This is a genomic window from Streptomyces sp. NPDC004126, from assembly GCF_050275515.1.
Lineage (GTDB): Bacteria > Actinomycetota > Actinomycetes > Streptomycetales > Streptomycetaceae > Streptomyces.
The window spans coordinates 9,853-65,761 of the sequence record NZ_JBNNPF010000014.1 but is presented as its reverse complement, the minus strand read 5'-3'; the positions used below and the strand labels follow the sequence as shown (position 1 = coordinate 65,761).

The 55,909-nt window shown below is 73.1% G+C and carries 54 protein-coding genes and 1 pseudogene; 29 read left to right on the top strand and 26 right to left on the bottom strand.

What is annotated here, in order from left to right; genetic code table 11:
• The first annotated feature begins 55 nt into the window (after window positions 1-55).
• Window positions 56-475, top strand: coding sequence for a MerR family transcriptional regulator (locus tag ACQKM2_RS15750; RefSeq protein ID WP_427710059.1), 420 nt, complete (start codon window positions 56-58; stop codon window positions 473-475).
• On the opposite strand, the gene ACQKM2_RS15745 is transcribed toward ACQKM2_RS15750, so the two are convergent.
• The gene (locus ACQKM2_RS15745; protein ID WP_427710057.1) at window positions 472-1,518 is read right to left on the bottom strand and encodes a DUF4259 domain-containing protein; all 1,047 of its coding nucleotides are present in this window, start codon (window positions 1,516-1,518) and stop codon (window positions 472-474) included. The genes ACQKM2_RS15750 and ACQKM2_RS15745 overlap by 4 nt on opposite strands.
• A 293-nt stretch (window positions 1,519-1,811) precedes the next feature.
• The gene (locus tag ACQKM2_RS15740) at window positions 1,812-2,420 is read right to left on the bottom strand and encodes a hypothetical protein (RefSeq protein ID WP_427710055.1); all 609 of its coding nucleotides are present in this window, start codon (window positions 2,418-2,420) and stop codon (window positions 1,812-1,814) included.
• Between the two features lie 280 nt (window positions 2,421-2,700).
• Here ACQKM2_RS15740 and ACQKM2_RS15735 point away from each other — a divergent pair, with 280 nt between their 5' ends.
• The 8 genes from ACQKM2_RS15735 (at window position 2,701) to ACQKM2_RS15700 (ending at window position 12,826) form a co-directional block, all read left to right on the top strand.
• Window positions 2,701-4,200: an FAD-dependent monooxygenase gene (locus ACQKM2_RS15735; RefSeq protein WP_427710053.1), complete on the top strand. Its 1,500-nt coding sequence runs from the start codon at window positions 2,701-2,703 to the stop codon at window positions 4,198-4,200.
• 158 nt (window positions 4,201-4,358) lie between these two features.
• Entirely contained in the window at window positions 4,359-5,057 is a 699-nt protein-coding gene (locus ACQKM2_RS15730) for a helix-turn-helix transcriptional regulator (RefSeq protein WP_427710051.1), read from the top strand.
• Window positions 5,058-5,232: 175 nt separating this feature from the next.
• On the top strand, window positions 5,233-5,577 hold the full coding sequence (locus tag ACQKM2_RS15725; protein WP_427710049.1) for a hypothetical protein: 345 nt from the start codon (window positions 5,233-5,235) through the stop codon (window positions 5,575-5,577).
• A 3-nt stretch (window positions 5,578-5,580) separates the two neighbouring features.
• Window positions 5,581-6,147, top strand: coding sequence for a hypothetical protein (locus tag ACQKM2_RS15720; RefSeq protein WP_427710047.1), 567 nt, complete (start codon window positions 5,581-5,583; stop codon window positions 6,145-6,147).
• On the top strand, window positions 6,144-7,373 hold the full coding sequence (locus tag ACQKM2_RS15715; RefSeq protein WP_427710045.1) for an MAB_1171c family putative transporter: 1,230 nt from the start codon (window positions 6,144-6,146) through the stop codon (window positions 7,371-7,373). The genes ACQKM2_RS15720 and ACQKM2_RS15715 overlap by 4 nt, the downstream gene beginning before the upstream one ends.
• Window positions 7,374-7,496: 123 nt before the next feature.
• Window positions 7,497-8,969 carry an NAD(P)/FAD-dependent oxidoreductase gene (locus ACQKM2_RS15710; protein WP_427710043.1) on the top strand — a complete coding sequence of 491 codons (1,473 nt, stop codon included), beginning with the start codon at window positions 7,497-7,499 and terminating at the stop codon, window positions 8,967-8,969.
• A 1,127-nt stretch (window positions 8,970-10,096) separates the two neighbouring features.
• Window positions 10,097-12,112 (top strand): ATP-binding cassette domain-containing protein, encoded by a 2,016-nt coding sequence (locus ACQKM2_RS15705; RefSeq protein ID WP_427710041.1) that lies wholly within the window; start codon window positions 10,097-10,099, stop codon window positions 12,110-12,112.
• A 138-nt stretch (window positions 12,113-12,250) separates the two neighbouring features.
• A complete protein-coding gene (locus ACQKM2_RS15700; RefSeq protein WP_362467494.1) occupies window positions 12,251-12,826 on the top strand; it encodes a Uma2 family endonuclease in 576 nt (191 codons plus the stop codon).
• 14 nt (window positions 12,827-12,840) lie between these two features.
• Here the strand turns inward: ACQKM2_RS15700 and ACQKM2_RS15695 are convergent, their stop codons facing one another.
• The 3 genes from ACQKM2_RS15695 to ACQKM2_RS15685 all read right to left on the bottom strand — a co-directional run bounded on the left by ACQKM2_RS15695 (window position 12,841) and on the right by ACQKM2_RS15685 (window position 14,784).
• The gene (locus ACQKM2_RS15695; RefSeq protein WP_427710039.1) at window positions 12,841-13,344 is read right to left on the bottom strand and encodes a hypothetical protein; all 504 of its coding nucleotides are present in this window, start codon (window positions 13,342-13,344) and stop codon (window positions 12,841-12,843) included.
• A gap of 83 nt (window positions 13,345-13,427) precedes the next feature.
• Window positions 13,428-13,898, bottom strand: a complete 471-nt coding sequence (locus ACQKM2_RS15690; RefSeq protein ID WP_427710037.1) for a hypothetical protein — start codon at window positions 13,896-13,898, stop codon at window positions 13,428-13,430.
• Window positions 13,891-14,784, bottom strand: a complete 894-nt coding sequence (locus ACQKM2_RS15685) for a hypothetical protein (protein WP_427710035.1) — start codon at window positions 14,782-14,784, stop codon at window positions 13,891-13,893. Before ACQKM2_RS15685 ends, ACQKM2_RS15690 begins: the two co-directional genes overlap by 8 nt.
• Before the next feature lie 95 nt (window positions 14,785-14,879).
• Here ACQKM2_RS15685 and ACQKM2_RS15680 point away from each other — a divergent pair, with 95 nt between their 5' ends.
• Entirely contained in the window at window positions 14,880-17,375 is a 2,496-nt protein-coding gene (locus ACQKM2_RS15680) for an RHS repeat domain-containing protein (protein ID WP_427710033.1), read from the top strand.
• A gap of 20 nt (window positions 17,376-17,395) precedes the next feature.
• On the top strand, window positions 17,396-17,899 hold the full coding sequence (locus ACQKM2_RS15675; RefSeq protein WP_427710031.1) for a hypothetical protein: 504 nt from the start codon (window positions 17,396-17,398) through the stop codon (window positions 17,897-17,899).
• Between the two features lie 34 nt (window positions 17,900-17,933).
• On the opposite strand, the gene ACQKM2_RS15670 is transcribed toward ACQKM2_RS15675, so the two are convergent.
• The 3 genes and pseudogenes from ACQKM2_RS15670 to ACQKM2_RS15660 all read right to left on the bottom strand — a co-directional run bounded on the left by ACQKM2_RS15670 (window position 17,934) and on the right by ACQKM2_RS15660 (window position 19,748).
• The gene (locus ACQKM2_RS15670) at window positions 17,934-18,380 is read right to left on the bottom strand and encodes a hypothetical protein (protein ID WP_427710029.1); all 447 of its coding nucleotides are present in this window, start codon (window positions 18,378-18,380) and stop codon (window positions 17,934-17,936) included.
• A gap of 50 nt (window positions 18,381-18,430) precedes the next feature.
• Window positions 18,431-19,321: pseudogene (locus ACQKM2_RS15665) on the bottom strand (IS5 family transposase).
• Between the two features lie 37 nt (window positions 19,322-19,358).
• Window positions 19,359-19,748: a RidA family protein gene (locus ACQKM2_RS15660; RefSeq protein WP_401240209.1), complete on the bottom strand. Its 390-nt coding sequence runs from the start codon at window positions 19,746-19,748 to the stop codon at window positions 19,359-19,361.
• Window positions 19,749-19,820: 72 nt separating this feature from the next.
• Between ACQKM2_RS15660 and ACQKM2_RS15655 the strand changes: the two genes are divergently transcribed.
• Together ACQKM2_RS15655 and ACQKM2_RS15650 are read left to right on the top strand one after the other, a co-directional pair.
• Window positions 19,821-20,729, top strand: coding sequence for a LysR family transcriptional regulator (locus tag ACQKM2_RS15655; protein WP_427710027.1), 909 nt, complete (start codon window positions 19,821-19,823; stop codon window positions 20,727-20,729).
• Between the two features lie 50 nt (window positions 20,730-20,779).
• Window positions 20,780-21,205 carry a DUF6924 domain-containing protein gene (locus ACQKM2_RS15650; RefSeq protein ID WP_427710025.1) on the top strand — a complete coding sequence of 142 codons (426 nt, stop codon included), beginning with the start codon at window positions 20,780-20,782 and terminating at the stop codon, window positions 21,203-21,205.
• Between the two features lie 105 nt (window positions 21,206-21,310).
• Here the strand turns inward: ACQKM2_RS15650 and ACQKM2_RS15645 are convergent, their stop codons facing one another.
• The 4 genes from ACQKM2_RS15645 to ACQKM2_RS15630 form a co-directional block, all read right to left on the bottom strand.
• The gene (locus ACQKM2_RS15645) at window positions 21,311-21,994 is read right to left on the bottom strand and encodes a GNAT family N-acetyltransferase (RefSeq protein ID WP_427710023.1); all 684 of its coding nucleotides are present in this window, start codon (window positions 21,992-21,994) and stop codon (window positions 21,311-21,313) included.
• Between the two features lie 84 nt (window positions 21,995-22,078).
• Window positions 22,079-23,428 carry a family 43 glycosylhydrolase gene (locus ACQKM2_RS15640; RefSeq protein ID WP_427710021.1) on the bottom strand — a complete coding sequence of 450 codons (1,350 nt, stop codon included), beginning with the start codon at window positions 23,426-23,428 and terminating at the stop codon, window positions 22,079-22,081.
• Window positions 23,429-23,525: 97 nt separating this feature from the next.
• Window positions 23,526-24,164, bottom strand: a complete 639-nt coding sequence (locus ACQKM2_RS15635) for a hypothetical protein (protein ID WP_427710019.1) — start codon at window positions 24,162-24,164, stop codon at window positions 23,526-23,528.
• A 154-nt stretch (window positions 24,165-24,318) separates the two neighbouring features.
• Window positions 24,319-26,859 carry a discoidin domain-containing protein gene (locus ACQKM2_RS15630; RefSeq protein ID WP_427710017.1) on the bottom strand — a complete coding sequence of 847 codons (2,541 nt, stop codon included), beginning with the start codon at window positions 26,857-26,859 and terminating at the stop codon, window positions 24,319-24,321.
• 374 nt (window positions 26,860-27,233) lie between these two features.
• Between ACQKM2_RS15630 and ACQKM2_RS15625 the strand changes: the two genes are divergently transcribed.
• The gene (locus ACQKM2_RS15625; RefSeq protein WP_427710015.1) at window positions 27,234-27,584 is read left to right on the top strand and encodes a hypothetical protein; all 351 of its coding nucleotides are present in this window, start codon (window positions 27,234-27,236) and stop codon (window positions 27,582-27,584) included.
• A gap of 141 nt (window positions 27,585-27,725) precedes the next feature.
• Here the strand turns inward: ACQKM2_RS15625 and ACQKM2_RS15620 are convergent, their stop codons facing one another.
• Entirely contained in the window at window positions 27,726-29,138 is a 1,413-nt protein-coding gene (locus ACQKM2_RS15620) for an aminopeptidase P family protein (protein WP_427710013.1), read from the bottom strand.
• A gap of 174 nt (window positions 29,139-29,312) precedes the next feature.
• Between ACQKM2_RS15620 and ACQKM2_RS15615 the strand changes: the two genes are divergently transcribed.
• Window positions 29,313-30,296 (top strand): LuxR family transcriptional regulator, encoded by a 984-nt coding sequence (locus tag ACQKM2_RS15615; protein ID WP_427710011.1) that lies wholly within the window; start codon window positions 29,313-29,315, stop codon window positions 30,294-30,296.
• A 125-nt stretch (window positions 30,297-30,421) separates the two neighbouring features.
• Here ACQKM2_RS15615 and ACQKM2_RS15610 read toward each other — a convergent pair whose 3' ends face one another.
• Complete coding sequence (locus tag ACQKM2_RS15610) at window positions 30,422-32,074, bottom strand: ATP-binding cassette domain-containing protein (protein WP_427710010.1); 1,653 nt, start codon at window positions 32,072-32,074, stop codon at window positions 30,422-30,424.
• 239 nt (window positions 32,075-32,313) lie between these two features.
• Between ACQKM2_RS15610 and ACQKM2_RS15605 the strand changes: the two genes are divergently transcribed.
• Window positions 32,314-32,871: a hypothetical protein gene (locus ACQKM2_RS15605; RefSeq protein ID WP_427710008.1), complete on the top strand. Its 558-nt coding sequence runs from the start codon at window positions 32,314-32,316 to the stop codon at window positions 32,869-32,871.
• A 51-nt stretch (window positions 32,872-32,922) separates the two neighbouring features.
• On the opposite strand, the gene ACQKM2_RS15600 is transcribed toward ACQKM2_RS15605, so the two are convergent.
• Window positions 32,923-33,348, bottom strand: a complete 426-nt coding sequence (locus ACQKM2_RS15600) for a hypothetical protein (RefSeq protein WP_427710006.1) — start codon at window positions 33,346-33,348, stop codon at window positions 32,923-32,925.
• Between the two features lie 160 nt (window positions 33,349-33,508).
• Between ACQKM2_RS15600 and ACQKM2_RS15595 the strand changes: the two genes are divergently transcribed.
• Window positions 33,509-33,880, top strand: coding sequence for a hypothetical protein (locus ACQKM2_RS15595; protein ID WP_427710004.1), 372 nt, complete (start codon window positions 33,509-33,511; stop codon window positions 33,878-33,880).
• Between the two features lie 105 nt (window positions 33,881-33,985).
• Window positions 33,986-35,602: an NCS1 family nucleobase:cation symporter-1 gene (locus ACQKM2_RS15590; RefSeq protein WP_427710002.1), complete on the top strand. Its 1,617-nt coding sequence runs from the start codon at window positions 33,986-33,988 to the stop codon at window positions 35,600-35,602.
• A gap of 55 nt (window positions 35,603-35,657) precedes the next feature.
• Here the strand turns inward: ACQKM2_RS15590 and ACQKM2_RS15585 are convergent, their stop codons facing one another.
• Window positions 35,658-37,115, bottom strand: a complete 1,458-nt coding sequence (locus ACQKM2_RS15585; protein WP_427710000.1) for an amidase — start codon at window positions 37,113-37,115, stop codon at window positions 35,658-35,660.
• A 173-nt stretch (window positions 37,116-37,288) separates the two neighbouring features.
• Here ACQKM2_RS15585 and ACQKM2_RS15580 point away from each other — a divergent pair, with 173 nt between their 5' ends.
• The 4 genes from ACQKM2_RS15580 to ACQKM2_RS15565 all read left to right on the top strand — a co-directional run bounded on the left by ACQKM2_RS15580 (window position 37,289) and on the right by ACQKM2_RS15565 (window position 40,345).
• Window positions 37,289-37,891 (top strand): TetR/AcrR family transcriptional regulator, encoded by a 603-nt coding sequence (locus ACQKM2_RS15580; RefSeq protein ID WP_427709998.1) that lies wholly within the window; start codon window positions 37,289-37,291, stop codon window positions 37,889-37,891.
• 108 nt (window positions 37,892-37,999) lie between these two features.
• Window positions 38,000-38,668: a DUF998 domain-containing protein gene (locus tag ACQKM2_RS15575; RefSeq protein ID WP_427709996.1), complete on the top strand. Its 669-nt coding sequence runs from the start codon at window positions 38,000-38,002 to the stop codon at window positions 38,666-38,668.
• Between the two features lie 25 nt (window positions 38,669-38,693).
• The gene (locus tag ACQKM2_RS15570) at window positions 38,694-39,179 is read left to right on the top strand and encodes a DUF5990 family protein (RefSeq protein WP_427709994.1); all 486 of its coding nucleotides are present in this window, start codon (window positions 38,694-38,696) and stop codon (window positions 39,177-39,179) included.
• Between the two features lie 32 nt (window positions 39,180-39,211).
• Window positions 39,212-40,345, top strand: coding sequence for a hypothetical protein (locus ACQKM2_RS15565; RefSeq protein WP_427709992.1), 1,134 nt, complete (start codon window positions 39,212-39,214; stop codon window positions 40,343-40,345).
• Between the two features lie 443 nt (window positions 40,346-40,788).
• Here the strand turns inward: ACQKM2_RS15565 and ACQKM2_RS15560 are convergent, their stop codons facing one another.
• The 4 genes from ACQKM2_RS15560 to ACQKM2_RS15545 form a co-directional block, all read right to left on the bottom strand.
• The gene (locus tag ACQKM2_RS15560; RefSeq protein ID WP_427709991.1) at window positions 40,789-41,130 is read right to left on the bottom strand and encodes a HopJ type III effector protein; all 342 of its coding nucleotides are present in this window, start codon (window positions 41,128-41,130) and stop codon (window positions 40,789-40,791) included.
• Between the two features lie 138 nt (window positions 41,131-41,268).
• Window positions 41,269-41,394, bottom strand: coding sequence for an Lsr2 family DNA-binding protein (locus ACQKM2_RS15555; RefSeq protein WP_427709989.1), 126 nt, complete (start codon window positions 41,392-41,394; stop codon window positions 41,269-41,271).
• 351 nt (window positions 41,395-41,745) lie between these two features.
• A complete protein-coding gene (locus tag ACQKM2_RS15550; RefSeq protein WP_427709987.1) occupies window positions 41,746-42,609 on the bottom strand; it encodes an ABC transporter permease in 864 nt (287 codons plus the stop codon).
• Complete coding sequence (locus tag ACQKM2_RS15545) at window positions 42,606-43,538, bottom strand: ATP-binding cassette domain-containing protein (protein ID WP_427709985.1); 933 nt, start codon at window positions 43,536-43,538, stop codon at window positions 42,606-42,608. Before ACQKM2_RS15545 ends, ACQKM2_RS15550 begins: the two co-directional genes overlap by 4 nt.
• A gap of 131 nt (window positions 43,539-43,669) precedes the next feature.
• Between ACQKM2_RS15545 and ACQKM2_RS15540 the strand changes: the two genes are divergently transcribed.
• On the top strand, window positions 43,670-44,929 hold the full coding sequence (locus tag ACQKM2_RS15540) for a sensor histidine kinase (RefSeq protein ID WP_427709983.1): 1,260 nt from the start codon (window positions 43,670-43,672) through the stop codon (window positions 44,927-44,929).
• Window positions 44,926-45,624, top strand: coding sequence for a response regulator (locus tag ACQKM2_RS15535; RefSeq protein WP_427709981.1), 699 nt, complete (start codon window positions 44,926-44,928; stop codon window positions 45,622-45,624). The genes ACQKM2_RS15540 and ACQKM2_RS15535 overlap by 4 nt, the downstream gene beginning before the upstream one ends.
• Here ACQKM2_RS15535 and ACQKM2_RS15530 read toward each other — a convergent pair.
• From ACQKM2_RS15530 to ACQKM2_RS15515, 4 genes are all read right to left on the bottom strand, one after another.
• Window positions 45,588-45,971 (bottom strand): hypothetical protein, encoded by a 384-nt coding sequence (locus tag ACQKM2_RS15530; RefSeq protein ID WP_427709980.1) that lies wholly within the window; start codon window positions 45,969-45,971, stop codon window positions 45,588-45,590. The genes ACQKM2_RS15535 and ACQKM2_RS15530 overlap by 37 nt on opposite strands.
• A 179-nt stretch (window positions 45,972-46,150) precedes the next feature.
• Complete coding sequence (locus ACQKM2_RS15525) at window positions 46,151-46,555, bottom strand: hypothetical protein (protein ID WP_427709978.1); 405 nt, start codon at window positions 46,553-46,555, stop codon at window positions 46,151-46,153.
• Window positions 46,556-46,661: 106 nt separating this feature from the next.
• Complete coding sequence (locus tag ACQKM2_RS15520; RefSeq protein WP_427709976.1) at window positions 46,662-47,741, bottom strand: hypothetical protein; 1,080 nt, start codon at window positions 47,739-47,741, stop codon at window positions 46,662-46,664.
• A 79-nt stretch (window positions 47,742-47,820) separates the two neighbouring features.
• Window positions 47,821-48,723, bottom strand: a complete 903-nt coding sequence (locus ACQKM2_RS15515; protein ID WP_427709974.1) for a LysR substrate-binding domain-containing protein — start codon at window positions 48,721-48,723, stop codon at window positions 47,821-47,823.
• 232 nt (window positions 48,724-48,955) lie between these two features.
• Here ACQKM2_RS15515 and ACQKM2_RS15510 point away from each other — a divergent pair, with 232 nt between their 5' ends.
• From ACQKM2_RS15510 to ACQKM2_RS15495, 4 genes are all read left to right on the top strand, one after another.
• The gene (locus ACQKM2_RS15510) at window positions 48,956-49,828 is read left to right on the top strand and encodes an alpha/beta fold hydrolase (RefSeq protein ID WP_427709972.1); all 873 of its coding nucleotides are present in this window, start codon (window positions 48,956-48,958) and stop codon (window positions 49,826-49,828) included.
• A 108-nt stretch (window positions 49,829-49,936) separates the two neighbouring features.
• Window positions 49,937-50,827 carry a hypothetical protein gene (locus tag ACQKM2_RS15505; protein WP_427709971.1) on the top strand — a complete coding sequence of 297 codons (891 nt, stop codon included), beginning with the start codon at window positions 49,937-49,939 and terminating at the stop codon, window positions 50,825-50,827.
• 36 nt (window positions 50,828-50,863) lie between these two features.
• Complete coding sequence (locus ACQKM2_RS15500; protein WP_427709969.1) at window positions 50,864-51,559, top strand: CPCC family cysteine-rich protein; 696 nt, start codon at window positions 50,864-50,866, stop codon at window positions 51,557-51,559.
• 13 nt (window positions 51,560-51,572) lie between these two features.
• Window positions 51,573-52,118, top strand: a complete 546-nt coding sequence (locus tag ACQKM2_RS15495) for a hypothetical protein (RefSeq protein ID WP_427709967.1) — start codon at window positions 51,573-51,575, stop codon at window positions 52,116-52,118.
• Here the strand turns inward: ACQKM2_RS15495 and ACQKM2_RS15490 are convergent.
• Complete coding sequence (locus tag ACQKM2_RS15490; protein ID WP_427709965.1) at window positions 52,076-53,098, bottom strand: GlxA family transcriptional regulator; 1,023 nt, start codon at window positions 53,096-53,098, stop codon at window positions 52,076-52,078. The genes ACQKM2_RS15495 and ACQKM2_RS15490 overlap by 43 nt on opposite strands.
• Before the next feature lie 109 nt (window positions 53,099-53,207).
• On the opposite strand from ACQKM2_RS15490, the gene ACQKM2_RS15485 reads away from it, so the two are divergent.
• Window positions 53,208-54,017, top strand: a complete 810-nt coding sequence (locus ACQKM2_RS15485; RefSeq protein ID WP_427709963.1) for a dienelactone hydrolase family protein — start codon at window positions 53,208-53,210, stop codon at window positions 54,015-54,017.
• Window positions 54,018-54,031: 14 nt separating this feature from the next.
• Here the strand turns inward: ACQKM2_RS15485 and ACQKM2_RS15480 are convergent, their stop codons facing one another.
• Window positions 54,032-55,657 carry a peptide ABC transporter substrate-binding protein gene (locus tag ACQKM2_RS15480; protein ID WP_427709961.1) on the bottom strand — a complete coding sequence of 542 codons (1,626 nt, stop codon included), beginning with the start codon at window positions 55,655-55,657 and terminating at the stop codon, window positions 54,032-54,034.
• Window positions 55,658-55,909 lie beyond the last annotated feature (252 nt).

The following is a 55,909-nucleotide window of genomic DNA, read 5'->3' as shown; positions in this document are numbered from 1 at the left end:
GAGGCTAGGAGCTAGAGTCGGGTCTAGATCAACAGCTTTGTGACGGGGGTCACTCGTGGACTTGAGCATCGGCGAGGTGGCGCGGCGCAGCGGGCTGAGCGTGCACGCGCTCCGCTTCTACGAGCGGGAGGGCCTGTTCGCCAACCCGGTGCGCCGCCTGTCCAACGGCCGTCGCGTCTACCACGAGGAGGACGTGGAGTGGCTGGCGGTCTGCACCAAGCTCCGCTCCTCCGGGATGCCGCTGCCGGTGATCCGGCAGTACGTCGAACTGGCCCGCCGGGGGCCGGGCAACGAACACGAGCGGCTGGAGCTGCTGCGCCGGCACGAGCGCCAGGTCGAGGCGCAGATCCAGGAGTTGCGGGAGACCCTGGACGTGATGCGGTACAAGGTGCGGATCTACGAGGAGCACATCGCCCGCGGCGAGGCCGACCGCCTCTGGAACCCGTCTCCCCGCCCCGGGTCGGACACCCCCTAGCACCGGCCGGGAGCGCCGCCCGCGGGCGGGGCCGGGGTCAGCGGCTCGCCGTTCAGCTCGGTCTCGCCCGGGAAGTCCCACCACAGCTCCCCCTGCGGGGCGAGGTACGGAGCCATGCCGTCCGCTTCTCCGCCGTGGTCGAGCGCGTCGGCCACCGCGGTCAGGTACACGGCCAGGGAGGGCCAGCCGTCGTCGAAGTGGCCGGTGTCGTCGTGTGTCGCCGTGCCCAGGCGGCCCCGGCCGGGCCCCTCGCGCATGTCGATGACCCGGGAGTCGCCGTCGCTCTGCGCCCAGGGGATCCACTGCGGGTGCCACCAGGGTTCGTCGTCCTCGCCGTCGCCGTCGGACTGCATCAGGTCGGGGTCGTCACCGGCGATCTCGACGCACATCCGCCAGTGGTCGAGGATCCCCGCGACGGACATGGGCGGTTTGCCGGGGAGCAGGTTCGCCCACTGGGTGATCCCGTTGTGGCAGGCCAGCGATTCCAGCAGGTCGGCGGGGAAGCGGACCCCCATCGCCGTTTGCGCGGCCTCGACTTCGACGGGGTCGGCCGGCGGCGCGAGCAGGGCGTGCGAGGCCGGGGCGTGCCGGCGCGTCCAGGCGTCGATCCGGGCCCAGGAACGGGCCACCGGCTGCGGGGCGGGGAAGGTCAGGACCCTGCGCAGGAGGTCCAGGCTGCGGCGCCAGTACGGGTACTCGCCGGTGTCGGCCCAGAGTTCGCGCAGCTCGGAAGGCTTGGCCTTGACGCGGTCCAGGGCGCGTACGGCGAGGTCCCGCAGGTCGGCCGGAAGCTCGGGGACGGGCAGGTCCGGCCCGTACGCGCTGGTGACGGGCCGCCCTCCGGGGCACTGCGCGGCGACGAGCGCCGCTGCCGCCACCGCTTCGACCGCGAGGTGCTGGTCGAGGGGGTCCTCGGCGCCGAGGACGCGGACGAGCGCGTCCCGTACGAGGCCGGGCCGCTCGGCCTCGGCGGCCTCGTCGAGGGTGCCGCCGAAGTCCGCGGCGGTGTCGTTGTCGAAGGGGCCGACGTCCCAGGTACCCATGGAGCTCCTTGAGGTGGGGTGCTCAGGGATGCTGCCAGCCGCCACTGACAACGGCGGACGCGGGACGGGGCGGCCGGACGGGTCAGTGGGACGGGGCCGGCCTCCGCAGTGCGACGCCGCCCCTCCGGCCGGTCGTCGCCGGCGAGGGTCGCGGTGAGACGACCGCCCTCCACGACCGCCCTCCACGACCGCCCTCCACGGCCGCCCTCCACGGCCGCCCTCCACGGCCGCGCCGACGTACCAGCCCTGCCGGGCGGTCGGCGCTCCGTGCGGGTGGGGCCCGGGGCGGCGGGTCAGGGCGTTCCCGCCCCGTGCCGCCACACGGCGTGCTCCAGTCCGGCCTCGTCGTGGCCGAGGAGGGCGGCGGCTTCCTCGTACGCCGTGCGCAGCCGCTCGTAGGGGAGGCCGGCGACACCGGCGTCCGCCGCGAAGGCGCGCAGGTGGACGTCGACGGCGACCTGCGAGCGGCCGACGAGGTTGCCGATGTAGTCGACGCTCTTGGGCCCCACCCCCTTCACCGTGCGCAGGGCGGCGCGGTTGGCCGGGTGGTCGAGCCAGGTGCGGAGGTCGTCGCGGGTGTCGACCCCGTGGTCGGCCAGGAGGTCGGCGATGGCGCGGGCCGTCGCGGCCTTCCGGGCGTGGTTGAACCGCATGGCGACGGCGAGGTCCTCCGTGGCCAGACGGCTCCGGAACCCGCTGACCGTGCTCGCGTCCGGCCAGCTCGCCTGGAGCCGGAGGAGCCGCGGCCGCAGGGTCGCCTCGTAGTTGCAGCGGGGCTGGAAGCTGACGTCGCAGATGACGGCACCCATGTGCGTCCATCCGCCGGGCCGCGGGAACGGTCCTTCGCCGAGGAGGTGCCGGACGTGGTCGGCGAGCCGCTGGGCAGGGCTGGGGTCGGTCATGGGGCCATGGTGGCGCCCTGACCCGGGGACCGTCAGCCGAACGCCCTTGGACACCGAAGCCCGCCCAAAACGTGGCTACAGCACGTATGGTGACTACATGTAACTCGGTGATCGCGGGATCTGTTCCCGGGCGCGTCCGCGTCCGCGTCCGCCCCCGCCCCCGCCCCCGCGCCGAAGCCGTGGCGGACGGGCTCTCCACGCCCACGGACTCGCGCGCGCTCCACCGCACCTGGACCGCCGCGAGGATCCGCCGGCAGGCGGCCACGATAGAAAGCGTCACATGTCGCACACAGCCAACTCAGGTCGGCCCACAGCCCTCGTGATCGGCGGCAGTGCCGCCGGCCTCTTCGCCGCCTCCGTCCTCGCCGAGTTCGCCGACGTCACGCTCATGGAGCGCGACACGCTGCCCACCGGCCCCGAGGACCGCAAGGGGGTACCGCAGGCCCGCCACGCGCACCTGGTCTGGAGCGGCGGCGTGCAGGCCTTCGAGGAACTCCTCCCCGGATTCGTCGACGGCGTCGTCGCCGAGGGCGGCCGGCTGGTCCCCATCATGAGTGACATGGTCTCCCGGGCCCCGAACGAGGTCTGGTTCCGCCGCTTCGGAAGCGGCACGGGCGGCGGCACGGGAAGCGGCACGGGCAAGGGCACCCCCACGGGCAAGGGCACCCCCCACCGCATCCTCGTCTGCTCGCGCAACCTCCTCGACCACGTCCTGCGCGAGCACGTCCTGCGCGAACGCGCCCCGGGCCAGGGCCGCATCACCGTCCACGAGGACTCCGCCGTCGAGCGCCTCGAAGGCGGAGCGGGCCGCGTCACGGGTGTCACCGCCCGCATCGGCACCCGGACGCGGACCCTCACCGCCGACCTGGTCGTCGACGCCTCCGGGCGCGGATCCCGCGCCCCCGCCTGGCTCCAGGCCCTCGGCCTGCCCGCCGTCACCGAGCGGCAGGTCGACGCGGGAGTCGCCTACGCCACCCGCGCCTTCCGGGCCCCCGGGACGACCGGCGAGGGCTTCCCGCTGGTCAACGTACAGGCCAACCCGGCCAAGGCCCCCGGCCAGGGCGGCATCATCCTCCCCGTCGAGGACGGCCGGTGGATCGTCACCCTCTCCGGCTCGCGCGGCGGCGAACCCACCAGGGACCCCGACGCCTTCACCGCCTTCGCCCTGGGCCTGGGCGACCCCGTCATCGGCGAACTCATCAAGGACGCCGAACCCCTGGGCGACGTCGTGACCACGCGCAGCACCGCCAACCAGCGCCGCTACTACGAGAAGATGAAGGCCTGGCCGGACGGGTTCGTCGTCCTGGGCGACGCCGTCGCCGGCTACAACCCCGTCTACGGGCACGGCCTCACCGTGGCCGCCCAGTCCGCCCTCGCCCTCCGGGGCGTACTGGCCTCCACCGGCCTCGCCACCCCCGGCACGGCCCGCCGCGTGCAGCGCGCGGCGGCACGGCCCGTCTCCGCCGCATGGGACCTGGCCGTGGGCCAGGACGCCTGCTACCCCGGTGCGAGCGCCACACCGCCCAAGGCCGTCGAACGGTTCCTCACCCGGTTCGTCGACCGCGCCGTCGAGACGGCCGCCCGCAGCCCCCGGGCGCTCGGCGCCCTGCTGGACGTCATGAGCCTGGAGAAGCCCGCGACGCGGCTGTTCTCCCCCGACGTGCTGGTCCCCATGCTCTTCGGCCCGAAGGAGCCGCACCTCCAGGCACCTCCGCTGACCGACGCCGAACGCAAGGCCGCCGCCGTGCCCAGCCAGGACCCCTCCTCCCGGATCGGCTGAGAGACCGGCTTCCTGCCACTGCTGTGGCAGATTGGCCGGAGTTCTATGGAGCACCTGCCACGGCTGTGGCAGCATCGGCGTTGCGGCCGCCCCTCCAGCGGCCCGCCACCCCGGCACACCAGGGTGGTCCGTCCCGCGCGACCTCGGGAGACCAGCCGGTGACAGCAGCCTTCCCCGTGTCGGCGGTGAGCGTCTCGCAGTTGGCCGAGTCCGTGGGACGGATCGCCGACCTGGGGGCCAAGCTCGGCCGGAGCCGGGACGAGGTCCTGGTGCCGGAGGAACTGCACCGCGCCTCCGGGGTTCCCCTCGACGTCGTACGGGCGCTCCTCCAGGGGCGCCCGGCGGGTGAGCCGGACATCCACAAGAGGTTCCGGCAGCGGCTCGACCTCCTCCACGAGACGTACCTCAAGGAGAACGGCCGGAAGTTCTCGCACGGCGACATCGCCCGGCAGAGCGGCATCTCCCGGCAGCAGGTGCAGGCCATGCTCGGCGGGGACCGCCGGCCGACGATGGACCACTGCGCACGCCTGGAACGCTTCTTCGGGCGCCCGGCCGGCTTCCTCCAGTCGGAGGACACCGAGGCCCTGGGCTGCGCGCTGGCCGTCGTGGAGAAGTCGCTGCTCCAGCAGTACCAGGAGCACAGCGAGCGCGGCGCGCTCGCGGCGGCCCCGGCCGGCGCCGGCCGCCGCCCGAGCCTGTACGAGCGGCACGGCGTCGACGGCATCGCCCTGCGCGCTGCCCTGCTGCCCGACCAGGGGCGCACCAAGCTGCTCGAATGGCTCGACAATTACATGGACGAACGTGCGGCCGAGGGGGACACCACGGGACGGCAGGACCCGGCCGGCGATGCGTGCTGAAGCGTGCTGTTCCGTACGCGCCAGGGGACTCGGGGGGCCGTGCCCCTCGCAGTCCGCGGCGCGGTGGGTCGGTGGAGCGACCGGTTGCCGTGCGGGGGCGGCGCCGGCCGGTCGCATGGAATCCGCTGGGGCGCGCACTCCCGCCCTTCGCGGAACAGGGGCAGGGGAGAGGCACGTGTTCAAGCAGCGGGAGATACGGCAGGCCGTCGGCGCCCTCGTGGACGGGACCGGCCGTCTGGAATCCCGGGTCCCGACAGAGGCGGGCCACGACGCCGCCTTACAACAAGCGGTCGATTCGGCTCTGGCCGTCGCCGGACGCCCCGGCCCCGCCCTCCCGGAACAGGACCGGGCGGCCACCGGGAACCACGCGGAAGGGGAACGGGCCGCGGAGCGATACGGCCCGGAACCGGCCCACGCCGTCCGGCACTTACTCACGCCCCCCGACGCGTCCGCACACGACCGCGGCACCACGTCCGGCCGCATCGCGGCCGCACTGGGCCAGCACGGCATACGGGGCTGACCTGTGTCCGATCCCGCTTTCCTCATCCCGGCCGCGCCGGGGACCGTGGCCGTCCTCGTCCGGCTCCCCAGCCTGCGCAGGAACGCCCGCGATCCCCTGCTCCGGTCCGTGGCGGCGTACCTGCTGACAGCCACGGCCGTCCTGTACTTCGGGGCGACCTCCGTGATCGTCAGGGTGAACAGGGCGACGGGCGTGCCGAACTTCGCCACCCTGTCCTTCTGCTGCATCCTCCTCGGGTCGGGCGTACCCCTCCTCCTACGGCGGTTCAAGGAGCCGTGGCGGGACCGGACCCGCTACCGGCGGCCGGCCACCCTGTCACGCGTGCTCCACGGACTGACGCCGGGCACGGCCGTGGTCGGACTGCCCCTGCACGCCACGGTGGGCGTACGCCGGCTGCACCGCGAAGCGGGCATCCACGACGGACTCCTCACCCTCAACCCCTACTTCGACCTCACCCCGCGGGCCCGCACCCTCGCCGACGCGCCCGCCGACGGCGCCACCGCCGCGGACGCCGCCCGGCGCTCCGCCACGGATCCGCGCAGGCCCGCCCGGGAGGGGGAGTACGCATGACCACCCTGTACTTCTACCTCCTCGTCGGCGTCCTCTCCGCGGCCTTCGCGCTGAGGGTGCCCAGACTCGTCAGGCACTGGCGCGATCCCCTCGTCCGCTCGGTGTCCCTGCTCCTGCCGCTGGGCGCCGCCGTCTTCTTCTTCGCGGCACCGCCGACGATCTCCCAGGTGAACGCGCTCACGGGCATCCCCAACTTCTCGGTTCCGCTCGTCTACGGCATCGTCACCGCCGCCAGCGCCGCACTGATCAACCTCACCATCATCTGGCGCGGCGGCCCGGAGGACCGGCGCCGGGCCGCCACACGCTGGTGCGTCGGCATCTACGGAGCGGTGATCGCCACACAGTTCACCCTGTTCGCCTACGGCGAGGCACCGGTGGAACGCCGCCTGGACTTCGACACCTACTACGCCACCACCCCGTACCTCCGGGAAATGGTCGTCCTCTGCGTGCTCTCCTACGGGCTGGCCAACCTGGTCCTGGCCCGCCTGTGCTGGCGCTGGGCCCGCGAGATCCCGGGCCTCCTGCGCAGCGGACTGCTCCTCATCGTGACCGGCTCGTCCCTGAGCCTCGTGTACGTCGCGTGCAAGCTGCTGGCCATCGGCGCGCGATGGGCCGGCCACGACTGGGACGGCGTCAGCACCACCGTCGCCCCGACGGTGTCCTCCCTGGCCTCGCTCCTCCAGTGCGTCGGACTCGCCCTGCCCTCCGCGAGCCAGGCGGCGGTGGGCCTGTGGCGCCGGTGGTCCCAGTACCGGCGGCTGCGCCCGCTGTGGCTGGTCATGCGCGCGGTGACCCCGTACGAACCGGTCCGCATCCCCTGGTGGTCCTCGCTCGGCAAACGCCAGCTCCGCCGGACCTGCGACATCCGCGACGGACTCCGGCTGCTCGCGCCGCGCCTCGGCCACCCCGCACCGGCCGGGGAACGGCCGGACGCCCTCTCCGGCGAGCTGCGACCGGACGTGGAACGCCATGTCTCCATGCTGGTCGCGGCGTTCGACGCCTTGCGCGGCACCCCGGCCGGCCGAGCGGGAAGCGGCGTCGAGGACATGTCCTCGGTCGACGACGAAGAGCTGGTCCGGCTCTCGGACGTGCTGCGCGTCCTCGCCGTACTCGACCAGACCTCCACCCGGGCATGCGGGCGGCCATCACCCTTCCGGACGACGTCCGACCTGGTCGGACCGCACCGGGACACTCCGCCGGCGCCACTGGGCCGCGCGGATGCCTGACCGACCCGCCCTCCCCACCCCCATACACACACATGTTCACGGCCCCCGTCCCGTCCAGATCCAGCGTCCCCCGTCCAGATCCAGCGCCCCTCGCCCGTCGGCGGCCCACGAGAGAGCAGTCAGATGCCCCACCTCACCCACACACCCGCGCGCCCGGCACGGCGCCGGGCCATCGTCATCGGCGGCAGCCTGGCCGGAACCCTGGCGGCCGCCGCGCTGCGTGAGGCGGTGGAAGAAGTCCTCATCGTCGAGAACGACGAACTGCCGACCGGGCCGGGCCCCCGCAGGGGCCTCCCCCAGGCGAGCCACGCCCACATGTTCTGGAGCACCGGAGTACACGCCACCGAAGCCCTCCTGCCCGGCGCCACCGGCCGGTGGATGTCCGCCGGCGCGAACCGCATCCCGATCCCCACCGGCATGGTCGGATTCACCCCCGAGGGCTGGCTCCGCCGCTGGAGCGCCGAGACCGCCTTCCTGATCGCCTGCAGCCGCGGCGTGCTGGACCACGCCGTACGCGACCTCCTCCTGGCCGACCCCGCGGTGACCGTCCTCCAACGCACCCGGGTCGACGCCCTCACCGGCACCGCCGACCGCGTCACCGGCGTCCGCACCCGCGGGGCGGACGGGCGGGAAGAGGTTCTGGAAGCCGACTTCGTCGTCGACGCGAGCGGACGGGGGTCGCGGGCCCCGCGGCACCTGGAAGACCTGGGCGTCAAGCCCGCACCCGAGCGCTCCCTGGACCTCGGCCTCACGTACGCCAGCCGGATCTTCCGCGCACCCGAGGGAACGACCGGCTTCCCCCTCGTCGTCGTGCAGTCCGACCCCCGGACGGCACGCCCCGGGCAGAGCGCCAGCATCCTCCCCATCGAGGACGGCCAGTGGATCGTCACCACGGCCGGAACCAGAGGAGGCGAACCCACGGCGAGCAGCGAGGACTTCGAGCCCTTCGCCCGCGGCCTGCGCCACCCCCTCGTCGGCGAGATGATCTCCGGGCTGGAGCCGCTGACCGGCGTCACGGTCAGCCGCAGCACCCGGAACGTCCGCCGCTACTTCGAGAACGTCAGGAACTGGCCGGAGCGGTACGTCGTGCTCGGCGACGCCCTGGCGGCGTTCAACCCCATCTACGGGCACGCCATGTCCGTGGCCGCCCAGTCCGCGCTCGTGCTCCGCGACCTCGTCTCGGCCCACGGAATCGACGCTCCCCGTCTCGCGCGACGGGTCCAGAAGGCCGTCGCCGGACCGGTCGCGGCGGCCTGGGACCTGGCGCTCGGCCACGACGTGTTCTACCCGGGGGTCCAGGGCAGCGGCCACCGCACCCCGACGCTCAAGGACAAGCTGGTGTCCGGCTACACCTACCGCCTGCTGAACACCTGCTGCGGCAGCTTCTCCATGACCAGGGACTTCTTCGACGTCACCTCCCTCCAGGCCCCCCTCACGACCCTGGTCAGGCCGCGCGTCCTCCTGGGCGCCCTGCGCGGCCCCCTCCGCCCGCCCCTGACCGGCCCGCCCCTCACGCCCGACGAGCGCGCCCTCGTCCACCGGGGGTGCGGGGTACGGGAGTTCGCGGACCGCGCCCCGGGGGAGACGGTGGTCTGAAGGGGATCCCGGGTGCCGGCCGAAGAAGCCTGTTGCGGGTCGGCGACGGAGCGTGTTGGCTTTGGATCATGGTCGGCAACCGTGCCGGCAAGTTGACCAGGGGGGAACCAGCACATGCGCAACCACCGAGTCCGAGTCCGTATGACCGCGGCTGCGGTCGCGGTGTCCGGCGCCATGGCCGGGATCGCGCTCGCGACCGGCATGGCCCGGGCCGCCGACCCCACGACGCCGGATCCGATACCGAGCCCCAGCCCGAGCACCACCTGCACGTCACCGGCCCCGACCCCGGCCCCGACCCTGCCTCCGACCCGCGGGCCGGTCCCGACCTCGCCCCCGACCTCTGCTCCGTCACGCACACCGCTCCCCTCGTACGAGCCGACCCCGACCTCGGTTCCGGCGCCCACGACGGTTCCGACGTACGCGCCGACTCCGGCCGCGGCCGCGGCGCCCACGGCGGTCCCGACGTACGCCCCGAGCCCTGCTCCGACGTCGCCCACGACGGTTCCGACGTACGCCCCGAGCCCGACTCCGACCCCGGTCCCGACGTCCACGGCGGTTCCCACCCCCGCACCGACTCCGACCTCGGTACCGACCTCCCCGCCGGCTCCCTCGCCGAGCCCCACGTGCACGCCGGCCCCGACCGCCACGCCCGCTCCGACGGCGAGCCCGTCCGCCTCCGTGCCGACCCGCGGGCCGGTTCCGACGCCGCCCCCCACCCGCGTAGCGCCGACCCCCGCACCCTCCGCGGTGGAATAGCGCGCGCGAACCGGGCCGCCGTAGGCCGCGCAAGCCCCTGATCGGGTGCCGGGCGTGACCGACCACTCGAACGTGTGGGTTCAAAGGCGGGCGGGCAGGCGGCTGTTGGCCCGCCCGCCGGGGTCGTATTCGCGTTCGAGGGATTCGTCCTTCCGGGGCCGTGACGGGCGTAGAACCGGGGCGTTCTTGGAGCACCAGTGCCAACCGGCCGCCCAGATGGAGGACACCGTGCATCCCGAACCCGCACCCGCCCCCTGCCGCCTCGGATTCGAACAGCGGCGGCGGACCTCCGCCGCCGCCCGCCCCGCGCAACCGCAGCGGTCCGGCATCCGCGCCTACCGCGCCGTACGACCGGATACGAGGTGGACCGCATGAGCGAGCCCACCGACGCGGCGGCGACGGCCGGCACCGTTCCCGGACAGCGGTCCGCCCAGCCGTCCCGGCCGTCCCAGCCGTTCCTGCCCCCGCCCCCCTCCGCGGTGCCCGCCGGGCCCGAGGACGGAGACGTCACCGACGGCCTGGAAGAGGCGTACTGGTCCGTCCACGACGGCGCCGCCGCGAGCGCCACCGTACGCCAGGTGCTCGTCCGCCTCCCCCGCATCACCGCCCTCATCGGCCGGCTCGCCTGGCAGGCGGACCGCCGGGCCACCCTCGCCGCCGTCCTCTGCCAGCTGGCCTCCGCCGCCATGACGGCCTTCGGCCTGATGGCCTCCGTCAGGGTCCTCCAGCACCTGTTCGCCGAGGGTCCGACCCCCGACCGGGTCCGCGCCGCCGTCCCCGAGATCGTCCTCTTGGCCGGCTTCCTCGCCGCCCGGGCCCTGCTGGAAGCAGCCGTGGCCGTGGCCCAGGCACGCGTCACCCCCAAGATCCGCACCGCGCTGGAATGCGAGTTCCTCCACCTCACCGCGCACGTGCGCCTCGAAGCGGTCGAAGACGCCGACTGGCACGACGAGGTCCACCGCGCCAACGACCGCGGGCTGTTCTACGCCCGGATGATCGTCGGGCAGGTCGTCTCCCTCGCCGCGGCGGCCCTCGGACTCCTCGGCACCGCCGGCGTGCTCGGCGTCCTCCACCCGGTCCTCCTCCCGCTCCTCCTGCTCTCCGTCCTGCCGGTGGGCCTGGCCGCCGTGCACAGCGCACGCGCCCGGTTCCGCTCGTTCAAGCGCTGGAACGCCCTGCAACGCCGCGTACGCGTCTTCTCGTGGCTGCTGCTCGACGTGGACGCGGCCGCCGAGCTGCGCTCCGACACCGCCCAGGGCGCCCTCCTCGCCGAGCATCGCCGCCTGACCACCAGGATCGCCGAGGAGGACACCCGCCTCGGCGTGGGCTCCGCCCTCCTCAATCTCGCCGGGCGGGCGGTGGGCGGCACCGGCACCGGGATCACCTACGCGGCCCTCGCGGCCATGCTGATCGCCGGCTGGCTGCCGCTGGCCGCGGGCGCCGGCGCCGTCCTGGCCATCCAGGCGGGCCAGTCCTCCCTCACGCGGCTCATCGAGGTCGCCCACCTCGTCTACGAGCACGCCCTCTGGGTCGACGACCTCCTCGCCGTCCAGGAACGCAGCCGCCGCCTCCTGCCCCGCACCTCCGACGTCCCGGCGCCGGACCGCGTGCGGGAAATCACCGTCCGCGACGTCCACTTCACCTACCCCGGCAAGGACACGCCCGCCCTCGACGGCGTCTCCTTCACCCTCCGCGCCGGGGAGACGGTGGCGTTCGTCGGCCTCAACGGGTCGGGGAAGTCGACGTGCGCCAAACTCCTGGCCGGCCTGTACGAGGCCCAGCGCGGCAGCGTCAGCTGGGACGGCGTCGACGTACGCGAGATGGACGCCCGGTCCGTCCACCAGCGGGTCGCCTGCGTGCTGCAGGACCCCGTCCGGTTCCCCTTCAGCGCCCTGTCGAACATCACCGCCGGCGCCGGCAGCCTCACCGAGGCCGACCCCCGGCGCGCCATGGCCGCGGCACGGGCCGCCGGCGCCGACGCGGTCATCGCCGCACTGCCCGGCCAGTGGAACGCGCTGCTGTCGAAGCGGTTCAAGGGCGGGCAGCAGCTCTCCGGCGGGCAGTGGGCGAAGATCGCCGTGGGGCGGGGCCTCTACCAGGAGGCGGTCCTGCTCCTCCTGGACGAGCCGACGGCGAGCATGGACCCGCCGTCCGAGCACGCCGTGTACGAGGCGGTGCTGCGCGGCCGGCTGCGCGAGGACCAGATCACGGTGCTGATCTCGCACCGGCTCGCCAGCGTCGTCGACTGCGACCGGATCCTCGTCTTCGACGGCGGCCGCATCGTCGAGTCCGGGTCCCACGACGAGCTGATGGCCCTGGACGGCGGCTACGCCGCCATGTTCACCCTCCAGGCCAGCGGCTACCGCAGCACGGAAGCGGAGGCCTGACGACCGGGGCCGGCCGCCGGACCACCCGCGTCCGTCCGGCCGGCCACCGCGCTTCCCGATTCGCTACGCCACACGACGCGACGTGCCGCGCCCGACGACGGCTGGATACCCTGGCCGCGGCCCTACCGGGAGGACACCGTGATCACACGAGACTGGCCGCAGATGAGCCGCGAGGCCTTCGAAGCCATCGCGGAAGCCGCCGCACAACACGACGTCAAGCTCGAACTCATCAACGGAGAACTGGGAGTCAAGCCCGTGCCCGACGGCGACCACGGCGAGATCATCATGTGGCTGCTGGAACACTGCATGCGGCAGCGCCCCGACCTGCGCCTGTACCCGGAGCAGGGCCTGCGCGTGGAGACGTACGGCAACGGCAACGCCCGCCCGGACGGCGTCCTCGCCCCCAAGGGCTACTTCGCGGGCCAGGGCGAGTGGGCGGCCGCGGACGGCGTCGTCATGGTCCTGGAGGTCACCTCGTACGACGCGAAGACCGACCAGCGGGACCGCCAGGACAAGCCGCGCGCGTACGCGGAACAGGAGATCCCGGTCTACCTCCTCATCGACCGCGACAACGGCTCGCTGGTCCTGCACGCCGACCCGGTCAACGGCAGGTACCACACCCAGACGTTCTTCTTCGGCGACACCGTACGGATCCCCGCGCCGGTGGACATCACCCTGGACGACACCGACATCCTCAAGAACCACGTCCGCTGAGGCCGGCGCCGGTCTCAGGGTGCGTCGAGCAGCGTGGCCGTGAAGGAGAGCGCGCCGGTCCCCTCCTGGAGAGTCGGGAGCTCCTGCGCGCCCATGGCGGCGGAGAGCAGGTTCCAGTCGCCCTTCTTGTACCGGTGGACCGTGCCGCTCTCGGAGACCTTCCGCCACCCGCGGCGTTCCAGTTCGGCGTCGGCCGCGACCCGGGCCGGCTCGGCCTCGGGAGCCTTGAGGACGCCGATCCAGTCGAACATGTCCGGCCGCTTCGCCCCGTTGCGGACCGGGGTGGTCTTGCCCACCGCCGGGTCGACGCCCGCCTTGCGGATCGCGGCCACGATGTCCGCCTCGACGGAGTCACGCGTCGCCGAGGCGGCCTGGGGCGTGCGCGGGGCGGAGGCGGAAGCCCGGGCGGGGGAGCCGTCCTCCGCTTCACCCGACCCGCAACCCGTCAGGACGGCGGCCGCGGCGAGCACCGCCAGGGCCAAGCCGTGTCTCGTCGGCAGTCCGGTACGTCTGTGCATGGCGTGCTCCCCCTCGTAAACGATCAACACGAGAGTGTCGCACCCGGGGTGCCCGGGGCCCACCGAATTCCCGGCCCGCCGCCTCAAGCCCGGTCCGGCGGCCGTTCCGCGTCCCCGAGGAGCCGCTGCGCGGCGGCTTCGAGTTCGGCGCGCACCACCCGTCCGCATTCCAGCGGTGCGCACACCTCGAAGGCCCGCCCGCCGACCTCGCCGAACAGCAGCACCTGGAGGTACTCGGGGCCGCCGGCCTCCGCACGGCCCAGCAGCACTTCCACGGTGAGCAGGGCCCCCTCCGCGAGCGCCCGCGAACCGCGCTGCGGTTCACCGTCGAGCAGCAGGAACTCCTCCTCGTACCGGCCTTCGGGCGCGGGGGCCAGCAGCCATCGCGCGAACTCGGCGGCCAGCGGTGCGCCGCCGGGCAGGGGCGTGCGCCCGATGAAGTACGCGTCGAGGTACCAGCCGCCGCCCGGATCCGCGCCGACCGCCAGCCACATGTCGTCGACGGGCGCGCCCGGGTAGTGGCTGCCCCGCCACCCGAACCTGAAGCTACTCAACTTCGGCGAAGAAGGCGTCGGCGACGGCCCGGTTGCGCCGGGCGTCGGTGAGCGGCTCGCCGAGGATGCGTCCGGCGAGCTCGGTGGCCAGCCCGAGCACGTCCTCGCGCAGCTCGGCCTCGGCGACGACCCGGTCCGCCTGGAGCTGCACGGCAGAAGCGGCGACCAACTCCTCGCGCGCCCGCACCCCCTCCGCGCGCACCTCGGCGAGCAGCGCCGCACCCTCTTCGAGCGCGGTCTGACGGATCCGCGAGGCTTCATGACGGGCCGCGGCCAACTCGGCCTGGTACACGGCGAGTACGCGCTGCGCCTCCAGCTGCGTGTCCTCGCAGGACGCCAGCACGCCGTCGATGGCGGCCTCACGCGCCACGAGCACCTTCCCGATCCGCGGGAGCAGGACCTTCGCCATGAGGGCGAAGGCCGCCGCGAAGCAGAGCAGGGCGACTATGAGGTCAATGACATTCGGCTTCAAAGGTCCCATGAACAGATGATATGCGGGCGTGATCACCCTTCGCATCGGGTCCGGCATCCGGAGCGAGCGAATGGCCACGGCCGCCGCCCACACCGCGGAGGGCGACGGCCGGAAAGCCGACGGATGGTCAGGTGGCGGCACCGACGGGGGAGGCGAGCAAAGCATCCGGGTTGTCCTGGTACTTGTAGCGGCCGAGAACCAGGGGCCGGTGGCGTTCCAGGTGTTGGCCTTGGCGTGGTGTCCGGTGGCGGCGAGGGTGCCGTTGACGTAGAGGGGGATCAGGCCGGGGGTGTCTTCGTAGCTGGCGGTGAGCTGGGTCCAGCCGCCGACCTGGACTTTGTCTGCGGCGTTGCGGACGTCGGCCTGGTCGTGGTTCCAGCCGTCGGTGTCGGCGCGGCCGAGGCGACAGGTCATGTGTTGAACCCGCTGGAGCGCTGCCCGTCCTGAAGGAGCAGTGGCGGACCACCACCGCCTATCCCGGATCCGATCGCACGGATACGCTCCCGCGCATGGGGGACGCGGCCACGAGCGAGATCACGGACGCCGCCGGCAACGCCTGGAAGCTCGGCACCACCATCTTCACCAGCTACGACGTCCTGGGCCGCCCCACCTCCCGGAACCGGGGCGCCGTCGACGGCCCCAAGCTGGCCGCGTTCGAGTACGACACCCTGCTCCCCGGCAAGCCCACGTCGTCCACGAGCTGGGTGAACGGCAAGGCCTGGCGGCAGGAGACCACCGGCTACGACATCGGCTACCGGCCCACCGGCACCCGACTGACCGTCCCCGACGGCGAAGGCGCCCTCACCGGCACCTACTCGCTCTCGACCAGCTACGACCCCGTGACCGGTCTGGAACGCCGCACCACCCTGCCCGCCGCGGGGGGCCTGCCCTCCGAGCGCCTCGAAGCAGGCCGCAACATCAACGGCCTGCCCGTCTCCTACGGCTCCGACACCGTCGACTACGTCAACTTCACCGACTACGACGAACGCGGCACCGTGCTGCGGACCACCTTCGGTGACGTCCCCAGGCAGGTCAGCCTCACCACCATCCAGGACCCGGCCACCGGCCGACTGCTCGGCACCCGGATCGACAAGCAGGACCAGTCCACTGCGGTCGAGACCACCAACTACACCTACACCCCGGCCGGTGACGTCACCTCCGTCGACAACAACCAGGGCTCCGTACGCGACCTCCAGTGCTTCGCGTACGACCACCTGCACCGCCTGACCGGCGCGTGGACCGACACCGGGGCCACGACCACCCGGCCCGCCCCCTCCGTTCCCGCGATCGGAGGCTGCTCCCGCACCGCCCCCGAGGCCGGGGCGATCGGCGGCCCGGCCCCCTACCGCCAGGACTTCACCTACGACATCACCGGCAACCGCACCTCGCTCACCGACCACGACCCCGCGGGCGACCCGGCCAAGTCCGTGACCACCACGACGGCCTTCCCGGCGCCCGGCTCGGCGCGCCCGCACGCCCCGGCCTCCACGACCAGGCAGACCGGCACCGGCCCGGCGGCGGCAGCCCCCGTCACCTACGACGCGACCGGAAACACCCTCACGCGCCCCGACGGCACGGGAGGCAGCCAGACCCTGACGTGGAACGAGGAGGGCCACCTCGCCTCCGCCACCAGCAAGGCGGGCACCTCCACCTACGTCTACGACGCCGACGGCAACCGGCTGCTGCGCCGGGACCCGGGCAGGACCACGCTCACCCTCGGCTCGACCGAACTCACCCTCGACACCGCGACGAACAAGGTCACCGGCACCCGCTACTACGCCACCCCCGGCGGTCCGACCATCGTCCGCACCTCCGACGGCAAGCTCTCCTACGTCGTGGCCGACCACCACAACACCGGCACCACCGCCATCGACGCCACCACCCTCCAGGTCCAGCGCCGCAGCACCAAACCCTTCGGCGAGGAACGCGGCACCAAGCCGGCCGCCTGGCCGGGCGAGAAGGGCTTCGTCGGCGGAACCCAGGACACGTCCACCGGCCTCACCCACCTCGGCGCCCGAGAATACGACCCCCGCACCGGCACCTTCCTCAGCGTCGACCCGGTCCTGACACCGGGCTCCAGCCAGTCCCTGAACGCCTACAGCTACGCGCACAACAGCCCGCTCACCACCTCGGACCCGAGCGGCCTGTGCGCCGAACTCGACTGCCCCACCCGCGCGTGCGCCACCTGCCACAACACCACCCCGGGCCACCAGCCCCGGCCGGACGCCCAGGAGCCGGGCAGCGGCTCGGGCAACCCGGCGGCCCGCTCGGGCCACGGCGCGAACTACGGCAACAGCTACCGGCCTTCCCCCACGAGAGGCAGGCCCATGAACTGCAGCATGACCCGCTACGGCTGCGGCGGCCCGAAGCCCCCACCGCCGCCCACCCCTGTCGCAGTGGCGATCGCATGGGTGGAGAGCCCGCCGCCTCCCGTCTTCTACCCGGACGACTGCCGGGTGGACGACATCAGGGTGGATTGCATGGTGGACGTTCCGCGCGAGCGAATCCTTGAAGATCCGTTCAATGCGGAGAACGGGAAGAATGGTTCCAACAAATGGGCGCACTGGTTTGCCGAATCCTCGGACAGCTGCGCGAAGCGGGCTCAGCAGTACGTGTGCTTCGGTAGCTCTCCTGCCGGAGATCAGCCGATGACTGTTGGGGATGTGCACTTCTTTCATCTGAGCAAGGAGGAATTCGCTACCAGGCTTGACGATGAAGCAGAGAAGAGGGCGTGGATGCTGAATTTGGTTGGGGCGGATGGCGTGGAAGAACTCGGCCCCGACCTGGAGCGCCATGAAGCGATTCACTCGAAGCAGTGGGCCAGGTCTGGAAGCACCGCGGGTTTTGCGGGAAGGTACTTCCGCGATGTGATGGCGTCTGAATATGAGGTGGGAACTCCCTCACATGCGAATGGCTTTGAAAAGGAGGCGAATCTGTGGTGGGGAAGCTATCTCATCTGGTGTCCGGCGCAATTCATCGTGCCAGGCAAGGACATGGATTGCTGAGAAAGGAGAAGGGGTCTCCGGTGGCGGTGCGCATGGCTACTGTCGTGGCGGTGATGTCGATGGTCACCGCAGCCGCCGTCAGCTGTTCGCCTGCCCCCAAAGCGCTGCTGGCCGTCGAGCGTACTGAAAGCGGGCGAGCCCGCATTCTGGTTGCCCCCTGTCCGCGCTACACCGCCCAGATGTTCTCTTTCTTCAGTTCCGGCGGAACGATCGGTTACAAGCGCTGGTTCCTCATGAATGACTCCATGCGTGGGTCACTTGCCAGCGTGGATCTTTTCGAACCTCCCCAGGGATGGAGTGTCAGAAGGTCGGAACTGGTCGATCTCAAGGGTGGCCGAGAGTACACGGCGGTTCTCAGGGGTGGCGTTAATGGTCGTGGACTGGATGGGAGAATATCGTTCACGCCGGACCTCTTCGACCGCCTGAAACCGGGAAAGGTTCTTGTCCCAGACGGCGAAGGGGCGAAGATGGTCAAGAGATCCGAGTTCATGAAGAAGGATGCCGACCGCTGCACTCCTGGGTGATGCGGCATGAGGCCCCCGCGCTGCTCGCCTGGGGCTACACCGTCTCCTCGTACAGGTCGGTTTCGCAGGGCGTGCGGTCGAGCAGCAGGGGGCCGAGGCGGTCCGCCATGGCGGCGAACCACTCTTCGAGGTCCTCGTCGGCGTCGTGGAAGAACCAGGAGTCGAAGCTTCCCAAGGCGTCCAGGTCCGGTGCGGGCCCGAAACGGAGTTCGCAGTGCACCTGCGCGTAGTGGGCGTGTTCGCCGTCGTCGTCGCTGACGTCGAACTGCTGGGTGAGGTCCACGGTGAACATCGGCCGCCCGCTGAAGGCGTACGTGCCGTACTGGAAGAGCAGGCCGTCGGAGTCGGGTGTGGGCGTCGTCTCGAAACGCCTCCGCCCGAAACGGGTGAAGGCCAGCCACGCATCCCGAGTGGTGCCGCCGGCCCCCACCTCGGCGCGCAGCGCATCGAGGGTGTTCTCCAGCGGCGGTCTGTCGGGCACGGCGGCTCCCCTCGCTCGGTGAGTCAGCAGACTAGGGCTTGCCCGGCGGATCATGGTCGGAGCCATAAGCGGATCGTGGCGAGGGTGACGGTGCCATGAAAAACGTAGGCACGCTTGTCGTAACGCGTGGTCACGGCCCGGAAGTTCTTGAGTGCGTTGATGGTGCGTTCGACCTCGTTGCGGCGTCTGTAGATCGCCTTGTCGAAGCCGACGGGCCGGCCGCCCCTGCGTCCGCGGCGTTGCCGGTTGGCGCGTTGGCTTCGCGGTTCGGCAATGGTGTGCTTGATCTGGCGCCTGCGAAGGTAGCGACGGTTGCGGCGCGAGCTGTACGCCTTGTCTCCGCTGAGATGGTCGGGGCGGGTACGAGGGCGGCCGGTGGTGAGCCGGGGGACGTTCAGACGTTCCAGCACCGGGATCAGCTGCGGGGCGTCGCCCCACTGGCCCGGGGTGATCAGGAACGCCAAGGGGCGGCGGCCGCCCTCGCCGACCAGATGAATCTTGCTCGTCAGACCGCCCCTCGAACGTCCCAGCCCTTCATCTGGCCGATGCTGAGAGGGCAGAGCCCGCTGTCCCGGGATGCGCGGGGCTGTCATGCGTGCGCCAGCCGCGTGTTGATGAGCCCGACAGGAGGTGGAATCGATGCCGACCACACTCCAGTCGATCCGGTCTTCGGCGTCGGCGTGCGCCAGGAGCGAGCGAAAGATCTTGTCCCAAGTGCCGTCCGCCGACCAGCGGCGGTGACGCTCGTAGACGGTTTTTCACGGCCCGTACTGTGCAGGCACGTCACGCCAGGGTGTGCCCGTTCACAGCCGGAAGAGGATTCCGTTGATGACCGTGCGATGGTCGCTCCATCGTCCGCCCGGAAGTCCGCCGCCGGGCAGGAGCGGCTGGAGCCGTGCCCACTCGTCATGTGTCAGATCGCCCCGCCCGACCTCAGGCACGGTGCCCCCATTCACCCAGACCGGACGACGTGGGCGGTTACGCGGTGATCCGCCGGGCGTACACCTCGATCTCGATCTTCATGCGGGAATCGGCGAGGCCACACATGAGCATGGTGGCGGCCGGCCGGACGTTCCCGAAGGCGCGACGCAGTACTGGCCAGCAGGGCTCGAAGTCCGCTCGGTCGGGCAGCAGATAGCGCACCCGCACCACGTCGGCGAAGGTGCACTTCGCTTCGGTCAGGGCAGCCTCGATGTTGCGCAGGCACTGCTCGGCCTGCTCCACGACATCGTCGGAAATCGTCATGGTGGTGTAGTCGAACCCGGTCGTCCCGGACACATGCACCCAGTCGCCGTCTACCACGGCGCGGGCATAGCCGATCTGCTCCTCGAACGTCGAGCCGCTGAGGATGAAACGTCGCTCTGTCATGCGCCGAACGCTAAGTGACCAGCACTGATACGTCTAATACGTCGCGAGGCACGACCTGATATCTCTATGCGTATGGAGCGCCCTGAACTACCCCTTCCGCAGTTGTACGCCTTCGTCGTGCTCGCCGAGGAACTGCACTTCGGCCGCGCCGCCGCCCGCTTGGGCATTGCCCAGCCGCCGCTGAGCCAGCAGATCCGCCGCCTGGAGGACAAGGTCGGATACGCGCTCTTCAGCCGCGCACCCGGGCACATCGGCCTCACCCCAGCGGGCCGGGAACTCCTCCCTGCCGCCCGGCATGCCCTCACCGACCTCGCGGACGGCCTGACAGCCGCCCGAGAAGTCGGCAGCGGCAAGGCCGGCCGCCTGCGGATCGGCTTCGCCGCCTCCCTCGCCCTCACCGTCCTGCCCGGCCTGCTGCGAACCTTTCGGCAACATTTCCCCGCCGTGGACGTGGACATCCAGGAGATGACCACCGCGCCGCAACTGGCCGCTCTGCGCGAAAGAACGATCGACGTCGGCCTGTTGCGCGAGCCGCCTGCCCATGATGCGGACCTTGGGTTCGAGACCGTGCTGACCGAGCCATTCGTGGCCGTCTTGCCCTCCTCGCATCCGCTCACGGCACAACGAACCGTCCGAGTCGAGCAGCTGGCGGACTACCCCTTCGTGCTCCTGCCTCGCGTCGTCGGCCCGCCGTTGTACGACCAGATCACCAACTTGTGCATCACAGCAGGCTTCACACCCCAAGTGACCCAGCACGCCGTGGAATGGCAGACCGTCTGCGCCCTGGTGGAGACCGGCTTGGGCGTGTCACTGGCCCCGGAGAGCATCCGCCGCATCCGCCTCGAAGGCGTCGCCTTCCGCAAGATCCAGCCCGACACCGCGCACACACGAGTCGCCGTCGCTTGGCGCAAGAATGATTCAAACCCTCTGGTCCCACGCCTCTTGGCAGCTCTCAACCAAGATCCGCCGGACACGCCCTAGTCCCGTGGGTGGGCGGTGTCGGTGTCGGTGTCGGGTGAGAGGATCCGGTCATGCCCCTGCCGCAGCCTGCTGATCTGACCTCGCTCGTCCTGCGTACCGATTTTTGTGACGACGCGGCCTGGGACGCGGTCCAGGCCGCGCTCGACGGCGCCAACGGGGAGTACTCCAACGCCACCTACGTCAGCGACCCGCGCTTCACCGACGTGGAGCTCCGGGTACTGCTGGCCGAGGAGACCGCCGCCGGCGAGGACGAGCTGGTCGTGCACATGTTCCTGGCCGACGCGACGACGATGGCGGATCCGGCCCACCCGCTGCTGGCCGTGGACCTCTGGGAGGAACCCGGGCGGACCTTCAGGGTGCCGGCCCGGTGGTTCCCCGACGTGTCCGCCAACCTCTGCATCGCGAACATGGACTTCGCGGAGTTCGCCGATGCCGCTGACGGGTCGGGGACCTTCCGCGGCTTCGGCGAGGTCTGATGCCGAACCTGCCCGCCGGCTGGACGGTCGAGCGGATCCGTGAGCTGTCGGGGTACGGATCCGACCTGGCCGGGGCCATCCGCGGACTGTGAGCCGCCCCGCCGGTCAGCTGCGTACGGCGCCCGTCAGCGGGGCCAGTACCCGCCATCCCGCCGTCTCGTACAGGGCCCGGCCCTCCGGGGTCGCGACCAGTACGCCCTCCGTGGCGCCCCGGTCGGCGGTGGCGTCGGTGAGCGCGTGCATCAGCAGGCGTCCCAGGCCCCGGCGCTGGTGGGCGGGGTCGGTTTCGACCTGGTCGACGACGAAGGCGGGACCGGCCATGCCGGCCTGGCCGCGGGCGGCGAAGGCGCCCTCGGCGGTGCGGATCAGGGCGCGGGCGACGCCGCTGCGGATCCAGGTGTCCAGCCGGTAGCCGGCGGCGACCGCCGGCGGGGCCCCGGCGCGGGCGGTGCGCGGCGGGGCGGACATCAGGAAGCCGGGCCCGCCGGCCGGGGACCAGCCGGGCCCCAGCCAGGACTCGAACTCCTCCGGTGCTGCCGGTGCCTTCAGCCACGTGCCCGGGGCGGCCGGGTTCTCGGTGATCTTGCGGACGGCCGCCTCGTCCGCGGCGGTCAGTACGTGGCGCGCGACGTGCCCGGGGAGGCCGACGTCGATGGTGAAGCCCCAGGGCGCGGGGACGGGGTCGGCCGCGCCGCGCGACACGGCCCAGCCCTGGACCCATGCCTCCATGGCCTCGGCCGTGTCGTGGCCGTGGCCGTGGGGGAGGGCGGGAAGCACGGAGGTGCCCATCAGGCACATCCCCTTTCCGGGTGAGTGATCGTCCTGGCACCGCACAGCCTGCCCTTGTTGCGAGTTACTTGCAATAAGGTCGTGTCAGGCCACCTCCACGCCGTCCAGTTCGGCGTAGTGATCGCCCTTGGAGAGGCGGATGGTGTTCCAGCCCTCCCGCAGGGGCACGGAGGTCTCCGCCGCCTCCCACTTGTCCCAGCCGGTGTGCCGGTAGCGGACGGTGCCCGCGGCCTTGCCGTTGACCGCGAGGCCGTGCGTGGCCTCCACCGGGGATCCCGCGCCGTCCACGGAGCCGTTGCCGAACCACACCCACAGCCGGTGCTCGCCCGGCGACGCCGCGAAGACCGTGAACTCCACGTGGCTGTCCGCGTGGTCGATGCCCCCGACCGCCCTGCCGTCCGAGGCGGACGGAGCGTCGCGGACCGCCGCGTGGTGCACGAGGGCGTTCTCCGCCTGGTAGACGACCTTGCTGCCGCGCGCGACCGGGTAGCCGTTCGCGAAGCCCAGGTCGGCCGCGTACATCACCCGGCGGCGCGGATCGTCACGCCAGCCGTGGAAGAGGATGCGGTCACGGCCGTCGGGGCCGGTCACCACGTCCTGCCCGCCGGGGCCCCGCACCGTGCCCGAGAGGGTCTCCGTCGTCATCAGCGGCTTGGCCGCCTTCGTGTAAGGGCCGGTCAGGTTCCGCGCCACCGCGTAGCCGGTCCGGTAGCCGTCGCCGCTGTAGTCGCCGGCCGAGTAGAAGAGGACGTACTGGCCCCCGCGCTTGACGAGGGTGGGGGCTTCCACCACGCCGTCGTCCCCGGTGGGGTCCTGCCGGAGCAGCCTGACCGGGTCCCCGGTGGTACGGGTGCCGTCCCACGAGACGGGCTGCAGGTGCAGCCAGGTGTCCGTGCCGCAGCAGTTGCCGTCGTTCTTCCACAGCAGGTAGCGCTGTCCGCCCTCCGTGTAGGTGGAGGCGTCGATCGCGCCGCCCTCGGCGGCCGGGCACACCAGCGGCCCGTCCCCGACCGGCCGGAACGGCCCGTCCGGTGACGAGGACCGCGCGACGCCGATGCACTGCCTGTCGCTCGCCCGGTCGTGCGCCGTGTAGTACATGGTGAAGCCGTCGCCGTTGCCGTTGCCGTTGTCGTACACCTCCGGCGCCCACACCAGGTCGCGCCGGGGCGCCGCCCAACCGCCGAGCGCCGGCAGGACGTCACCGCCGTCGGCCTTCCAGCGCTTCAGGTCGCGGGAGGTGGCGTGCTGGACGTTCCTGCCGTCGCCGTTGGTGGCGTACGCGTGGTACGTGCCGGCGACCTTCACGATGTCCGGGTCGGCGAACTCCCGGTCGAGTACGGGTGCGGCTGCGGCCGGGCCCAGGGCCGTGGCGGCGGCGACGGTGACGAGCGCGAGGCAGCGCAGCACCCGGCGCCTGAGGGGAGGGGGCGGCATCAGGCGCATGGGCTGGGGCTCCGATCCTGCGCGTCTTCGGCGTTGGGCAGTCGGACTGACCAACGCCTCGACGTCCTACGAGTTGCGCACGGTCCCCCTAGCGGGGCGGCAGGCCCAGGAACTTGGCCGGAGCCAGGTCGAGGAACTTCGACGTCCCGTCGGCGAGGCGGGCCGCCTCCGGCCCCTCCGGGTCGCCCGCCAGGCTGCGGAAGGTCAGTTCCAGGGCCCGGTCGCCGTGGCGCACCAGCAGGGTGGTGATCCGGGCCTGCTGCCCGGGCGAACCGGCCAGCATCGTGCGCATCAGGGCCTCGTCGCCGAACCGCTGCTCCACCTTGAGCGGCTCGCCCGGGTCATCGGCCGGGTCCACCACCTGGACGGTGATCTCGTCGTCGCCGATGCTCATCGTCCACGAGGCGCACTCGGTGTACACGCGCCGCATGTCGGCCATCCAGGCGGCGGCCGCGCCCGGCACCCGCTCCGAGACGCCCTCGTCGACGACGATCGAGGAGTCGGCGTTCATGAACGAGGTCCTGACCTCCCTCGCGGCCTTGTCGCCGAACGCCCGGTTCAGCACGGCCGTGAGTTCCGGGGTCTGCGCGGTCATCGGCGGCGGGTCCTCGTCGGACGAGGGCGACGCCAGCTCGGTGAAGTCGTCGAGGCCCGCCGCGGGCAGTTCCGCCGCCGTGACCAGCAGCTGCGCGAGGTCCGGCTGCGAAGCGTCGTCCCGTGTGCTCACAAGTTGCCTTCCTTCAGAGGGGGTTGGTGCGTGGTGGACGCCACCGTAGCCCGCTGCGCCGCCGAGGCGATCACGGATCCTCGTAATGTTTGAAGTCGCGGTGCAAGCGTGCGGCGCCCGCCCCCGATCAGGGGCGGGCGCCGCTGCCGTTCCGTCAGGAGACGGTGATGAACTTGGCCGTGCTCGGCACCCCCTGGGCGTCCAGGGCGAAGAGCATGTAGGTGCCCGGCAGCACGACGCCCTTGTCGGCCGGGATGGACACCGCGTACGTGCCGGTCCCCGCGGCCGTGGACACGAGAGGGACCCGCCGCTGGTCGTTGTCCGTGGAGTGCGTCGCGGCCGCGGCCCGCATCAGGACGAACGAGGCCACCTGCCCCTCGGCCGCGACGGTGAGTGAGGCCCCCGCCGCCGCCCGGGGCGGCACCCCGCCGGTGATGACGGGACGCGGCTTCGGCGAGCCGTCCGCGTTCAGCAGGTACGGCGGCGTGAACACCGCCCCGTCGGCGTGGTTGGTGGCGCAGTCGCCGCACAGGCCGCCGCCGCCGGAGAAGATCCGCCCGTCGGGCAGCAGGTTGGCCACGCTGTGGTAGTTGCGCGGGACGGCCATGGAGGCGAGCGGGGTGAAGCTCCCGGTCGCCGGGTCCCACAGCTCGGGCGTCAGCACGGACGTGGCGTCGCTGAACGGCACCGGGTACGCCTGCCCGCCGAACACCGCGACCTTGCCGTCCGGCAGCACGACGCTGTTGCCGAAGGCGCGCGCGTACCCCATGTCGCCCGTGCGCGCGGCCTGCACCTGACCGCCGCCGTCGATGCTCACCGTGTACGCGCGCCGGGTGGCGGGCGTCTTCTCGTACGCGGGCGAGCCGCCCAGGGTGAGCAGCTTGCCGATGTCGTACGCGACGGCGTTGCCGGTCATGGCGTCCTGGCTGTCGGCCCGGGTGCCGGCCGGGGTGATGCTGCCGTTCCCGCCGGTCGTGATCCAGTTCATCTGCTTGCTCGGGCCCAGCTGGAGCACCTTGCCGCCCGAGGTGGCGTGCAGCCACATGTGGTTGTCGGCGCGGTAGGCCCCGGCCGGGTCGGCCGTCAGCGCCGGGCCGGCGGGGACACCGGGGAGCCTGCGCCAGGTGCGGGTGTCCGGGGACCAGACCTCGCCGGCCTTGTCGCCCGCGGCCCCGCTCCAGGACCCGCCGAGGACGAAGGCCTCACCGGTGGAGAGCAGGGTCATGGCCTGGTAGCCGCGGGCGATGTTCATGGCGGTGGTCGCGGACCAGGTGTCGGTGGCCGGGTCGTAGACGCTCGCCTTCTCCGCGTTGCTGCCGCCGGTGACGAGCACCCGACCGTCGGCGAGCATCGCTATGCCCGGGCAGAACATGTCGTGGCCGGTGTTGTCGATGCGGCGCTGCGTCACCTTGCCGGTCTTCAGGTCCAGGATCGCGGTCTGGGTGTAGCCGTTGCTGCCGCCGAAGCGGTCGACCGCGTACGCGGACCAGGCCAGGAGCTTGTCGCCCGGCAGGACGGCGGTGGCCACCGGCACCAGCGGGAAGCCGGTGATCCGGTCCCAGGAGCCGTGGGCGGCCGGGTCGGCCGGTCCGCTCAGGCGGATCTCGGCGGCGGAGGTCCAGGGCCCGCGGTTGCCGGCCTCGCCGGTCACGGTCAGGCGTACGTAGCGGGCGTTCTCGGTGCGGGTGAACGTGGCGGTCTTGACGGTGTCGTCGTCGCGCCACGTGCCCGCCGCGACCGGTGCGCCGAAGGCGGCGCCGTCGGTGCTGGTGGTGACGGTGTACGCGCCCGCGCGCCCGTTGGGGCCGTCGTTGCGCGGCTGGTAGACCAGCGCGGAGACCGCCGCCGTGCGGTGCATGTCGAGGGTGATGGTGTGCGGCAGCGGGGCGGGGGTGCCCGTCCACTTGCTGTGCCAGATGGTGGCGGAGTCCCCGTCGAGGACGTTGGCCGCGCGGCCGCTCTCCCCGGTGGTCTCCTCGTCGCTCGCCGTGGCCGTCCACCCCGTCCGCGGCAGGTCGACGGTGGCGGCCGGGGTGCCGGGGTCGCCGAGCAGGTTGAGCTCCGCGGCGGAGGTCCACGGTCCGCGGTTGCCGGCCTCGGTGGACGCGGTGAGCCGGACGAACCGGGCGCCCTGCGGGGCGAACCCGAGGGTCTTGGCACTGGCGTCGTCCGCGAGGGTGCCGGTGGCGACCGGGCCGCCCCAGTTCTGGCCGTCGGCGCTGACGCTGATGCTGTACTCGCCGACGCGCCCGTTGGCCCCGTTGGTGCGGGGCTGGTAGACGAGCGCCGAGACCACCGCCGTGCGGTGCATGTCGAGGGTGATGGTGTGCGGCAGCGGGGCGGGGGTGCCCGTCCACTTGCTGTGCCAGATGGTGGCCGCGTTGCCGTCGAGGACGTTGGCCGCGCGGCCGTTCTCGCCGCTGGTCTCCTCGTCGCCGGCCGTGGCCGTCCATCCGGTCCGGTCGAGGACGGGCGCCGTCGGCTCCATGGCGTTCGCCGGGGCCACGCCGTGGTGCGGCGACTGCTGCGCCGCCTGCCCGCCGCGGGCCCCCGGCAGCGGCGCCGGCCGGGGCCCGGTGCTGGCCACGCCCAGCCAGGGCGTGAGCCCGACGAGCAGCGAGCCGAGGGCGAAGGCGATGAGCAGGGGGGAGCGGCGTAACGCTCGGGCTAGGGCGCGTATGCGTCCGGGCTGCAATCGGACCTCCTGGGCGAGTCGTGGAAAGAACCGCTGAAGCCCCTAGAACATAGGTCAGCGCAGATCAACTCGACCGTCGAACAGGGGAGTTGGCGCGAACCCGCGCCACCGCACGCGGAAGGACCCCCTCCGCCGGACCCGGCGCCGACGCGCCCCGCCACCTTCGAGTGGTGTCGCCCACACCCGGCCTGTGCGGATTCCAAGGCGTAGTGGCGAGCAGCCATTCGATCCCCAGGACGAAACCGGACACTCGCCTCGGCGCCTCAAGGAGAGACGTTCCCGTGCGCGTTGCCGGGCACGGAATTCGCGGTGCCGTTGTCAGAGGCGGGTGGCACCATCTGGGCCGGTGGTCCCATCAGCTACAGGGGGTAGGCATGGAGAGCACGACGACGTACGCATGGCCGCGCTGGGCGGAGGCGGCGGACGGCGAGGCGCTGGAGCGCTGGCTGGCCGGCCACGGCTGGGAGGTCGACCCGACGGTGTTCATGGCCGGCGGGCTGGGCCAGGCGGTCCAGGTCCGACCGATCGGGCCGGGCCCGGCCGGTGCCGACGGCCCGGACGCCCCGGACGGCGAGGCCGGTGAGTTCGGCGATGCGGGCGAGGCCGGTGAAGCCGGTGAAGCCGGGCTGCTGATCCTGCCGGGCGAGACGGTGGAGTACGCCGGGGCCCGCATGCGGATCGCCCGCCGCACCCCGGCCGACACCGGAGCCCGGGCCTGCGCCTGAGGCCGTCCACCCCGGGACCCGAAGGCCCCCGGAACCCGAAGGCCCCCGGAACCCGAAGGCCCCCGGAGCCCGAAGGCTCCAGGGGCCGCACGGCACAGGGGCCCCTCCCCGCGCTCGGCGGAAGAGGGGCCCCGGTCGGCGTCAGCCCGCGACGCGGGCCATCCACGCCTCGACCTCGTCCGCCGAGCGCGGCAGCCCCGCCGAGAGGTTCTCGCTGCCGTCGGCGGTCACCAGCAGGTCGTCCTCGATGCGGACGCCGATGCCGCGCCACTCCTCGGGCACCGTGAGGTCGTCCGGCTGGAAGTACAGCCCCGGCTCCACCGTGAGCACCATGCCCGGCTCCAGCACGCCGTCCACGTACTCCTCGTTGCGGGCCTCGGCGCAGTCGTGGACGTCCAGCCCGAGCATGTGGCCGGTACCGGCCATGGTGAAGCGGCGCTGCAGGCCGAGCTCGAAGGCACGGTCCGCCGGGCCCTCGATGAAGCCCCACTCCACGAGCTTCTCCGCCATGTACCGCTGCGCCGCCACGTGGAAGTCCCGGTACGCGGCCCCCGGCTTCACCGCCGCGAAGCCCGCCTCCTGGGCCTCGTACACGGCGTCGTACACCATGCGCTGCACCGGCGTGAAGACGCCGCTGATCGGCAGGGTGCGGGTGACGTCGGCGGTGTAGAGGGTGTGCGTCTCCACGCCGGCGTCGAGCAGGAGCAGGTCGCCGGGGCGCACCGGGCCGTCATTGTCGGTCCAGTGCATGATCGTGGCGTGGTCGCCCGCGGCGCAGATCGAGCCGTAGCCCACGGAGTTGCCCTCCAGCCGTGCCCGGCGGAAGAAGGTGCCCTCGATCCACCGCTCGGAGGAGGCGACCGCCCGCGAGAGCTCGCCGACGCAGTCGGTGAAACCGCGCACGGTGGAGTCCACCGCCTTGCGCATCTCGCCGATCTCCCAGGCGTCCTTGACGATCCGGAGCCCGCTCAGCGCCTCCTCCAGCTCGGCGTCGCGCTCGGCGTCGGTGGTGACCGCCGCCTCCAGCGCCGGATCGACGCCGCGGACGATACGGGTGGGCACGTCGGGCGTGGCGGCCAGATCGGCGGCGGCGGTGCGGACGTCGCGACAGGACAGCCCGAGCACGCGCTCCGACTCGGCGAGGGAGCGGCGCCGGCCCATCCACAGCTCCGCGGTGTAGCCCAGCCAGAACTCGTCGGAGTCCCGGCCGTCGCGCGGCAGCAGGTAGCAGTACGCGTCGTGGCCGCCGTCCGGGCGGGGTTCGAGGACGAGCGCGCAGTCGCGGGCCCGGTCCCCGGTCATGTGGACGTAGCCGGAGTACGGGCGGAACGGGTAGGTGTCGTCGTTCGAGCGGGTCTTGAGGTTGCCCGACGGGATGACCAGGCGCTCGCCGGGGAAGCGCGCGGAGAGCGCGGCGCGGCGGCGGGCCGCGTACGGGGACTGCTCGTCGAGCGGGAGGCCGTGCTGTTCGGTGTCCGCCCAGCCCGTCCTCATCAGGGCGGACAGTTCCTCGGAGACCCCCGAGTAGAGGCCGTTCTTGCGACCCTTCGCCACGTCCTTCTCCTTCTTCCGTTGTCCGTCGTCCGTTGTCAGTCGTCTGCTGTCGCCGGCCGTGAGCCCCCGGCGGTTCCCGGACGGTACTGCGGGACGGCGCGCCCGGGAGGGCCTGTGGTGCCAGTGGCACTGATCGGCCATTGCGTCGCCGCGCGGTGGTCGATAATGCGGGGCATGGCGAACGCGAAACTGGGCGAGGCCCTGCGGATGCTGGGGATCGGCCCCGCGGCGGGCCGTGTGTACCTGTCACTGCTCGAACTGGCCCCCGCCCCGCTCACCGAGATCGGGGAGGCCGCCGGGCTGGACGGCGCCGAGCTCGCCGCCGCGTACGCCGAGCTGGTCGACGCCGGGCTCGCCAGTGCCGCCGCGGAGGGCGCGGACGTGGTGGCGCCGGTGCCGCCCGCCGCGGGCCTGGAGATCCTCGCCAGGCACCGGGCGGCCGAGCTCGAAGGGTCGCGCATCGCCGTGGGCGGCGCGTTCGAGTCGTTCCGCCGCCAGCGGCTCGCGGCGTACAACGACAACCTCGTCGAGGTGGTGACCGGCGACGCCATCGGCCCGAGGATGCGCCAGGCCTGGACGAGCGCCCGCGCGCAGATCCGCCAGCTCGACTCGCCGCCCTACTTCCCGCTGGCCGGCGCCCTCGACGACGCGCTCGGGACCCTCGCCCGCGGCGTGACGCAGCGGGTCGTCTACTCCAAGGCGTCACTGGAGGTGCCCGGGCAGCTGGAGACGGCCATCGAGCCGTGCATCGAGGCCGGCGAGCAGGCCCGGGTGGCGCCGACGGTACCGGTCAAGCTGGTGATCATCGACGAGGCGTACGCGCTGGTGTCCCTGTCGATCAGGGAGGCGGACGTGCACAACACGATGCTGGTGGTGCAGCCGTGCGGCCTGCTCTCCGCACTCCTGGCCCTGTTCGAGCAGACCTGGCAGCAGGCCCTCCCCTTCCACGGCCGCGCCACCCGCCCGGCCGGCCTGCCCCCGGCCGACCGCCGGCTGCTCCGCCTCCTCGCGGGCGGAGCGAGCGACGAGGTCATCGCCCGCGAACTGGGCATCAGCCGCCGCACCTTCTTCCGCCGGCTCCAGATCCTGATGGCCCGCCTGGGCGCCGCGAACCGCTTCCAGATGGCCCTCCAGGCACAGCGCAACGGCTGGCTGTGAACGCGCGCTCGTACTCGGGCGCGAGCTCGGGCGTGGGCGTGTGCTCGGGCGCGAGCTCGGGCATGAACCTGAACCTGAGCCTGAGCCGAGCCTGAGCGTCGTCCCCGGCCCCGGAGGCCGGGCGGTCACCGCCCGGCCGGGACCCCCGCCGCCGCCGGACGCGACGCGTCCGATACCCCCGCCCCGCCCAGGGCCAGCCGCTTTCCGGTGAACCCGGCCCGCAGCCGCCGGTCGTGGCTGACGACGACCAGGGTCCCGGCGTACGGCGCCAGCGCCGCCTCCAGGTCCTCCACCACCCCCGGCGCCAGATGGTTGGTCGGCTCGTCGAGCAGGAGCAGGTCGTACGGCCCGTCGGCGACGAGCCGGCCCAGCTCCACCTTGCGCCGCTGCCCCGCGGACAGCTCCCGGAGCGGCCGGTCCGCGTCGGCCGTGCCCAGCAGCCCGAGCCGCACCAGGGCTTCCGCGACCTCCTCCCCGAACGCCCCCGCCGCGGAACGGCCCTCGCCGGACCAGGGATCGTCCTGCCGCAGCAGCCCGACCCGCCCCGGCGCCCGTACGCTGCCGTCCCCGGCCGGCACGAGACCCGCGAGCACCTGCAGCAGCGTCGACTTGCCCGACCCGTTGGGCCCCGTGACCAGCATCCGCCCGCCCGCCTCCAGCCGGAACGACACCGGCGCGAGCCGCCCCGGCACGGCCAGCCCCTGGACGTCCACCCCACCGCTCGGGCCGCCGTCGGCCCCGAACCGCCCGGTGAACCGCAGCGGCTGCGGCGGTGCCGGAACCGGATGCTCCGTCAGCCGGGCCAGCCGCTCCCGCGCGTTGCGGATCCGGCTCATCGCCCCGTGCGCCCGCGACCGGGCGCGGAAGGCCCCGGCGCCGCTGAACGCGGCCGGCGCCTTGCGCGGGATCTGCGCGAGCCGCCCGATGCCGCTGTCGGCGAGCCGTTCCACGCGCCGCGTCTCCTCGACCCACTCCTCGTACTCGCGCTCCCACCGGGCCCGCGCCGCGGCGCGGGCGACCAGGTGCCCGGCGTAGCCGTTGCCGTGCCGGTGCACCGCGAGCCGTTCGTGGTCCACCTCCAGGACCGCGGTGGTGACCCGGTCCAGGAACATCCGGTCGTGGGTGACGGCCACGAGCGTGCCGGTCCGCCGCACCAGGTGCTCCTCCAGCCATCCGACGGCCTCGTCGTCCAGGTCGTTGGTGGGCTCGTCGAGCAGCAGCAGCTCCGGCTCGGCCGCCAGGGCCGCGGCCAGCGCCAGCCGTGAGCGCTGCCCGCCGGACAGTGTCCCGAGCGCCCGCCCCCGCTCGATCGGCTCCCGCTCACCGAGCCGCCGCAGGAAGGCGGCCACCCGCCGGTCGGCGTCCCGTCCGCCACGCGCGTCGTACTCGGCGACCAGCCGCCCGTACGCCTCGACCTCCTCGGGGCCGGCCAGGTGGAGGCGCTCCTCGGCCGCCCGGATCCGCCGTTCCAGTTCCCGCAGCCCGGCCAGCGCACGGTCCACGGCGTCGCCGACCCGCGCCCCGGCCGGCAGGTCGAGGGTCTGGGCGAGGTACCCCACGCCACCGGGTGCCCGTACGCACACCTCGCCCGCGTCGGCCCGTTCCTGCCGGGCCAGCAGCCGCAGCAGCGTCGACTTCCCCGAACCGTTGTCCCCGACGACCCCGACCCGTTCCCCGGGCCGCACCGAGAAACCGACCCGGTCCAGCACCGTCCGGGTTCCGTACCGCTTGCCGACCTCGGCCAGCACGACCTGACTACCAGCAGCTGAAGCACGCACAGGCAACCCCCTCCGTTTGGAACGAGACGTTTCGTCTCGTCAAGACATTACGCGGGCTCCCCGCCTTTGGCAAGACGCTGCGTCTCGCCTGAAGCGCCCCCCGGCCGCCCCGTGTCCAGTGGGAGCCATAACTGAACCCAGCTCGCCGAGAACTAGCCGAACTGGCCGACAACTGAACAAGAACTGGGTAGAGTTGGCGAGGACTCATACAGTGGAGGGGAAATCCAATGAAGCTGACGGTGTTTCAATTCGAAGGCACGGCCGCGGAACTCGACGCGTCCCAGGTCATCCAGCAGCTGCTCGCCCAGGGCGACACGTCGTCCACCGGCGTCGTCGTCGCCGGATCCCCGGCCCCGGCCACGGGTTCCGACCCCGCCCAGATCCCGGGCGTCGCACACGAGGGCCAGGCGGCGGTGAGCGCGCTCCTGCGGGGGAACCCGGCCGCCGAACACTTCACCGGGTTCCTCGCCGCGGCCACCGCCTGGCCCGACGTCAAGGTGCACGGCGTCAAGCGCCACCGTGCCGGGGCGGATTCGGCCCTGGACTACGGGGACTACCTGCGGGTGCGCCGGCAGGGCTCGCCGAAGGGTGCCTTCGCGTACGTCTACGCGCACAACGGCGTGGTCAACCTCCGGCTCCCCTACGACACGGACGACGAGCTGCTCGCCCGCCTGGCCCCCGCCGCGTACCGGCTCGAAGGCGGCAACGCGCAGTACCGCATCAGCGTGCAGATCGTGGACGAGGAGACCCGCGAGCAGGCCGTCGAGCTGGCGAAGGTGGCCTACGAACGCACGTGAACACCGGCCGCCCGGCCATCCGGAGCCGGCCGTCGGCGTCGGGGTGCTCCCTCAGCGGGCGGCCGTCCGGGCGGTGTGGGCGATCTGCCGGACCGGCGACAGCGCGTACCCGGCCGTCACGTAGCCCGCGACGACCGACAGGGGTCCGAGAGCGGCCAGGACGAGCAGCGCCGGCGAGGTCAGCGGGTCGCGGGGCGGCCGCCGGTCGGTGGCCGGACAAGGGGACCGCCCGTCCGTCTCGGGCCAGGCGCAGTCGGCGGGCGCCAGCACCAGCGTGCCTTCCGAACGCAGCTCGAACACCGGCTCGTTGCCCCTGTCCACGGCCTGCCGCGCGAGCAGGAAGACAACGGCGAGCAGGGCCGTCCCGGCCAGCATGAAGACCCCGCCGTAGACGCACGTGAGGCGCAGGCGCGTGACGGCACGCCGCGGCGGCGCGGGCCGCCCGCCCCCGGCGCGGCCCCGGACGCGGATGGGCATCGGTATCGGAGTCGGAATCGGCATCGCGCTCCCCCCTCAAGGCGTGACGGTCCCCACTGTCACCCCGACCCCCTAAGAGGCGCGTCAGCTCGGGCGCGGACGGCAGCTGGTTTCATGGCCTCCGGTGACGTCCGTCATCCGTCAGGGGGAGGAGCCGGTGATGGCCGCTGCGAAGGCGAAGGCGAAGGCGAAGGCGAAGGCGGAGGCGAGGCCGAAGGCATGGGCGTTCGGCCTGGTCAACTGCATCCTGTACCAGGCGATGTACCGGGAGGGCGGCGGCGCGGCACTCGACGACGAGACGGTGCGCCGGTACGCGACGGCCATGCGGGCCGAACCGCTCTCCGAGCGGCCGATGGCCGAGCAGGTGGCGGCGCTGCGGGCGGTGCTGGCCACCGGCACACCGCTGGCGAGCACGTTCGACCCGTACGAAGGGCAGGAGCCCTTCGGTGAAGCCGAGTTCCGCGGCTTCCTGGCCCGGCTGGCCGACGAGCTCGAATCCCGCGGCCCCCGGCCCCCCGCCCGCGCGCCGTGAGGTTTCGCGCCCCTGCCGCAGTAGGGTCTGCCGCACCCGTTCCAGGGGTTCGCCGGTTTTTCCGACTCCGCCGGACCCTCGCCCCGGAGCGACCGGGGGGAGAGGATGGACGGGGAACCGGTGTCCAGCCCTGACCGGGGTCTCCGTGCGAGGCCTCCACCCGACCCGAGGGGGCGTGCGCACGTGCCCGACCACCACCACCCGACCGCCGAGACCGGGGACCGAGTCGAGCTCGCCCCCGGCGAAGTCCCCTCCGACGGCCGTTTCGCCAACCCCGACCTCCTCCCCGTACCGGTCGAGGCCCGGCGCTGGACCACGTACAACTTCACGGCCCTGTGGGTCGGCATGGCGCACAACATCCCCTCCTGGCTGCTCGCCTCCGGGCTGGTGGCCCTGGGGATGGACTGGAAGCAGGCCGTCTTCACCATCGCGCTCGCCAACCTCGTCGTCCTCGTGCCGATGCTCCTCACCGGGCACGCCGGCCCCAAGTACGGCATCCCGTTCCCCGTGCTGGCCCGGGCCTCCTTCGGGGTCCGCGGGGCCAACATGGCCGCGCTCATCCGGGCGGCCGTGGCCTGCTGCTGGTTCGGGATCCAGACCTGGATCGGCGGGTCCGGGATCTTCGTCCTGCTCGGCAAGATCTTCGGCGGCTGGGCGGGGGCCGCGGAGATCGGCGGCGAGCCGTGGACGCTGTGGCTCTGCTTCGTCGTCTTCTGGGCCCTCGAACTCGCCATCATCTACCGGGGCATGGAGGCGCTGCGGCGCTTCGAGAACTGGGCCGCGCCCTTCGTCATCGTCGGCGCGCTGGTCCTGCTGGTGTGGATCGGGGTGAAGGCGGGCGGCTTCGGCGAGCTGCTCGACCAGCCGTCCCGCCTCGGCTGGGGCGAGGACTTCTGGCCGGTCTTCTTCCCCTCCCTCATGGGCATGATCGCCTTCTGGTCCACCCTCTCCCTCAACATCCCCGACTTCACGCGCTTCGGCGCCGGCCAGCGCTCCCAGATCTTGGGACAGACGCTGGGGCTCCCTACGACGATGACCCTCTTCGCGCTGCTGTCGGTGTTCGTCACCTCCGGCTCCGAGGCCGTGTACGGGGCCCCGATCTGGGACCCGGTGGAGCTCGTCGCCAAGGCCGACAGCGTCTTCGGGCTGCTGTTCGCCCTGGTGACCGTGCTGATCGCGACGATCTCGGTGAACATCGCGGCCAACGTCGTCTCCCCGGCCTACGACCTGGCCAACCTGGCCCCCCGCCTGATCGACTTCCGCCGGGGCGCGCTGATCACCGGCGTGGTCGGCGTACTCATCATGCCGTGGAAGCTGACCTCCACCCCCGAGCTGTACATCTTCACCTGGCTCGGCCTGGTCGGCGGGCTGCTCGGCACGGTCGCCGGAGTCCTCATCGCGGACTACTGGATCGTGCGCCGCACCCGGCTCTCGCTGCCCGACCTCTACCGGGAGGGCGGCCCGTACTGGTACACGGGCGGCTGGAACCTCCGGGCCCTGGCGGCCTTCGCCGTCGGCGGCGTCCTGGCCGTCGGAGGCTCCCACTCGGCCCCCGGCAAGGGCCCGTTCCCCGAGGAGGGCCTGATCCCCTTCCTGAAACCGCTCGCCGACTACGGCTGGGCGGTGGGCCTGACCGCGTCCCTGCTGCTCTACACGGCCCTCATGGCCGGCGCGCGCCCCGCCCCACCGGGAGCGGGGCCCGGCCACGCCGGACCGGCATGACCACGGGGACCAGGCCGACCAGGCGGACCAGGCGGACGGGGCGCCGCCTCCCGGATCAGCCGGACCGGCGCCGGGTCGCCCCCGCCCACACGGCCGGCCTGCGCCCGGCCCACGGCGCGGCCTGCTCCAGTTGCGCCGCGAGCCGGAACAGCGTGTCCTCGCGCCCGTAGCCCGCGGCGAACTGGACCCCGACCGGCATGCCGGTGGCCGGGTCGGACCCCAGCGGCACCGACATCGCGGGCGTACCGGCGACGTTGAAGGCGGCGGTGAACGGCGAGCGGTGGAACAGGTGCTCCAGCCAGCCCCGCCCGTCGGCGTCCTCCGCGCCCCGGGCGTAGGTGCCGAGGAGGACCGGCACCTCGGGGAGGGTGGGCGTCAGCACCAGGTCCCCGGCCGCGAAGTGGGCGCCGATCGCGCGGGCGACCCGGTTGCGCACGTCGAGGGCTTCCACGAACTCCGTACCGCTGACCCCACGCCCCCACGCGTAGCTCGCCAGCATCTCGGGCTCGACGGTGGTGTCGTCCACGGGGCGGCCGGACGCCCCGGCGAGGCCGTCGATCCACGCCACCAGGTTCACGGACCACAGGCGGGCGTTGGCGAGGACGAACTCCTCCCAGCTCACGCCGAGGTCCACGGCCGTCACGTCGACCCGGTGACCGAGCGACTCCAGCAGCCCGGCGGCGGCCACGGCGGCCCGGACGACGGCCGGTTCCACGGCGCGCCCGCTCCAGGGGGTGGTGAGCAGGCCGACGCGCAGCCGCCCGGGTTCCCTGGTGATCTCCTCGGCGTACGGGCGGCGCGGGCGCTCCGCGAAGTACGGGTCGCCGGCCTCCGGGCCCTGGACCAGGTCGAGCAGCACCGCGCTGTCGCGCACGCTCCGGCTGAGCGCGCCGTGCACCGCCAGACCGTTGAACACCTCGTCGGCGTCCGGCCCCAGGGAGACCCGGCCGCGCGTGGGCTTGAGCCCGAACAGCCCGGTGGCGGCGGCCGGCACCCGGATCGACCCGGCCGCGTCCGTGGCGTGCGCGAGGGGGGTGATCCCGGCGGCGACGGCCGCGGCCGACCCGCCGCTGGAGCCGCCCGCGCTCCGGGCGGGGTCCCAGGGGTTGCGGGTGGGGCCGTGGAGGACCGGCTCCGTGGTGGTGCTGTACGCGAACTCGGGCGTGGCCGTGCGGCCCAGGGTCACCAGGCCGGCCCGCCGGAACCGCCGCATCAGGAACGAGTCCTGCCGCGCCACGTTGCCGACGGCGAGGCGGCTGCCCAGTTCGACGCGCTTTCCCCGCATGGACACGGCCAGGTCCTTGATCAGGAACGGCACGCCCGCGAGCGGGGTGCTGCCCGGGACGGGGTCGTCCTCGGCGGGCCAGCTCTCCACGACGGCGTTGAGCCGCGGATTCACGGCCGCCATCGCGGCGCCCGCCGCGCCGGCCAGCTCCGCCGCGGTCACCTCGCCCCGGGCCACGAGCCGGGCCAGTCCCACGGCGTCGTACTGCGTGTACTCGTAAAGCTCCATGGAGTTCCCCCTGTGGACGAATCGGTACCAGGCGATACCGATCGGTATCGTCTGAGCATGATCGGTAACGTAACATGAAGCGCGAAGACGCCCGGCGGGCCGGCCCGCCCGCCGACCGGAGCGAGGCACGCGGGATGCGGAGTGCGGGACGAAGGATGAAGGATGAGGCACAGATGACGAGCAACTCCCCGAGACCGGGCCGGGACTCGCGGATCGCCCGCCTTCCCCCGCGCGAGCGCATCCTCGACGCGGCCGAGGAGCTCTTCCTCCGCGAGGGCGTCAGGGCCGTCGGGGTCCAGGCCATCGCCGACCGCGCGAACACCACGAAGATGGCCCTCTACCGCCACTTCGCCACCAAGGACGCGCTGATCGAGGAGTGGCTGAGGATCGTCGCCGCCGGATACGCGGCCGCCTTCGACCGGGTCGAGGCCGGGCATCCGGACGACGGCCGGGCCCAGGTGCTCGCCGTGGCACGCTTCATCGCCGACGGACTGCCGGACATCACCCGGAGGGGCTGCCCCTTCGTGAACTCCGTCTCCGGCCTGCCCGACCCCGGCCACCCGGCCCGCAGGCTGATCACGCACCACAAGACCGAGCAGCGGCGACGCCTCACGGCCATGTGCGGGCGGGCCGGCGCGCACGCGCCCGACGACGCCTCCGCGGAGATCACCTTCCTCCTGGAAGGCGCCCAGATCAGCGCGCAGAACGGCAGCGTCGACCGCGCGGGGGACCGGCTCGTGGCCGCGGTCACGGCGGTCCTGGACCGGGCACGGTAGGGCCTGCCCCACCCCGCTCCAGGGGGTCCGTCGGAGTGTCCGCCCCCACCGCCGCATGATCGTCTGTCCCCAAGGAATCCAACGGGTTCACCGACGGGAGGCGGACGCATGAAGGTCCGGATCGGCCACCTGGCCTGGATCGTGGGTGTGGTGCAGTTCTTCGTCGTCCACGGGATCGCCGAGGCGGCCTGGGCGAGCCCGTACAGCTGGGCGCGGAACAACATCAGCGATCTGGGCAACGCCCACTGCGCGCTGCGACCGGACCCCGAACCGCGCTACGTCTGCTCCCCCGAACACGGCCTGATGAACACCTCGTTCATCACCCTGGGCGTACTCCTCCTCGTGGGCCTCGCCCTGACCGGCAGTGCCCCGTGGCGCCGTGGCGCCGCCGCCGTCACGGCCCGGATCCTGCTGGCCGGCGCCGGCGTGGGCTTCGTACTGGCCGGACTGGCTCCCGCGGACGTCGACGAGAACCAGCACGTCCTGGGCGCCCTGCTCATCATGGCGGTGGGCAACCTCGGCCTCGTCCTGGCCGGCTCCGCCCTGACGGACCGGGTTCCGCCACTGCTCCGCCGGGCCGCCACCCTCCTGGGCCTCACCGCGCTCACGGCCCTCGGCGCGTTCCTCTCCCACCACTACGCGGGCCTCGGCATGGGCGGCATGGAGCGCGTGGCCGCGTTCCCCCTCCTCCTCTGGTTCCTGGCCGCAGCCGTCCACGGCCTCCTCCGCCGCCCACTCCGTACGAACGCCCCGACGCCGGCCGTACACGCGAGCTGACACCCCCGCCTGGCAGAGTGGCCCCATGCAGATCCGGATCGAAGGATTCGACCTGCCGGGCCGCACCTGCCCGCCCGGCCCCGGCTTCCCCGGCTACGACGACATCCACGTCGCCGTCCAGCCACGCGCCCGGGACGCGCGGCTGCTGGACGCCCACCCCGGCGACTCCGACTCGGCGCTCTGGACGCTGGACTGCACTGCCCGCCCGGGCACCGCGGGCGTCGACCTGACGGGCCCTTGGATCCAGGGCCGCCCCGGACAGCGGTTCGTCTACCTCACCTGGACCGGGGTCGACGGCACCGGTGCCCGCGGCATGTTCCGCCGGGCGAAGCTCATGCTCGACGCCGTCGACCCCGCGGTGGCCGACGCCGCGGCGGACACCGGGCTGCTGGTCGCCCGCCTCGCCCTCAGCGACGCCCACGGCAGACCCCTGTGCGCCGCCGTCCGCCCCCCGGCCGTCACCTGGTCGGCCGGGGTCCACGGAACGGATCGAGTCACCCGAACCCTTTGAGGCCCGTCGCCGAGGTGGCGTACGGTGCTCGTGTGTTGATCACAGGGGAGACGACCGCACCCGGGACCGCGCTGCTCCTCGCCGCCGCCCCGGCCGGCAAGGGCCGCCTCATCGCGGCCAGCAGCGTCCTGTCCACGCTCGCGGCCTGTCCGCCCAGCGCGCTGACCCGTACCGCGGCCGGGACGATCGTCGAGCTGTCCGATCCGACGGACCAGCAGACCGTCCTCACCCGCATCCGCGCCGCCGCCACCGCGCCGGGCCCCCTCACGCTCCTCCTGGCGGGGCAACTCCACCTCGACACCAGGCAGCACGGGATCCACCTGGCCCTGGCCCGCACCACACCCTCCACCCTCCGCTACACCGGCCTGCCCTGGGCCTGGCTGGTGAACGAGCTGAAGCCGCGCCGCCCCGGGACCACCACCGTCCTCGTCGACCTGGTCGCCACCCCCGACACCTGGCAGAAGATCTCCGCCGACGGCCTCACGCTCGGCCACGGGACATCGCTCTACGGCCGCGTCACCCCCGCGCCCGCCCGCCACCGCGTCGCAGACCCCGCCTACCTGAAGGGCGTGGCCGGCATCTGGCGCAGCGGGCTGACCCCGCCGCTCGCCGAACTCCACACGAGGGCGGCCGCCCAGGCCGGCGACACCACGGCCCTGCTGCTCGCGGCGGACGCCACCCCGACGCCCGTTCCGCCGCGCCCCACGCCGGTGGACGCGGCGGACCCGCTTCCCGCGATCCTCGCCGCCGCGCACGCCGGGCGGCACGCCGAGGCCGCGTCGCTCGCCGCCCGGTGGGAGGGCTGGGCCGCCCACACGTACGGGCCCGGGTCCGCCGAGGCCGTGCACTGGCTGGAGGTCCGGGCCGACCTCGCCCACACCGCCGGCGACGCGGCCGGCAGCTGCGAGCTGTGGATGGCCGCCGCCGACGCCCGCCTCGGCCGCGAACAGGCCCCGGACGCCCCGCCGGTCGAAGGCGCCGTGGACCGCGCCCACCACCAGTGGCAGCAGATCCCGGACCCGCGCCGCGCCAGAGAACTCGGCCCCCACCTGGTGGCCCTCCGCCGCCGCGTCCCCGGCCCCCGCCCGGGAGCCACGGACGCCGTCCAGCGCAGACTGGAACTCCTCCACACCCTGCCGGACCCCGCAGGCACGACACGGACCTGACCGCCTGCGCGATGGAACTGCGGTGCCGATGCCGATACCGGGGTCAGCCCGCCCGCACGTCCGACGACGTCGTCGCGGCCAGGTCGGGCCCGCACACCGTCAACGGTAGAGCAGCCCGGCCCGGGAACGACCGTTTCGGGACCGCAGGACCGCAGGACCGCAGCACCCGGGTCCGGGCCCGTCCGCGACGATCCCTAGCTCAACACGAGCTCCCCCAGCTCTTCCAGCCAGTACCTCACCCGGTGCCACCGGCTGCAGAACCGCTTGGGACGCCCCCAACGCCGCTCGTCCAGCGGCCGTCGGCACTGCTTGCACTGCTTCACCCGCGTCGGTCCGTCCCCCATGACCACGACCCTAGCCCCGGCCCCGCCCACCCCCACGCCGGCAGAGGCACTTGTGGGGAAACGGTGACGAACGGCTGGCGCCCGCCCGGGCTCCGCCGTTCAGCTCTTGCGGGCCAACGGCTGCCCGGCGAAGCTCACCCCTGCCAGGCCATGGGCCAGGAGGTTGCGGATGTTGCCGTGATCGGTGTCGTCCGGCGTCGCCACCACCTTCCGGTAGTGCTCACCGAACGCCAGCAGCGCTTCCTCGTCGGTCAGACCTTCCAGCAGCGCCAGCCCCAGCGTCTTGCAGGAGCCCTCGTTCTCACCCGCGGCGTTCTCCAGCCCCCCGTTGCGGAACGCCTGCGGCTGGTAGTCGTAGTGCGCGGCGACGAAGGCCAGGGTGTCGGCGAACTCGTGCTCACCAGACGCAAGGCTCGCCCGCAGCGCGTTCAGGTCCGTCATGTCGGCTCCCTCGGGGTAGAACAGACGATCCGATCGCCGTCCGTGACCGGAAGACCATACCCCCCTCCGGGCCGCCCGCCGAGAACGCGCCACATGTCGGGACGCGTGCCATCTCCGCAGGTCACGACGCACGCCCGGTCAGGTGGCGGCTTCCTCCCAGGCCCGGCGGATCTCGGCCGGGACGCGTCCTCGGGCGGGTACGTCGTAGCCGTTGGCCCGTGCCCAGGCCCGGATGGACGAGGTGTCGACGACCGCCGACTCCACGACGGGCCCCGTGCCTCGTTGACGGCGAGGTGCCAGCGGTCGGGTTCATCGACCGGATCGGTGATCCAGAAGATCTGCTCGCCGTTGTCCGTGCCACCGACGGCGAAGAGCCGGCCCGGGCCGTACAGCTCGGCGAGCTGCTTGTAGTCCGTGGGCAGGGTCATGCCCAGTGCGGATTCGACGGGCTGCCAGGCGATGCGCAGACCCGGCCCGGGTGGCGGGCAGAGCCGACTGAGGGTGGTGAGGTCGGTCAACGGACTCCTTCTCCTTGTGTCACCGGGGAGGACCGATTCTCGCGCCGTCCACGGCCCACCCGTCACGCGAACGCCGCACTCGCAGCCCCCGCGGCGGTCACACGTCGCGGCGCCTCACCACGAGCACGGCCAGCGCGACCGCGATCAGCGGCCAGAGCACGTACACGGTCCAGGAACCGGCGACCGTGGCGGTGTACCCCAGGGACTCCGGATCCGGCTCCCAGTTCTGGACCAGGCGGTTCCAGGCTGCCGACACCAGCGCGTGCCTGACGTCCGCCGACCACCGGCTGCTCTCCGAGAACATGGTGGGCAGCATCAACAGGGTGAAGACCCCGGTGACCATGGTCCCGGCCGCGTGCCGGAGCAGTACGCCGAGGCCCAGACCGACCAGCGCACAGACCGGAGCCAGCAACGCGGATGCCGCCAGCGCCCGCAGCACCCCGGGGTGCGTGATCGCGACGCCGGCACGGTGCCCGTCCAGGAGGGCCTGGGACACCAGGAAGGAACCGGTGGCGGCGGCCGTGCCGACCGCGGTCCACAGCGCCGCGGTGACGACCGCCTTGGCCAGCACCACCGAGCCGCGGGCGGGGACGGCCATGGTGGTGGTGCGGATCAGTCCGCTGCCGTACTCGCTCACGACGGTGAGGGCGCCCATGCTCGCGGCGACGAGGATCAGCGTCCAGTAGCCGGCCGGCGGGTAGGCGTCGTAGGGCCGGAACTCGGCGGGGCCCGAGAGCGCGGCCTCGTCGGCCAGCGTGGCCACGGCGGCGGCGCCGACGACGAACAGGACGGTGAGGCCGATCGCCCAGGGGGTGGACCGCAGGGACCGCAGCTTGATCCACTCGCAGGCGAGCAGGTCGCCGAAGCGTACGCGCGGCCCGGCCGCGCCGACGGGGACGGGAGCGGGGACGGGAACGGGCACGGGCACGGCCGGCGGGACGGACTCGCGTGTGGTGGTCATCGGACCTCTCCTGTCGGGTATTCCACGCTGTCGGCGGTGAGTTCCATGAAGGCCGCCTCCAGCGAGGCGGTGCGGCTGGTCAGCTCGTTCACCCTGATCCGGTTCTCGAAGGCGAGCGCCCCGATCCGGTCCGCCGTGAGGCCGGTCACGGCGAGCCTCTCAACGCCCTCCGAGCCCGCCGCGCCCTCCGGCTCGACCGAGGCGGCCCCCGCCGCCCGCAGCACGGCCGCCAGCTCCGCCGCCCGCGGTGTCCCCACCACGACGCTGCGCCCCCGCCCGCGGGCGGCGAAGTCCGCCACCGACTCGGCGGCGATGAGCCGGCCACGGCCCACGACCACCAGCTGGTCGGCGGTGTTCTCCATCTCCGACATCAGGTGGCTGGAGAGGAAGACCGTACGCCCCTCCGCGGCCAGCCGGCGGAACAGCCGGCGCATCCACAGCACGCCCTCCGGGTCCATGCCGTTGACCGGCTCGTCGAACACGAGCACGGGCGGGTCGCCCAGCAGGGCGGTGGCGATCCCCAGCCGCTGCTTCATGCCGAGGGAGAATCCGCCGACGCGGCGCCCCGCCACCTCCGCCAGCCCCACCTCCTCCAGCACTTCGCCCACCCGCCGCCGCGGGATGCCGTTGCTGCGGGCCAGGGCGGCCAGGTGGGCGGCGGCACTGCGCCCCGCGTGGACCTGGCCGGCGTCGAGGAGGGCGCCGACGTGCCGCAGTCCGCGCGGGTGGCGGCGGAAGGGGACGCCGCTGACGGTGGCGGTGCCGCTGCTGGGGGCGTCCAGGCCGAGGACCATCCGCAGGGTCGTGGACTTGCCGGCTCCGTTGGGGCCGAGGAATCCGGTGACCCGGCCCGGTCGCACGGTGAAGGACAGCCGGTCGACGGCCGTCTTGGCGCCGTAGCGCTTGGTGAGTTCGTTGACTTCGATCACGGCGACCACACTGCCGGGCCGGGCCCGTCCGGACATGGGGCCACGGACGCCGACCACGCCCCGGGCATTGGCCCGTGGGCGTACGCCCCGAGGCCGATGCCACGCCCGCGGGAGCCGGTTAGTGTCACCGCGTGAACCCCGCAACGATCACGACGACGCCGCCGCCCGGCCATCCCGCCCCACCAGGCCGTGCCAAGGCCCTGGCCTGGGCGGGAGGCGCCTGCTACCTCCTCGCGGCAGGTCTGCTGGTGGGGGCCGCGACGCGGGCGTCGGGCACGCTCCACGCCGTCGGCTCGCTGCTCGCCGCCGGCCTGCTCGCCGGCCTGGTCCGACAACGGCCGTTCCTGGCCCTGGCCTTGGCGCTCCTCGGGTCCACCGTCGTGGTGGCGGGAACTCCGGACTCCGTCCACGAGGGCCTCGCGGTCTCGTACCAGGGCCAGTTCCTGTCGTACCTCGCGGCGGACCTCGTCCTGGGCTTCGTCGTCGCCACCCGCACCCGCCGGGCGTCCACGGTCGCCGCGGCCGTTTCCCTGACCGTACGGCTCCTGGTGATCGGCGGCTTCGCGCACGGCGAGAACCTGACCGTCAACGGCCTGATCAGCCTCCTCGCGATGGCCGCGTCCTGGACGGTCGGCCTGCTCGCCCGCGAGCGCCGCGAGCACGCGTCGGCGCTGCGCGCCCAGGAGGTGACCGAGGCCGTCACCGCCGAGCGGCTGCGCATCGCACGGGAGCTGCACGACATGGTCGCGCACAGCATCGGCGTCATCGCCATCCAGGCCGGTGTGGGCAGCCGGGTCATCGAGACCCAGCCGGCACAGGCCCGTGAAGCCCTGCGCACCATCGAGGCCACCAGCAGGGAGACCCTGTCGGGCCTGCGGCGCACGCTGGTGTCGCTCCGCCGGGCCGACCGGGGCGGGGTCAACCCGGAGCCCTCGCCGCTCGCCCCCTCGCCGGGGCTGGCGGACCTCCCACGGCTGGCGGCAGCCACCATGGACGCCGGGGTGCGCGTCGAGGTACGCCACAGCGGGGAGCCGCGACCGCTGCCGGCCGACATCGACCTGTCCGCGTACCGCATCGTGCAGGAGGCGCTGACCAACGTGGTGCGCCACGCCGGCACCGGGAACTGCCGGGTGGCCGTCGACTACGGGGACGAGGAGCTGTACGTGGAGGTCGTGGACGACGGGCGCGGCACCACCGGCGACGGACCGGCCCACGGCTTCGGCATCATCGGGATGCGCGAGCGGGCCGGCCTGCTGCGCGGCCGGTTCAGTGCCGGACCGCGCCCCGAGGGCGGCTTCCGGGTGGCGGCCCGCCTGCCACTGCCCGCGCCCGCCGGGGCCGCCGCGCCCGCGGCCGCCGGGGTCGGGGCCGAGGCCGAGGCGGCGCGATGACCATCCGTGTGGTGCTCGCCGACGACCAGCCGCTGGTACGGTCCGGCCTGCGCGTGCTCATGTCCGACCACCCCGACCTGGTGGTCGTCGGCGAGGCCGCGACCGGCGCCGAGGCGGTCCGGCTGGTCCTGGACACCGACCCCGACGTCGTGGTGATGGACATCCGGATGCCCGGCATGGACGGGATCGAGGCCACCCGCCTGATCACGGCCGGACCGGCGGCCGCACGCGTCCTCGTACTGACCACGTTCGACGAGGACGAGCACGTCTACGGCGCCCTCCGGGCCGGCGCGAGCGGCTTCGCGGTCAAGGACATGGCCCTGGACGACATCCTCGCGGCGATCCGCGTGGTCGCGGCCGGGGACGCGCTGATCGCGCCGGGAGTGACGCGCCGTCTGATCGCCGACTTCGTCGGACGCCCCGAACCCGTCCCGGAGCCCGACCGGCGGCCGGTCGAGGGCATCACCGAACGGGAACGGGAGGTCCTGACCCTGGTCGGCCGCGGCCGGTCGAACACCGAGATCGCCGGCGAGCTCTTCATCACCGTGGCCACCGCCAAGGCGCACGTGTCCCGGCTCCTCGGCAAACTGGGCGCCCGCGACCGGGTCCAGCTCGTCATCACCGCCTACGACACGGGCCTCGTCACACCGCCCGGCGGTCAGAACACGGCGACCGTGAAGGGGTTGTCCACGTAGTTGCCGCCCAGGTCGTACGTGTAGACGGTGACCGTGTCCGGACCGCAGAGGGCGTTGGGCGCGGTGCTGAAGCTGCGGCGGTTGGAGTTGGGCAGCTCCACGTGGACCACGCTGAACGCGAGGTTGACCTCCTCGCTGACGTTCACGCAGTACCTGCCGGTGTTGACGTGACGCACCCAGTCGATGTTCTTCGCCCGCAGCAGCACACCGGAGGCCGTGACGTCGGCCGCGGCCTGGACGTAGGGCGAGGTGATCGGCCTCGGGTCGGCCGCGGCGGCGCCCGCGGGCACGGCGAGCGCGGCCGTCACGGCGGCGGCGACCGGCAGGGCGGACAGGAAACGGATCATGGGACTCACAACTCCCGGCGACGGCGTCCTGCAGCGGGGCGCGGACGATCCCCTCACACTCGGCCGGTACGCACCACCGTGCGTCCGCCGCGCCGACCCGCGATCGGCCGAACGGGTCCGAAATCCACCCGTGTGGCCCGGCGAGCCCGGATTTCGCCGCCGGTGCTCCTCCGGGACCCTCACGGGCTGTTCCTGAGCCAGTCCACGTACTGGATCAGCAGCCGGCTCACCACGGAGGCCGGGATCACCGGCACGGCCGCCAAGCGCGCCCAGAACCAGACGCGCCCCCAGCTCATGGAGCCCCATCCGTGCGGCAGCATCATGATGAACAGGGCCATGAGGAAGCCCAGCACGGCCGACCACACCGCCGCCGCGAGCGCGTACACCGCCCACTGCGGCAACCGCAGCCGTCCCCAACCCCGCCACCGGGCGAGCGCGTGCGCGGGCAGGACGCCGCCGACGGCCACGAGAGAGGCGGTGAAGCCCGCCCCGAGGAAGCCGCCCCCGGTCCCGTACGCCCCCCACAACGGCGCGAGGAGCAGGAGCCAGCTCACCCACACCGAGTGCATGAGGTCCCGTACCATCCGTGCCCCCCCTGGTGTCCCGTCAAGTAGCCAAGTATGGAACGGAGTTGGTCTCCATGGGAGGGGCGGCGGCTCCGCCGGACGGGTTCCGGCACCGGGTGCCCCGTCAGCCGGTGTACTTCGTGCCGTCGAAGGAGTACGGGAGGTTCGACTCGGCCGCGACGGACACCTCGCCCGTGGCGCCCGCGGCGACCTTCAGCACGGTCAGGCCCATGATGCGCTGGGTGTACGAGGCCCACGGGATGTCCGTGGTGCCGGCCCAGCCGCTGCTGCTGAAGGTCGTCGACCGGCCGGGGCCCGACTCCGTGTACACCTTGCTGACCGCCGTGCACGCCACGAGTGCCCCGCCGTCCGTCGTACGCCAGACGGGGCCGTGCGAGCCGCGGTGGACGTCGACGCCGACGTCCACCTTGGCGCCCTTCCCGAGGGACGTGCGCATCCTCTCCAGCTGTGCGGCGGAGGCCGCCTTCCGCTGGGCCACGTCCTGGCTCCACTTCACGCCGCCCGCGCCGGCGTCGGTGTACATGTGGTCGCCGTACTGCCCGCAGACCTTCGCCGGGTCTGCCGCGAGTCCCGCCGTGTCCCCGCCGGTGACGGCCCGGCCGTCGGGGCCCAGCGCGACCTGCGGCAGGTCCGTCGGCTCGGGAGCACGGGCCGTGAAGGCCGCGAGCCAGGGCGCCCCCGCCTTCTGCTGGTGGAACAGAGACCAGCGCAGTACGGCCTCCGTCCCGGATTTGCCGACGGTGTGGCCCTGGACCTCGTGGGCGCCGAGGATCCACCGGTCGCTGCCGTCGTCCTTGCCGGTGCTCCACGTGTGCACCGCGGCGTCCGTCCCGGGGGAGTCGGCGGGGCTCGGCTGCCGGTCGGCGGCGTACTTCCTGGTGGTCTCCACGACGGCGAGCTGCTGCTCCAGCAGGGGGCCCTCGGTGACGCCCTTCCAGTACGCGGCGTCGAAGTTGTCGGCCTCGACCTTCAGGGAGAGGTCCTTGACGACGCCCCGCGCGTCCGCCTCCGAGAGCGGCGGCACCTTGACCGGGGCCGGCGGGCCGCTCGTCGCGGGACCGGCGGCCGATTTCGACGGTCCGGCGGCCCCCTCGTCGGCGCCGCGGCCGCCGCCACAGCCGGCCGTGGCGGCCAGGGCGAGCACGACGGCGAGGGCCGCCGGTACGGGTATGGAGCGTCTCATCGGAATCTTCCCTCGGGAGCGGTGCGAAGGCCTGATCATGCCTGATGCCCCCGGCACCTCCCGCACCGGCCGCCCGGTGTCACGCCCGGCCCCGGGCCGTCGTGCCGAGGCCCCGGCACGCCTCCAGCAGGGCGACCAGCGTGCGGGACGGGGGACCGGGCCGGACGGCGAGGCACGTCACCACGGTCGGCGCGGGGGCGGTGAAGGGGCGGAAGGCGACGTGCGGAGCCGGCTGGATCCCGGCCTGGGCGGCGTAGTACACGGTCCAGCCGTGCCGGCCCGCGGCGATGGCGGCCAGGGTGTCCTGGTCGTTGGTGAACGGCGGCCCCAGGACCGGCTCGAAGCCCGCCGCCCGGCAGGCCGCGGTCACGGCGTCCATCAGCGGCGGGTTCTCCTCGCGGGTGGCGATCCGCAGCGGCAGCCGGGCCAGCTCCGCCAGGGCCACCTCGCCCGCCGCGGCCAGCGGATGCCGTACGGGGAGCGCCGCGACCAGCTCCTCCTGCCACAGCGGCAGCACCTCCAGCCCGGGCACGGGACGCGCGCCGCGCACGAAGGCCGCGTCCAGCTCCCCGTCCCGCACCTGCCGCAGACGCGTCGCCAGGGGCAGGCCGGCCAGCTCCACCAGCAGCGCGGGCGCACGCTCGGCGAGACCGGCGAGCAGCTCCTGCAGCCGGGGGCCCAGGCCGGTACTGGTACCCACCCGCAACGTGGCCTCCCGCTGCGCGCGCACCCCGGACGTCGCCTCCAGCAACGCCCGTTCGGCATCCAGCAGGGCGCGCGCGTGGGGCAGCAGCGCCTGCCCCGCGCCGGTCAGCGTCACCGTCCGCGTCGTGCGGTCGAACAGCTCCAGCCCGAGCTCCCGCTCCAGCCGGCGGATCTGCTGGCTGACGGTCGGCTGCCCGACGTACAGCCGCTCGGCGGCGCGCCCGAAGTGCAGTTCCTCGGCCAGCACGGCGAAGTACCGGACCTGACGCAGCTCCACGACGCCCCGCCCCCGCCCCCGCACTCGGCCCCGCACTCGGCCTCGGCCCCGCACTCGGCCTCGGCCCCGCACTCGGCCTCGGCCCCGCCCTCGGCCTCGGCCCGATTCATCATGATCATCAATCAGTCTAAGCGCGGATCAGGCGTTGGACCCGGTGCCTTTCCCGACTGGAATTGCCTCCACGCCGCAGCGGCGCCGGAACCGCCGGGCCGCCGGAGGAGAAGGGGCCACCATGCCGACCGCGGACGTCAACGGAACGACCCTCCACTACGAGGACCACGGCGCGGGCCGCCCCCTCGTCTTCCTGCACGGCTGGGGCACCAGCGGCCGGGTGTGGGACGCGCAGACCGCCGACCTGAGCCGCGACCACCGCGTGATCACCCTCGACTCGCGCGGCTGCGGCCGCTCCGCACGGGCCACGACCGGCTACACCATCGCCGACGCCACCCACGACACCTTGCGGTTCCTGGAGACGCTGCGCCTTGAGGCACCGGTGCTGATCGGCTCCTCGATCGCCGGGGCGTACGCACTGGAGGCAGCGCTGGCCGCACCACAGCGGATCGGCGCGGTGATCCCGGTCGACGCCGGGCTGCACCACTTCTCGACCGCCACCGGCATGCGGCAGGCGACGGCCGCTCTCCTCTCCCGCCTGCGGACGGACCGCGCCGGCACCCTGGCCGACTTCGTCCCCCACTGGTACCGGCCGGGGGCGAACCCGGCCCTGATCGACGGGACGGTCCGCCAACTCCTGCACTCGACCCCCCTGATCGACCGCCTCGTCACCGATCAGGCCGCCTACGACCCCCGCCCCCGCCTGCCCGGCATCCGGGTGCCGGTCCACTTCCTCCACGGCGGACTCGACACCGAAGTCCCCCTGTCGGTCCCGCGGGAGTGCGCCGCACTCATCCCGGGTGCCGCCCTCACCGTGCTGGAGGACGCGGGCCACATGTCCCAGCAGGACCACCCGGAACGCTTCAACACGGCCTTGCGCGCGGCCCTGCACCTCACGGAGAAGGCGTGGCGGGACGGTCCGAAATCGTTTGTCACGAGGCGGACCATCGAAGATGATCACCCCATGACGACCGGAAAGGGCCATGCCGTCTAGGCACCCCGCTCTCCTCTCCACCGCTCGCGCGCCACCTGCCGCCGCCACCTGCCGCCACCCACCGCAGCGCCCGATGGCCGTGAACCGCCCACCCAGGAGAGACCGCCCGTGCAGCAGACCGCCCTCGTCCCCTACGCCCGCCTTCCCCGCGCGCACCACGACCGCCACGTCCTGGCCAGTACCGTCGACGCCTTCGGCACCGCCCACTGGCTACTCGCCGAGCAGGCCCCGCGACCGGGCGGCGACCTCCCGCCCTTCGACGCACAGGTCGTCTCCGTCCACCCGGGCGGCGGCGCCGTCGAGCTCACGGACCTGAGCGCGGTGCGGGCCCGCCGGCCGCGCCTGGACCGCCTGCCCGACGGCGGGTTCGTCGCCGCCGCAGCCCGCACCCGCCGGTACGAGGACGGGAACCAGGTCCAGGTCTTCGACCCGCTCGGCCGCGAGACCTCGTCCTTCTCCGTCGGGGACGCCATCGAGCACCTGCTCGTGGACGAGGCCGGCCACATCTGGGTCGGGCACTTCGACGAGAACCCGGCCGGAATCCGCCGCTGGAGCGCCGGCGGCGCGCTCACCTGGGCGTCAGACGCGTCGGACGGCGCCCGCATCCCCGGTCTCTTCGACTGCTACGCCCTGAACGTGTCGGGCACCACCGCCTGGGCATGCACTTACACGGACTTCCCGCTCTCCGAGATACGCCCCGACCGCCCCCACCGGCCCGTGACCGTGCGGGCGAACCGCGTACGCGGTGCCAAAGCGGTGGCCGTCCACGGCAACCGGGTCGCCTTCTACGGCGGCTACGGCGAGGAACAGGACCGGCTGGCCCTCGGAGAGCTCACGGAAACGTCCGTCGAACCGACGGACGCGGCCCTGCTCACCCTGCCCGACGGAGCCATCCCGGGCCGCCGACGGGTCGTCGGCCGGGGAAGCCGGATCTACGTCCAGGCCGAGCCGTTCACCGCCTGGGGCGTGTTCGACCTCGGCAGCTCATCCCCGGCCTGAGTCTCCGCTGCCCGGGGCATGGACCACACTGGTCCGGTGGATACGCGTCGCCCCTGCCCCTGCTGTGGTCATCTCGTCTTCGATGCCGAAGACGGGTGGCCCGGTTCCTACGCCGTCTGCCCGGTCTGCTCCTGGGAGGACGACCCGGTCCAGTTCCGCCGGCCGTTCCAGCCGGGCGGCGCCAATCAGTGGTCGCTCGCCGAGTCCCAGCAGAACGTCCTGGCCTACGGCGCCTGCGACCAGCGGGGGCGGCGGTTCGTCCGACCCCCGGCGGACGACGAACCCCTCGACCCGAAGTGGCGCCCGATCGACCCGGCCACCGACCTGTTCGAGGACTTCGACTTCGACTTCGACGTCGACGTCGACGCCGGCCGTCCATGGCCTGAGGACGGTTCAGCCCTGTGCTGGTGGCTCCCTTCGTTCCGGGGAACTCCCGAAGAGCCGCCGCACGATCCGGACCTGGAGGTGGTGATCGACGTCGGTTCGGTGCACAGCGAGCGTGATCTCCACGGGCTCCTCAAGCAGGAGCTCGGTTTCCCGTCGTTCTACGGCATGAACTGGGCCGCGTTCTGGGATGCGGTCACCGGTCTCGTCCGGATCCCGCAACGACTGCGGTTCGTCCGCTGGGCCGAGCTGGAACTGCGAGCACCCCTGGCGGCGGCCGCGCTCAGGGACCAGCTGGACAGGTACGACGCGACGGTCCAGGGGTTCACCGTCGCCTACGAGCAGTAGAGGGGGCAGGGCGGTGCTCGACGAGTTCCTGATCGACGTGGCCACGACCGGTGGCGTTCTGGGTGCCGGCGCGGAGCTCTCCCCGCAGGAGTGGCGGGTACGCCTGGGCGGCGCGCCGCTGTGGGTGGGTGAGACGGCGCTGGGGCTGGTCCAGGACTACGGGCTGATCGAGGTGCACCACCTGCGCGGCGAGGAGGACGGAACCTGGCGGCCTTTCGGATTCGTCATCCGCGTGGACCGTGCCGGACTGACCGTCGCCGAGGTTCCGCCGCGCATCGCAGCGGCCTACGGAGTGGTGTCGGGACCGGCCGGGTTCGCGCCGGTGCGGGCCGGCATCGAGGCGGCAGGACACGCGCTCGACCCGTACGTCGAGTGGGACAGCGACGCGGCAGCGGGGATCGTTCGGTTCCGCGTGCCGGAGACCGGGGTCGGGATCACGGTGACGGAGCGGGCCGACGGCCGGGAAGGCCGGTCGGACGGGCAGATCTGCCGGGTCAGCAGGTTCCGCGACTTCGGTCAGGACCCCGGCGGCGACCGCCGGCGCGACGCGGCCCGGTAGGCGCTCGGGCGCAGGCCGGTGTGGCGGGCGAAGAGCGCGGCGAAGGTGCCGGGGTCCTGGTATCCGACGGCCGCCGCGACCGCGGCGACGGTGCGGTCGGTGGACTCCAGCAGATGGCGGGCCCGGCGGACGCGGGCGGCCTGGAGGTGGACCAGCGGGCTGTGCCCGGTCTCCTCGGCGAAGCGGCGCAGCAGCGTACGGGGGCTGACCTGGAAGGCGTCCGCGAGGGCGGCGAGGTCGTACCGCTCGGCGAGGTTCTGGTCGAGCCGCCGCATGACCCGCTGGGAGAACTCCCGGCCGGGCTGCGGCAGGAGCCGGGGATCGACGTACGGGGTCTGGGAGGCCCGCGCCTCGTCGAGCAGTGCGACACGGGCGGTGGTCCGGGCCACCCGCGCGCCGTGGTGCCGGCGGATCAGGTCCAGCGTGAAGTCGTACATCGCGCTGAAGGCGGCCGTGGTCGTCACGCCCCTGTCCGTGACGACCAGGTGCTCGGGCTGAATCTCCGCCTCGGGACAGCGCCGGGCCAGTTCCCCGGCGTGCAGCCACGAGGTGGTGGCCCGGCGCCGGTCGAGGAGGCCCGCCTCGGCGAGCAGGAACGCGCCGACGCACAGGGAGACCACGGCGGTGCCGGCCGCGGCCTGCGCCCGGATCGCCGAGGTCTCCGGGAGGAGCCGGCCGAGCACGGCGTCGAGATCCGCCCCCGGACGCAGCTCGAAGCCGGGGACCACGAGGACGTCCACCTCGCGCAGGGGCCGCACCTCCAGGCTCGCGCCGCCCGAAGCCGTGACCCGGCGGCGGGGCGAGACGACCGCCACCCGGCAGCCGGGCGCGTCCGGCCCGGCCACGTGCCCGGCCATCGTCAGCAGGTCCGGCACGCCGAACACCTCGGACGCGAAGCACCCCGGGTACGCCAGCACCCCGACCCGCAGTTCCCCCGACCCGTCGCCGCCCGCGGCCGACTGCCCGTCTCCCGACCTCACCTGTACCCCCGTACACCGCCCCCCGCCCTCCCAGGGTATGGCGAGATCCCCCCTGATCCCGGCGATCCGGCCCCTCACCCGGCAGCCGCTTCCGCGTCAGGCTGGCCCCATGACCGACGACAACGACGATCCCCTCACCGACTTCATCCGCCGGACCGTGGCCGTGGAGGGAGAGGAGAAGACCGTGTACGTGGCCGGGACCGGCCCCGCGGTCGTGGTGCTGCCCGAGATGCCGGGCGTCAGCCCCGACGTCCTGCGGCTCGCGCGGTGGGTGCGGGACGCGGGCTTCACCGTCCACGTGCCCTCCCTCTTCGGGACGGACGGCGCCTTCCCCACGGCCGAACGCGGCCGGGAGGTCGTCCGCCGCGCATGCGTCAGCGCGGAGTTCCGCGCCTTCGCCGGGGGCGGAACCAGCCCGGTGACGCACTGGCTGCGAGGCCTGGCGCGCCGGGCCCACTCGGAGTGCGGCGGGCCGGGGGTGGGGGCGATCGGCCTGTGCTTCACGGGGAACTTCGCCCTCACCATGGCCCTGGAGCCCGCCGTGATCGCCCCGGTGGTCAACCACCCGTCACTGCCGCTCGACGACCCCGGCGGAATCGAACTCGACCCGGCGGACGCCGAAGCGGTGCGCGACCGCCTCCACCGCGACGGACTCACCGTCCTCGCCCACCGCTTCGAGGGCGACCGCTGGTGCACAGGGCAGCGCTTCGCCGCCTACCGGGCCCTGCTGGGCGACGCCTTCGACGGCCGGGTCCTCCCGGACACCGCCGCCAACCCGGCGCCGCCGCCCTTCTTCGCCGAGCTGGTCGGCACGCCGCACAGCGTCGTCACCGCCCACCTCGTCGACGAGGCGGGCCACCCCACGGTCCGGGCGCGCGACGCGATCCTCACCTTCCTCACCGACCGCCTGCACCCGTGAACCGCGCCGAGCCGTCAGCCGACCTTGATCTGGTCGTAGACCGGGGTGCCGTACTGGTTGAGTGCCACGTTCGAGAGGCGCTCGGAGAAGCCCGCGGTTCCGTCCTGGTACCAGAGCGGAATCACCGGCACCTGCTCGGCGAGGATCTTCTCGGCGTCCAGGAACAGCCGGGTCGCCTCGGCCGGGTCCGCCGTCTCCAGGGCCGCGTCGACGAGACGGTCGAAGCGCGTGTCGCTGAACATCCCGTCGTTGTCGGCGGATCCGGTCCGGTAGAGGGGCTGCAGGAACTCCTGGATGGACGGGTAGTCGGCCTGCCAGCTGGAGCGGAAGGGGCCGGGGGCCCTGTGCTCGCTGATCTGGTTGCGGAACTCGGCGAAGGTGCCGATCGGGTTGACGGTGCAGACCGGTCCCTCGCCGAGCACGTTGTTGATGCCGTTGCAGACGGCGTCCATCCATTCCAGGTGCGAGCCGGCGTCCACGTTCGAGGTCAGCGTCATCCTGCCGCCGGGCAGGCCCCCGCCCTCCCGGATGAGGCGTCTGGCCTCGGCGGGGTCGTGCGTACACGCTTCGCCGCACGCGTCCTCGGAGTATCCGCCCTTGGTGCCGAGGGCGGGGGAGGCCCAGTCCGTGGCCGGAGTGCGGGTGCCGTGGAAGATCTGCCGGGTGATCTCCTCGCGGTCGATGGCCATCGCGATGCCCTTGCGGACCTTCTCCATGCCTTCCTTGTTCCACTGGGGGTCGTACATCGGGAAGGTGAGGGTCGCGAGCACGAGGGCCGGCCTGGTGATGTACCGGGCGCCGAGGTCCTTGCGGACCTGCTTCAGCTGCTGCATGGGAATGTCGTCGACGAGGTCGAGGTTCCCCGCGAGCAGGTCCGTGTACGCGGTGTTGCCGTCGTTGTAGACCTTCAGGTCCACGCCGCCGTTCAGGGCCCGGTCCTCGCCCGGGTACCCGTCCCACCTGCGGAGCTTCAGCACGGTGCCCTTGGCGTACGAGTCCACCGTGTACGGGCCGTTGCCGACGGGCTTGGCCAGCCAGCCGGCGTGATCCGTGAAGAAGGCCCGGGGGAGCGGGAAGAAGGTGTGGTGGCCGAGGGTCTGCGGCCAGGTGGCGTACCGCTTCTTGAGGGCGACCGTGAAGGTCCTGTCGTCCTTGACGACGAGGCCGGACATGGCCTTGGCCCTGGGCTCTCCGGTGGCCGGGTGCAGATCGTCGTAGCCGACGATGTTCGAGAAGTGGTATCCGTTCTTCTGCTTGTTGCGCACGTCGGCCGCATGGTTCCAGGCGTCGACGAACGACCGCGACGTCACGGGCTCGCCGTTGCTGAACTTCCAGCCGTCCTTGACCGTGATGGTGAAGTTCCGGCCGTCAGCGGTCCCGATCTTCTCGGCCAGCACGTTCCTGGCCTCGCCGGTCTTCGGGTCGTACCGCCTGAGACCCCGGAAGACCATGTCCAGGACCTTGGCACCCTGGGACTCGTTGGTGTTCCCCGGCTCCAGGGGGTTCTGCGCATCGCCCCAGGAGGAGCTGACGACGTCGTCAGCGCCCCCGCCACCACCGGTCCCACCACCGCACGCCGTCGCCGCGAGGGCGACGGCCACCACGCCCGCGGCCCACCCGACCTGGCCGGCTCCACGCATCGAGCACCTCCGGAGCTCCCAAGACCCACCCAGACCCAAGGTCACCCCCCGAGCATCCCGGCGCACCGCGGGCAGGCCTGTCCGCGCCGGTTCCCCCGCGCTTTCACCCGTACGAGCCAACGCGACGCGGCAGCGGCTCGGTGCCCGACGGCACCGACGGCACCGCCGGCACCGCCGGCACCGCCGGCACCGCCGGCACCGCCGGCACCGCCGGCACCGCCGGCACCGCCGGCACCGCCGGCACCGCCGGCA

Coding starts and splice junctions, on each gene's coding strand:
- ACQKM2_RS15600 (WP_427710006.1), bottom strand. CDS start 33,348: ATGCCCATCCGCGTCCGGGGCCGCGCCGGGGGCGGGCGGCCCGCGCCG.
- ACQKM2_RS15685 (WP_427710035.1), bottom strand. CDS start 14,784: ATGACCTGTCGCCTCGGCCGCGCCGACACCGACGGCTGGAACCACGAC.
- ACQKM2_RS15680 (WP_427710033.1), top strand. CDS start 14,880: ATGGGGGACGCGGCCACGAGCGAGATCACGGACGCCGCCGGCAACGCC.
- ACQKM2_RS15705 (WP_427710041.1), top strand. CDS start 10,097: ATGAGCGAGCCCACCGACGCGGCGGCGACGGCCGGCACCGTTCCCGGA.
- ACQKM2_RS15740 (WP_427710055.1), bottom strand. CDS start 2,420: ATGACCGACCCCAGCCCTGCCCAGCGGCTCGCCGACCACGTCCGGCAC.
- ACQKM2_RS15570 (WP_427709994.1), top strand. CDS start 38,694: ATGCAGATCCGGATCGAAGGATTCGACCTGCCGGGCCGCACCTGCCCG.
- ACQKM2_RS15525 (WP_427709978.1), bottom strand. CDS start 46,555: ATGGTACGGGACCTCATGCACTCGGTGTGGGTGAGCTGGCTCCTGCTC.
- ACQKM2_RS15575 (WP_427709996.1), top strand. CDS start 38,000: ATGAAGGTCCGGATCGGCCACCTGGCCTGGATCGTGGGTGTGGTGCAG.
- ACQKM2_RS15585 (WP_427710000.1), bottom strand. CDS start 37,115: ATGGAGCTTTACGAGTACACGCAGTACGACGCCGTGGGACTGGCCCGG.
- ACQKM2_RS15625 (WP_427710015.1), top strand. CDS start 27,234: ATGGAGAGCACGACGACGTACGCATGGCCGCGCTGGGCGGAGGCGGCG.
- ACQKM2_RS15590 (WP_427710002.1), top strand. CDS start 33,986: ATGGACGGGGAACCGGTGTCCAGCCCTGACCGGGGTCTCCGTGCGAGG.
- ACQKM2_RS15660 (WP_401240209.1), bottom strand. CDS start 19,748: ATGACAGAGCGACGTTTCATCCTCAGCGGCTCGACGTTCGAGGAGCAG.
- ACQKM2_RS15615 (WP_427710011.1), top strand. CDS start 29,313: ATGGCGAACGCGAAACTGGGCGAGGCCCTGCGGATGCTGGGGATCGGC.
- ACQKM2_RS15535 (WP_427709981.1), top strand. CDS start 44,926: ATGACCATCCGTGTGGTGCTCGCCGACGACCAGCCGCTGGTACGGTCC.
- ACQKM2_RS15485 (WP_427709963.1), top strand. CDS start 53,208: ATGACCGACGACAACGACGATCCCCTCACCGACTTCATCCGCCGGACC.
- ACQKM2_RS15595 (WP_427710004.1), top strand. CDS start 33,509: ATGGCCGCTGCGAAGGCGAAGGCGAAGGCGAAGGCGAAGGCGGAGGCG.
- ACQKM2_RS15550 (WP_427709987.1), bottom strand. CDS start 42,609: ATGACCACCACACGCGAGTCCGTCCCGCCGGCCGTGCCCGTGCCCGTT.
- ACQKM2_RS15640 (WP_427710021.1), bottom strand. CDS start 23,428: ATGCCGCCCCCTCCCCTCAGGCGCCGGGTGCTGCGCTGCCTCGCGCTC.
- ACQKM2_RS15735 (WP_427710053.1), top strand. CDS start 2,701: ATGTCGCACACAGCCAACTCAGGTCGGCCCACAGCCCTCGTGATCGGC.
- ACQKM2_RS15715 (WP_427710045.1), top strand. CDS start 6,144: ATGACCACCCTGTACTTCTACCTCCTCGTCGGCGTCCTCTCCGCGGCC.
- ACQKM2_RS15655 (WP_427710027.1), top strand. CDS start 19,821: ATGGAGCGCCCTGAACTACCCCTTCCGCAGTTGTACGCCTTCGTCGTG.
- ACQKM2_RS15520 (WP_427709976.1), bottom strand. CDS start 47,741: ATGAGACGCTCCATACCCGTACCGGCGGCCCTCGCCGTCGTGCTCGCC.
- ACQKM2_RS15695 (WP_427710039.1), bottom strand. CDS start 13,344: ATGCACAGACGTACCGGACTGCCGACGAGACACGGCTTGGCCCTGGCG.
- ACQKM2_RS15710 (WP_427710043.1), top strand. CDS start 7,497: ATGCCCCACCTCACCCACACACCCGCGCGCCCGGCACGGCGCCGGGCC.
- ACQKM2_RS15480 (WP_427709961.1), bottom strand. CDS start 55,657: ATGCGTGGAGCCGGCCAGGTCGGGTGGGCCGCGGGCGTGGTGGCCGTC.
- ACQKM2_RS15645 (WP_427710023.1), bottom strand. CDS start 21,994: ATGGGCACCTCCGTGCTTCCCGCCCTCCCCCACGGCCACGGCCACGAC.
- ACQKM2_RS15530 (WP_427709980.1), bottom strand. CDS start 45,971: ATGATCCGTTTCCTGTCCGCCCTGCCGGTCGCCGCCGCCGTGACGGCC.
- ACQKM2_RS15650 (WP_427710025.1), top strand. CDS start 20,780: ATGCCCCTGCCGCAGCCTGCTGATCTGACCTCGCTCGTCCTGCGTACC.
- ACQKM2_RS15745 (WP_427710057.1), bottom strand. CDS start 1,518: ATGGGTACCTGGGACGTCGGCCCCTTCGACAACGACACCGCCGCGGAC.
- ACQKM2_RS15560 (WP_427709991.1), bottom strand. CDS start 41,130: ATGACGGACCTGAACGCGCTGCGGGCGAGCCTTGCGTCTGGTGAGCAC.
- ACQKM2_RS15510 (WP_427709972.1), top strand. CDS start 48,956: ATGCCGACCGCGGACGTCAACGGAACGACCCTCCACTACGAGGACCAC.
- ACQKM2_RS15580 (WP_427709998.1), top strand. CDS start 37,289: ATGACGAGCAACTCCCCGAGACCGGGCCGGGACTCGCGGATCGCCCGC.